Here is a 57,671-nt window from a genome sequence, read left to right as displayed (position 1 = left end):
CCATAGCTTAATTGTTCGTGATACAGAGAAATAAGCTTGCGCACCCACGTGTTTTCTTCTTCTGTCAGCTGCTCGCTTACCTTGCCTGCCTTTTGAAGATGCGGAAGTGTTAACGCAACAACCTGATCAAGATCAAGTGCCTTCACGTATTGGTTATTTACCCATTTTAGTTTATGCATATCGAATAGAGCTGGTGACTTAGAAAGTCGGTTTACATCGAAAATGTCGATGAATTGCTCTTTTGTAAACAGTTCTTCTTCGCCCACCGGAGACCATCCAAGTAGTGCAATGAAGTTGAACAGGGCTTCTGGTAAATAGCCCAAGTTTTTATATTGCTCGATGAATTGAATAATGGATTCATCACGCTTACTTAATTTTTTGCGGTTCTCGTTCACAATCAGCGTCATATGTCCGAATAGCGGAACATCCCAGCCAAATGCGTTGAAGATCATGATTTGTTTAGGCGTATTCGAAATGTGATCCTCTCCGCGGAGAATGTGAGTCATTTTCATCAAATGATCATCCACTGCTACAGCGAAGTTATAAGTTGGCGTGCCGTCTTTCTTCACAATGACAAAATCACCGATGCCGTCTGTTTCAAATGAAATATCGCCTTTGACCATGTCGTCAAATTTGATGATTTCTCCTTTTGGCACTCGGAAGCGGATACTTGGCTCTCTTCCTTCAGCGATCAGCTTGTCCTCTTCTTCTTTTGATAAATGGCTGCATTTACCAGAATATCGAGGCATTTCACTGCGGGCGATTTGTGCTTCACGCTCTTCCTCTAGCTCTTCAGCCGTACAATAGCACTTATACGCCAAGTCTTTCTCTAGCAGCTCATCATAATATTTTTTGTAAATCTCATTACGCTCTGATTGTCTGTAAGGACCATAGCCGCCATTTTTATCAATGCTCTCATCCCAATCAATACCGAGCCATTGCAGGTGGCGAAGCTGGCTTTCTTCTCCGCCTTCTACATTACGCTTTTGATCCGTATCTTCGATTCGAATAATAAATTTGCCGCCTTGACTGCGTGCGAACAAATAGTTGAAAAGAGCCGTTCTAGCATTCCCAATATGTAAATGACCAGTTGGACTCGGTGCATAACGAACACGCACTTCATTTCCCATGAGTTTAACTTCCTTTCATCTGCATCATGTTGTCTGACACCAATTTTTTATAAACGTATTTTATCATCAAATCCCATTCTCATCAAAATGGATTTCACTTTTTCTGAAGAAGCACTGTTGCCTGAGAGGCAACTCCTTCGCCTCTTCCTGTAAATCCAAGTTTCTCTGTCGTTGTTGCTTTCACATTCACCTGTGTGACATCTGCCTCAAGCGCTTCTGCAATCTTCTCACACATTGGTTGAATGTAAGGTGCCATTTTGGGCTTTTGCGCCATGATTGTGCAATCAATATTCACAAGTGTGTAGCCTTTTTCCTTTACTAGTGCCCACACATGCTGCAGTAATTTAAAAGAATCCGCATCCTTAAACTCAGGATCTGTGTCTGGGAAATGTCTGCCGATATCTCCTTCAGCAATCGCACCTAGGCAGGCATCTGCCACTGTGTGAAGCAGTACATCAGCGTCTGAATGCCCAAGCAGCCCCTTTTCATAAGGGATGGTGACCCCGCCGATAATCAAAGGTCTTCCCTCTGTTAATTGATGTACATCAAAGCCTTGTCCTATTCTCAACATGATCTAGTACCCTCTTTCCGCATCCATAATTGCCTTGGCAACCAATAAATCATCCGGTGTCGTCAGCTTAATATTGGTGTAATCTCCTTGGACAATATACACGTTTTCACCATGTAATTGTTCCACAAGACTGGCGTCGTCTGTTCCAAGAAAGCCGGTCCGCTCCGCATATTCATGCGCCTCTTTTAAAATAGAATGACGAAAAGCTTGTGGGGTCTGGACTGCCCACAAGCTCTGACGTTCAATGGTTTGTTCCACTTTGCCTTCTTGAACGCGTTTGATTGTGTCTTTCACTGGTACCGCTACAACTGCGGAGCCTTTTTCAATCGCTGCTTTAACGAGCAAGTCAATCTGTGTATGCTTAATAAAAGGCCTTGCCCCATCATGAACAAGCACGATGTCTGCATCTTTCACAGCCTTTAATCCTTCGTATACACTTTGCTGACGTTCTTCACCGCCAGTGACAAGTGAAACAGGCGTTTGAAAAGCGTGTACCTTGAGTAGCCTTTCAAAGTCTTGACGCTCCTCTTCATTGATCGCTAGGATCATGCGTTTGCATTGCGAATGAGCGTCAAACACCTTTAGTGTATGAATAATGACCGGCATTCTTTTCAGCTCAATAAAAAGCTTATTGCGGCCGGCCTTCATTCGTTTCCCCTGCCCCGCAGCCGGAATAACTACTTCATAATACATGTTCGTTCTCCCTTTAGAGCGCCTTCTCCAGAAGTTTTGGCTTCGCAAAAATCATTCTTCCAGCAGCAGTCTGCAGCACACTTGTGACGAGCACATCGATGTCTTTTCCAATGTAATTGCGTCCTTCTTCGACCACAATCATCGTACCGTCATCTAAGTAAGCAACACCTTGGTTATGCTCTTTCCCATCTTTAATGACCTGTACCTTCATTTCTTCCCCAGGTAGCACAACCGGTTTCACCGCATTGGCTAGATCATTGATGTTTAACACTGCTACTTTTTGAAGTTCGCATACTTTATTTAAATTAAAATCATTTGTCACAACAACACCTGAAGTTAATTTAGCGAGCTTCACAAGCTTGCTATCAACCTCTTGAATGTCTTCAAAGTCACCTTCGTAAATTTCAACTTTGATATCTAATTCTTTTTGAATACGATTTAAAATATCAAGACCTCTTCGGCCTCTATTTCTCTTTAATACATCAGAAGAGTCTGCAATATGCTGTAATTCCTCGAGCACAAATTGAGGAATGACCATGACACCTTCTAAGAATCCAGTTTGACAAATATCTGCGATTCTTCCATCAATGATAACACTTGTGTCTAAAATTTTCAGCTTTTTATCTTCTATTTCAGGTTCATCATCAGCTGCTCCTTTTTTCTTGGTGACCTTTGCAGATCGGGAGAACAGCCCCATCATTTCATCCTTCTTCTTAAACCCTACCTGAAATCCAAGGTATCCTAAAAAGAAAGCCAGGAAAATCGGAATAATGGTACCAAAAATATGATATGGGATATTGTTTAGCGGGATCACGTTTACAATAAGATATGCTAGAATAAGTCCAAATACTAATCCGAAACTTCCAGATATAAGATCAGGAAGAGGCGCCTTTAATAGAGAATCCTCGATCCATTTCACCCAATTAACCACATAGCCTGTGCACCATTTGCCGATGATAAAGAACACAGCGGCTCCTATTAGTGCTGAAGAGTAAGCATTTGTTATGAAAGGTATGTCCTTTACATTTAACAGCAGAAATAACTCTGGAATGATAAAAATCCCTACAACTGCACCAAAAATGATAAAAAACGCCTGAACGATTCTTTTTAACATACCTTCACCTCCTTTATTTTTCATCTGTCAATCCACCCTCACCTGACATTGATATATGTTTAAGTTTCCTATCATAATCAACAGAAAACAAAAGCATCATTAATATACCCATATTCATCCATTTTTAACCGTGTTTAAGAAAAATTTCTCTCCTTATAGCTGGCGGTCGATATAATGTTTTTCTTGCAGTCTTTTTAATCCTTTTTTTATCTTTTTCGCTCTTACTTCTCCAATTCCTTCTACTTCATCCAAATCTTGTACATCCGCTTCCATAATTCGATCTAACACACCGAACGCTTCAACCACGTTTTCGACGATTGGCATAGGCAGTCTAGGGATTTTGTGAAGCAATCTGTAGCCTCTTGTGTACACATATTCGTCAATATTTGTAGAAGCTGGATAGCCAAGTAACTTGTACAGAATGGAGTCATCTAAAAGCTCAAAGCTAGACATATCTTGGAGCTGTTTAAGCAGAACATATGGATCTTTAATCTTTTCTTTCACATAATCTTTAATAAATAAAGCCGCTTCCTGCTCCATATCCGTAATCAGTTCATTGACTTGCAGACGGATCAAATGTCCTTCTGTTCCGAGCTCTTTGATATACATATTGATTTCATTTTTGATTCTAAGCACCATCTCGTAACGATGCAGCACGGATAAAACATCACCAAAGGTCACAAGCTCTTCAAATTCTAGGGCGCTTAGCGCAGAAATGGCGTGATCTAAAATGGTTTTATATTTCTCAAGTGTTTGTATGGCTTGGTTGGCCTTCGTTAAAATAAAGCCAATATCTTTCAGCGTATAACGACGATTCCCTTGGTATAAGGTAATGACGTTCCTCCGTTCAGAAATCGCAATGATTAAGCAGCCTGTCTGCTTCGCTACACGTTCAGCAGTACGGTGCCTCATGCCCGTTTCCGATGAATGGATGGTTGCATCTGGCATGAGCTGTGTGTTCGCATACAAGATCTTTTGACCAGAATCGCTTAAAATAATGGCACCATCCATCTTAGCCAATTCATATAAGTGTGCTGGGGAGAAGGCAGAGTTAATATGAAACCCTCCATCTACAACACTCTTGACTTTGTCGTTATAACCAACAACAATGAGCCCGCCAGTATTGGCCCTCAGGACATTTTCGATCCCAGCCCGAAGAGGTGTCCCTGGTGCCACAAACTGTACGATATCTAAGAGATCGAGTTCTCTCGCTCCTTTTTTCTCTTTTTCCATTTCTATGATCCCCCTAGTGAAATTCGAAGTGCCTCCGCTACATTTTCTACACCGACTAACTCAATCCCTCTCGGCTTTTTCCATCCATCTATATTCGCCTGAGGAATAAACATTCGCTTAAATCCTAGTTTCGCAGCTTCCTGCACACGCTGTTCAATTCTTGATACTCTTCTGACTTCTCCCGTCAGACCGACCTCTCCTATAAAGCAATCCGCTTGATGCGGCGCTGCGTCTTTAAAGCTTGAAGCAATACTGACCGCAATGGCCAAATCAATCGCCGGTTCGTCAAGCTTCACACCGCCTGCGACCTTTAAATACGCATCTTGGTTTTGCAGCAGCAGTCCGACACGTTTTTCTAAAACGGCCATTAGCAATGACACACGATTATGATCAAGGCCAGTGGCCATTCTCCGTGGATTCCCAAAGCTTGTCGGTGAAATTAATGCTTGTATCTCGACAAGAACGGGTCTTGTTCCTTCCATTGAGGCAACAACACACGAACCAGATACACCTGCCGAACGTTCTTCTAAGAAAATTTCGGATGGGTTTAATACTTCCGTGAGCCCTTCCTCTCTCATTTCAAAAATCCCTAATTCATTCGTTGAACCAAATCGGTTTTTCACCGCACGCAAGATACGAAACGTATGATGACGCTCGCCTTCAAAATAAAGAACCGTGTCCACCATATGCTCTAAAAGGCGTGGACCTGCGATCGAGCCTTCTTTGGTCACGTGACCAACGATAAATATTGGAATACCATTTGTCTTGGCAATTTTCATCAGCTGTGCTGTACATTCTCTCACTTGAGATACAGACCCAGGAGCTGACGTAATATCGCTTTGATAAACGGTTTGAATCGAATCCACCACGACAAAAGCGGGTTTCATCTCTTGTATAGCAGACGTTATATACTCCATATCGGTTTCAGCCAAAACATGTAAAGAGGTGCTTTTTATGCCGAGGCGGTCAGCTCTTAGCTTCGTTTGTTTAATGGACTCCTCACCAGATATGTATAATACATTCTGATTTTTGTCTGAGAGCTGTGCTGATACTTGTAATAATAATGTGGACTTCCCAATCCCAGGATCTCCGCCAATGAGAACAAGAGAGCCTTTGACAATTCCACTTCCTAATACTCGGTTAAATTCTTCTAAATTCGTTTTGATTCGGGGTTCATCTGATGTTTCAATTGCAGATATAGGTGAAGGTTTTTGAATGGTTTGAACAGAATGATTAAAAGCGCTTCGACGGTTTGCCGGCTCTTTGCGAACGACCTCTTCTGTCATACTGTTCCACGTGCCGCAGCCTGGACATTTCCCCATCCATTTGGCTGACTCATAACCGCACGATTGGCATATAAATTTTGATTTTGTCTTAGCCATAGATTGAAGAATACAACTCCTTATACTGGTCAGAAAATAAGTAAAGGGAGGCATACACTTTACTGGTATGCCTCACACTTTTTTCTTACTATATTAGTTCGTAGCAGCCGTCGTTTTTACGACAATTTCTCCATCTTCCACATCTAATACGATATGTTGACCTTTTTCAATATTACCCTTCAGAAGCTCCTCAGAAAGTCGATCCTCCACATGCTTTTGAATCGCTCTTCTTAACGGGCGCGCACCGTACTCAAGATCTACACCTTCGTCGGCAATCTTCGCTTTTGCTGCTTCCGTCAATTCGATTGAAAGGTCTTGTTCTTTTAATCGTTTCGTCAATTGATCAGACATGAGAGACACGATCTCTTTTAGATGTTTCTTTTCAAGTGAATGGAAGACAATGATTTCATCAATACGGTTGATGAATTCTGGTCTAAATGCACGCTTCAACTCGCCCATCACTTTGCCTTTCATATCCTTGTAATTTTGTCCTTCATCCTGCACATTAAAGCCAACATATTTATTTCGCTTCAGTTCACTAGCTCCAACGTTGGATGTCATGATCAAAATCGTATTTCTAAAGTCAACGGTACGCCCTTTAGAATCAGTCAGACGGCCATCTTCTAACACTTGCAGCAAAATGTTGAATACATCTGGATGTGCCTTTTCAATCTCGTCTAAAAGCACAACAGAATAAGGTTTTCTTCTCACTTTTTCAGTCAGTTGACCGCCTTCTTCATAGCCAACATAGCCTGGAGGTGACCCAACAAGTCTAGATGTAGAGTGTTTTTCCATGTATTCAGACATATCAATACGGATCATCGCTTCTTCATCACCGAAAATAGACTCTGCGAGTGCTCTTGCAAGCTCCGTTTTACCAACCCCTGTTGGGCCTAAGAAGATAAAGGAGCCGATTGGACGTTTTGGATCTTTTAGGCCAGCACGCGCACGTCTCACAGCTTTTGCTACAGCGACAACCGCTTCATCCTGCCCAATCACACGAGAATGGAGCAATTGTTCCATATTGAGAAGCTTATCTGTTTCTGTTTGTGCAATTTTTGAAACAGGCACTCCCGTCCAGCTAGAGACAACCATTGCGATATCATCCACTGATACCTCTGAATTCTCCTGTCCTTGCTTTTCTTTCCAAGATTTCTTTGTGACTTCTACTTTTTCACGCAAACGCTGTTCCGTATCTCGAAGAGAAGCTGCTTTTTCAAATTCCTGACTTTGAACAGCAGCATCCTTTTCCTTGCGTACTTCATCGAGCTTTTGCTCTAGTTCTTTTAGGTTAGGCGGTGTTGTGAAAGAACGTAAGCGGACTTTCGAACCTGCCTCATCAATTAAATCAATCGCCTTATCTGGAAGGAAACGATCAGAAATATAACGGTCAGACAGCTTCACCGCCGCCTCAATCGCTTCATCTGTAATGGACACACGGTGATGTGCCTCATAACGATCTCGAAGTCCTCTTAAGATTTGAATACTTTCATCAACAGATGGCTGATCCACTTGAATTGGCTGGAAACGTCGTTCAAGCGCAGCATCCTTTTCAATATATTTACGGTACTCATCTAACGTTGTCGCCCCGATACATTGAAGCTCTCCACGTGCTAAGGATGGCTTGAGAATATTAGATGCGTCAATCGCACCCTCTGCTCCACCAGCACCAATGAGTGTATGAAGCTCATCAATGAAGAGAATGATATTTCCTGCCTGACGAATTTCGTCCATGACTTTTTTCAAACGATCCTCAAATTCACCACGATATTTCGTTCCCGCTACAACGGTTCCCATATCAAGTGTCATCACTCGTTTATCGCGCAGGATTTCAGGCACTTCATTATGAATAATTTGCTGCGCAAGACCTTCAGCGATGGCTGTTTTACCAACACCAGGCTCACCAATCAGCACAGGGTTATTTTTTGTTCTTCTGCTTAGGACCTCAATGACACGCTGAATTTCTTTGCTTCTTCCAATGACAGGGTCCAAGCTGTCTTCTTTCGCAATAGCTGTTAAATCTCTTGCCAAGCTATCTAATGTTGGTGTATTTGCATTGCTGTTAGAGCCAGCGGCAGATGCACCTGTTTCATTGCTGCCAAGCAGCTGCAGAACTTGCTGACGTGCTTTATTTAAGCTCACTCCGAGGTTATTTAAAACGCGGGCAGCTACACCCTCTCCCTCGCGAATAAGACCTAATAGAATATGTTCTGTCCCTACATAGGAATGACCTAGCTTTCTTGCTTCATCCATTGAAAGCTCAGTGACCTTCTTCGCTCTAGGCGTATAATGAGGAATAGCTTGAGACACCTCTTGCCCTCTTCCAATCAAGCTTTCGACTTCTTTTTGGATTTTATCTGAAACAAGGCCCAGTGCTTCTAACGCTTTTGCGGCGATGCCCTCACCCTCACGTACTAGACCAAGTAAAATGTGCTCAGTACCAATGTTCTTATGGCCTAGGCGAATGGCTTCTTCTTGTGCAAGTGCTAATACCTTTTGAGCTCTTTCAGTGAATCTTCCAAACATCATATCGTTTCATCCTCCTGTCCATTCCTATGCATTTCTAAACGCAGCCTTTCTCTAATAATCGCTGCTCGTTTTATATCTCGTTCATTTGGCTCCAAAGCTCCTCCTGAGTACTGTTGAAGAAAGCCAGGCTGAGTCAAAATCATGAGTTCATTCAGTATATTACTTGAAAGCCCCTTAATGATACCTAAATCAATTCCAAGGCGCACATCTGACAAACACTTTGCTGTTTCCTTTGATTCAATCATGCGACAATTGGACAAAATCCCTAAGGAACGGTACACTCTGTCCTCAAGTTCAATTTGAGATGTTTGATATAACGCCTTTCGTGCAGATCGCTCTTGTTCAATGAGCTGAGCGGTCACACTATTTAAGTCGTCTACAATATCTTCTTCTGATTGACCAAGTGTCATTTGATTTGAAATTTGAAAGATGTTCCCTATTGCTTCGCTGCCTTCACCATAAATTCCTCTGACTACAAGACCTAATTGATTAATGGCCGGAATAATCCGATTCATTTGTCTTGTGAGGGCTAAAGCTGGTAAATGCATCATGACCGATGCCCTAATACCTGTACCTACATTAGTTGGACAGCTTGTTAAGTATCCCCGCTTTTCCGAAAACGCATAATCCACTTGCTCTTCAATCCAGTCATCTATCTGATTAGCCGCTTTTAATGCATTGGCTAGTTGGAATCCTGGGAATAAGCATTGGATCCGAATATGGTCTTCTTCATTCAGCATCACACTGATTTCCTCATTTTCAGAAAGCAAACAACCGCCAAATCTTGATTCAGCTAAGTTTGGGCTGATCAAATGTTTTTCAACAAGTACTCTCTTTGCTAAAGACTGCGTTTCATTCATACGAATCAGAACAAAGTTTCCGATGTCCTTCACTTCCTGGCTAGCAAACTTTTGCTCGAATTGCTGGAGGACAGCTTCAGCCTCTTCTTGAGAAAACTGAGTTGGGAAACGAACATGCTCTAGGTTGCGTGCTAGCCGGATTCGACTGCTTAGAACAATGTCACTTTCTGGTCCTTTTTGTTTCATCCATTGACTTAAAGCGTCTTGAATAAAATGCTGGAGCGACATGTTGTTAATCTCCCTCCCTCTGCTGAGATTGCTCGTGCTCTAATGCACGAATTTGATCTCGAACTTCCGCTGCTTTTTCAAACTCTTCTTGTTCAATCAACTGCTTCAGCTCTTGCTGCATTAACTCAAGTTTCCGGCGGACATGAAGACTGCCGGCAATCCGTTTAGGCACTTTTCCATTATGGACTGTATTTCCACTATGGACTTTCCGTAAAACAGGGTTCAGATACTGATCAAATGAACGATAGCATTCTGCACAGCCAAAACGGCCTGTTTTTCTGAATTGTTGAAAGGTTAAGCCACACTTAGGACATTGATCCACTTCTCTCGCTTCTTGAAAAATGGATGATTCCTTATTAGCACTTGTGGTGAAGCTAGGATCAATATTCAATAAGCCTGATAATAAGTTGTGAATCGAGAAACCTTGGTTTCCACTCATAGCATATGAATCACTGTTTTCTTTTGCACATTGTTCACATATGTGCATTTCTTGTTTTTCTCCATTTATAACTTTCGTAAAGTGAAAAGTGGCTGGTCTCTCATTGCATTCTTGACAAATCAATCTTTTCACCCGCTTTACTTTAATTTCAAAGCATTTAACATCGCTTTCATCATCCGAGCCCGCAATTCATCTCGTTCAGGTAAATCAATGTGCAAAACAGAACGGTCCATGACACTGATCATCATCTTAGCTTCTCTTTCAGATAAAATGTTATTTTCTACAAGACGCATGATGATATGATCAGAGGCAGCCTGTGATAAACGATGATATATTTGGGAAATAATGTTGTTCAATAAGTCGACTTCATCATTCATTTTGACTTTAATGATACGGATATAGCCACCGCCGCCACGCTTACTTTCAACGATATAGCCTCTCTCGCTCGTAAAGCGTGTATTGATAACATAGTTAATTTGTGAAGGTACGCATTGAAACTTATCTGCAATTTCATTGCGCTTAATTTCTAATATTTCTCGACCATTCTGATCCAAGACTTCCTTCAAATACTGCTCGATGATATCAGAAATATTTTGTGCCACTCCGCCTCCTCCTCCATTGACTTTGACTATATTTGACTTTAACCTTACTATAAATTTTTTCGATCGATTTTTCAAGATAATCGCTCAACTAAGAATATTATTTCCACATTTATATGGTGTCAAACCTCTCAAAAACACAAAAAAGACCAGTTCCGTATGGAACTGATCCTTAGAAAAGCTTGGCGGCGTCCTACTCTCACAGGGGGAGACCCCCAACTACCATCGGCGCTGAAGAGCTTAACTTCCGTGTTCGGTATGGGAACGGGTGTGACCTCTTCGCTATCGCCACCAAACCTGATGGAGAGAATGTTCTCTCAAAACTAGATAACAATGTTCAAGCTTCACATTAGAATATAGGTTAAGTCCTCGATCTATTAGTATCTGTCAGCTCCACGTGTCACCACGCTTCCACCTCAGACCTATCAACCTGATCATCTTTCAGGGATCTTACTTCCTTGCGGAATGGGAAATCTCATCTTGAGGGGGGCTTCATGCTTAGATGCTTTCAGCACTTATCCCGTCCGCACATAGCTACCCAGCGATGCCCTTGGCAGAACAACTGGTACACCAGCGGTGCGTCCATCCCGGTCCTCTCGTACTAAGGACAGCTCCTCTCAAATTTCCTGCGCCCGCGACGGATAGGGACCGAACTGTCTCACGACGTTCTGAACCCAGCTCGCGTACCGCTTTAATGGGCGAACAGCCCAACCCTTGGGACCGACTACAGCCCCAGGATGCGATGAGCCGACATCGAGGTGCCAAACCTCCCCGTCGATGTGGACTCTTGGGGGAGATAAGCCTGTTATCCCCGGGGTAGCTTTTATCCGTTGAGCGATGGCCCTTCCATGCGGAACCACCGGATCACTAAGCCCGACTTTCGTCCCTGCTCGACTTGTAGGTCTCGCAGTCAAGCTCCCTTGTGCCTTTACACTCTGCGAATGATTTCCAACCATTCTGAGGGAACCTTTGGGCGCCTCCGTTACATTTTAGGAGGCGACCGCCCCAGTCAAACTGCCCACCTGACACTGTCTCCCTGCCCGATAAGGGCAGCGGGTTAGAAGGTCAATACAGCCAGGGTAGTATCCCACCGATGCCTCCACCGAAGCTAGCGCTCCGGTTTCCAAGGCTCCTACCTATCCTGTACAAGCTGTACCAACATTCAATATCAGGCTGCAGTAAAGCTCCACGGGGTCTTTCCGTCCTGTCGCGGGTAACCTGCATCTTCACAGGTACTATAATTTCACCGAGTCTCTCGTTGAGACAGTGCCCAGATCGTTGCGCCTTTCGTGCGGGTCGGAACTTACCCGACAAGGAATTTCGCTACCTTAGGACCGTTATAGTTACGGCCGCCGTTTACTGGGGCTTCAATTCGCACCTTCGCTTACGCTAAGCGCTCCTCTTAACCTTCCAGCACCGGGCAGGCGTCAGCCCCTATACTTCGCCTTACGGCTTCGCAGAGACCTGTGTTTTTGCTAAACAGTCGCCTGGGCCTATTCACTGCGGCTTCTCGGGGCTTTAACACCCTAAGAAGCACCCCTTCTCCCGAAGTTACGGGGTCATTTTGCCGAGTTCCTTAACGAGAGTTCTCTCGATCACCTTAGGATTCTCTCCTCGCCTACCTGTGTCGGTTTGCGGTACGGGCACCTCTCACCTCGCTAGAGGCTTTTCTTGGCAGTGTGGAATCAGGAACTTCGCTACTAAATTTCGCTCGCCATCACAGCTCAGCCTTTACGGGAAACGGATTTGCCTATTTCCCAGCCTAACTGCTTGGACGCGGATATCCAATACCGCGCTTACCCTATCCTCCTGCGTCCCCCCATTGCTCAAATGGTGAGGAGGTGGTACAGGAATATCAACCTGTTGTCCATCGCCTACGCCTTTCGGCCTCGGCTTAGGTCCCGACTAACCCTGAGCGGACGAGCCTTCCTCAGGAAACCTTAGGCATTCGGTGGACGGGATTCTCACCCGTCTTTCGCTACTCATACCGGCATTCTCACTTCTAAGCGCTCCACCAGTCCTTCCGGTCTGACTTCACAGCACTTAGAACGCTCTCCTACCACTGTTCGTAAGAACAGTCCGCAGCTTCGGTGATACGTTTAGCCCCGGTACATTTTCGGCGCAGAGTCACTCGACCAGTGAGCTATTACGCACTCTTTAAATGGTGGCTGCTTCTAAGCCAACATCCTGGTTGTCTAAGCAACTCCACATCCTTTTCCACTTAACGTATACTTTGGGACCTTAGCTGGCGGTCTGGGCTGTTTCCCTTTCGACTACGGATCTTATCACTCGCAGTCTGACTCCCAAGGATAAGTCATCGGCATTCGGAGTTTGACTGAATTCGGTAACCCGGTAGGGGCCCCTAGTCCAATCAGTGCTCTACCTCCGAGACTCTTACCTTGAGGCTAGCCCTAAAGCTATTTCGGAGAGAACCAGCTATCTCCAGGTTCGATTGGCATTTCACCCCTACCCACACCTCATCCCCGCACTTTTCAACGTGCGTGGGTTCGGGCCTCCATTCAGTGTTACCTGAACTTCACCCTGGACATGGGTAGATCACCTGGTTTCGGGTCTACGACCACGTACTCATGCGCCCTATTCAGACTCGCTTTCGCTGCGGCTCCGCATCTTCTGCTTAACCTTGCACGGGATCGTAACTCGCCGGTTCATTCTACAAAAGGCACGCCATCACCCATTAACGGGCTCTGACTACTTGTAGGCACACGGTTTCAGGATCTATTTCACTCCCCTTCCGGGGTGCTTTTCACCTTTCCCTCACGGTACTGGTTCACTATCGGTCACTAGGGAGTATTTAGCCTTGGGAGATGGTCCTCCCGGATTCCGACGGAATTTCACGTGTTCCGCCGTACTCAGGATCCACTCTGGAGAGAACAACATTTCAGTTACAGGGCTGTTACCTTCTTTGGCGGGCCTTTCCAGACCTCTTCGCTTATATCGTTCCTTTGTAACTCCGTATAGAGTGTCCTACAACCCCAAGAGGCAAGCCTCTTGGTTTGGGCTGTTCCCGTTTCGCTCGCCGCTACTCAGGGAATCGCATTTGCTTTCTCTTCCTCCGGGTACTTAGATGTTTCAGTTCCCCGGGTATGCCTTCTCATACTCTATGTATTCAAGTATGGATACTACTCCATTACGAGCAGTGGGTTTCCCCATTCGGAAATCTCCGGATCAAAGCTTGCTTACAGCTCCCCGAAGCATATCGGTGTTCGTCCCGTCCTTCATCGGCTCCTAGTGCCAAGGCATCCACCGTGCGCCCTTTCTAACTTAACCATTTCTTACTTTAGAAAGAATCACTATGTGTGATGAACTTTGCATTGCATTCAATGTGAATGTATTACTTATTGTTATCTAGTTTTCAAAGAACAATCCTGTCTCGCTAGAGACATATCTTGAAGGAATGATCCTTCAAAACTAAACAAGACGAAAACGTACGCTGCTCCATATATCCTTAGAAAGGAGGTGATCCAGCCGCACCTTCCGATACGGCTACCTTGTTACGACTTCACCCCAATCATCTGCCCCACCTTCGGCGGCTGGCTCCATAAAGGTTACCTCACCGACTTCGGGTGTTGCAAACTCTCGTGGTGTGACGGGCGGTGTGTACAAGGCCCGGGAACGTATTCACCGCGGCATGCTGATCCGCGATTACTAGCGATTCCAGCTTCACGCAGTCGAGTTGCAGACTGCGATCCGAACTGAGAACAGATTTATGGGATTGGCTAAACCTTGCGGTCTCGCAGCCCTTTGTTCTGTCCATTGTAGCACGTGTGTAGCCCAGGTCATAAGGGGCATGATGATTTGACGTCATCCCCACCTTCCTCCGGTTTGTCACCGGCAGTCACCTTAGAGTGCCCAACTAAATGCTGGCAACTAAGATCAAGGGTTGCGCTCGTTGCGGGACTTAACCCAACATCTCACGACACGAGCTGACGACAACCATGCACCACCTGTCACTCTGTCCCCGAAGGGAAAGTCCTATCTCTAGGGTTGTCAGAGGATGTCAAGACCTGGTAAGGTTCTTCGCGTTGCTTCGAATTAAACCACATGCTCCACCGCTTGTGCGGGCCCCCGTCAATTCCTTTGAGTTTCAGTCTTGCGACCGTACTCCCCAGGCGGAGTGCTTAATGCGTTAGCTGCAGCACTAAGGGGCGGAAACCCCCTAACACTTAGCACTCATCGTTTACGGCGTGGACTACCAGGGTATCTAATCCTGTTCGCTCCCCACGCTTTCGCTCCTCAGCGTCAGTTACAGACCAGAGAGTCGCCTTCGCCACTGGTGTTCCTCCACATCTCTACGCATTTCACCGCTACACGTGGAATTCCACTCTCCTCTTCTGCACTCAAGTTTCCCAGTTTCCAATGACCCTCCCCGGTTGAGCCGGGGGCTTTCACATCAGACTTAAGAAACCGCCTGCGAGCCCTTTACGCCCAATAATTCCGGACAACGCTTGCCACCTACGTATTACCGCGGCTGCTGGCACGTAGTTAGCCGTGGCTTTCTGGTTAGGTACCGTCAAGGTGCGAGCAGTTACTCTCGCACTTGTTCTTCCCTAACAACAGAGCTTTACGATCCGAAAACCTTCATCACTCACGCGGCGTTGCTCCGTCAGACTTTCGTCCATTGCGGAAGATTCCCTACTGCTGCCTCCCGTAGGAGTCTGGGCCGTGTCTCAGTCCCAGTGTGGCCGATCACCCTCTCAGGTCGGCTACGCATCGTCGCCTTGGTGAGCCATTACCCCACCAACTAGCTAATGCGCCGCGGGTCCATCTGTAAGTGACAGCCGAAACCGTCTTTCATCCTTGAACCATGCGGTTCAAGGAACTATCCGGTATTAGCTCCGGTTTCCCGGAGTTATCCCAGTCTTACAGGCAGGTTACCCACGTGTTACTCACCCGTCCGCCGCTAACATCCGGGAGCAAGCTCCCTTCTGTCCGCTCGACTTGCATGTATTAGGCACGCCGCCAGCGTTCGTCCTGAGCCAGGATCAAACTCTCCGAAAAAGTACAAAACCGAAGTTTTGTTTTTCGCCAGTTTGACTGACTACCTATGATGTATCATAGGATTTTTTTATAAAAACTCGAATTAACAGGTACGTTTTGTCTTGTTTAGTTTTCAAAGATCATATTGGTGGAGCCTAGCGGGATCGAACCGCTGACCTCCTGCGTGCAAGGCAGGCGCTCTCCCAGCTGAGCTAAGGCCCCATAAAAGATGGTCGGGAAGACAGGATTCGAACCTGCGACCCCTTGGTCCCAAACCAAGTGCTCTACCAAGCTGAGCTACTTCCCGATCTTAATGGCGCGCCCGAGAGGAGTCGAACCCCTAACCTTTTGATCCGTAGTCAAACGCTCTATCCAATTGAGCTACGGGCGCTTATTTTATAATGCCGAGGGCCGGACTTGAACCGGCACGGTAGTCACCTACCGCAGGATTTTAAGTCCTGTGTGTCTGCCAATTCCACCACCCCGGCGTGGATGGTATAAGCGGAAGACGGGATTCGAACCCGCGACCCCCACCTTGGCAAGGTGGTGTTCTACCACTGAACTACTTCCGCATTACAGGATTTCTTTATTTTATTTGGCAATGCGGGTGAAGGGACTTGAACCCCCACGTCATAAAGACACTAGATCCTAAGTCTAGCGCGTCTGCCAATTCCGCCACACCCGCATGAAACATGGTGAGCCATGAAGGACTCGAACCTTCGACCCTCTGATTAAAAGTCAGATGCTCTACCAACTGAGCTAATGGCTCTCTTTAAAAGCGACTTGTCTATCTTACCATATGAAAGTGGTGCCGGCAAGAGGACTTGAACCCCCAACCTACTGATTACAAGTCAGTTGCTCTACCAGTTGAGCTACACCGGCTTTATCTATCCTAACATTATGTAAGAATAAATATGGTGGAGGATGACGGGCTCGAACCGCCGACCCTCTGCTTGTAAGGCAGATGCTCTCCCAGCTGAGCTAATCCTCCATATTGTGTTGTCATTTCGAATGTCTCTCGATCCGACAAATAGTATTATATAACGATAAGATATTGTTTGTAAAGACTTTTTTAAAATAATTTTTGAATTTATTTTAAAGTTGTTTTTTCGTCTTTTCGTTAAGGCACCTAAAGAATTCTACCACTTGTCTCATCATTTTAAAAGTCTTTTTTTCATCTTTTTATATTTTTTTCTTAAAAAGGACTCTAATAAAGCTTTGTTGATGTAAAATTACCCTTTTCAAGCTTTTTACATGCTTATTTTATTCAATATATCTTCTCATACAAATCATTTAGAGAAGGAATTCTTTTATTATTTTATTTTTCTGAGAAATCATTTTCATGTAAAAATATCCTTAAATGATGCTGTTTCTTTACTATCTTCAATATCAAAGTGTTACTAAGGGTAACAAGCTAGTTATTGATTCTTTCTTGTTCTTACTTAGAGCGAAAAATTCAACTGTAGGTGTTCTATGTTCTTTGGCGATACTCAGTCATCTAGTGTGTCTCTAAACAGTCCTCTGTATCTGGCTGCCAAAGAAAATTCTTATTAGCTGCTTTCTATGCTTTTGATCTTCATCCTAAACGAATTGAACGGCCGACCCACAACAACAGCTGCGTTGTTCAATGAAAATACATGAAAGTGAGACGGACGGAAAGATCAACTTATCGATGAGGCATTTACTAAATCATCACTTCTCACTTTACAAAGTGATTTAATAGAAGTAATTTTTTCAAAAAACACAAAAAAGACCAGTTCCGTATGGAACTGATCCTTAGAAAAGCTTGGCGGCGTCCTACTCTCACAGGGGGAGACCCCCAACTACCATCGGCGCTGAAGAGCTTAACTTCCGTGTTCGGTATGGGAACGGGTGTGACCTCTTCGCTATCGCCACCAAACCTGATGGAGAGAATGTTCTCTCAAAACTAGATAACAATGTTCAAGCTTCACATTAGAATATAGGTTAAGTCCTCGATCTATTAGTATCTGTCAGCTCCACGTGTCACCACGCTTCCACCTCAGACCTATCAACCTGATCATCTTTCAGGGATCTTACTTCCTTGCGGAATGGGAAATCTCATCTTGAGGGGGGCTTCATGCTTAGATGCTTTCAGCACTTATCCCGTCCGCACATAGCTACCCAGCGATGCCCTTGGCAGAACAACTGGTACACCAGCGGTGCGTCCATCCCGGTCCTCTCGTACTAAGGACAGCTCCTCTCAAATTTCCTGCGCCCGCGACGGATAGGGACCGAACTGTCTCACGACGTTCTGAACCCAGCTCGCGTACCGCTTTAATGGGCGAACAGCCCAACCCTTGGGACCGACTACAGCCCCAGGATGCGATGAGCCGACATCGAGGTGCCAAACCTCCCCGTCGATGTGGACTCTTGGGGGAGATAAGCCTGTTATCCCCGGGGTAGCTTTTATCCGTTGAGCGATGGCCCTTCCATGCGGAACCACCGGATCACTAAGCCCGACTTTCGTCCCTGCTCGACTTGTAGGTCTCGCAGTCAAGCTCCCTTGTGCCTTTACACTCTGCGAATGATTTCCAACCATTCTGAGGGAACCTTTGGGCGCCTCCGTTACATTTTAGGAGGCGACCGCCCCAGTCAAACTGCCCACCTGACACTGTCTCCCTGCCCGATAAGGGCAGCGGGTTAGAAGGTCAATACAGCCAGGGTAGTATCCCACCGATGCCTCCACCGAAGCTAGCGCTCCGGTTTCCAAGGCTCCTACCTATCCTGTACAAGCTGTACCAACATTCAATATCAGGCTGCAGTAAAGCTCCACGGGGTCTTTCCGTCCTGTCGCGGGTAACCTGCATCTTCACAGGTACTATAATTTCACCGAGTCTCTCGTTGAGACAGTGCCCAGATCGTTGCGCCTTTCGTGCGGGTCGGAACTTACCCGACAAGGAATTTCGCTACCTTAGGACCGTTATAGTTACGGCCGCCGTTTACTGGGGCTTCAATTCGCACCTTCGCTTACGCTAAGCGCTCCTCTTAACCTTCCAGCACCGGGCAGGCGTCAGCCCCTATACTTCGCCTTACGGCTTCGCAGAGACCTGTGTTTTTGCTAAACAGTCGCCTGGGCCTATTCACTGCGGCTTCTCGGGGCTTTAACACCCTAAGAAGCACCCCTTCTCCCGAAGTTACGGGGTCATTTTGCCGAGTTCCTTAACGAGAGTTCTCTCGATCACCTTAGGATTCTCTCCTCGCCTACCTGTGTCGGTTTGCGGTACGGGCACCTCTCACCTCGCTAGAGGCTTTTCTTGGCAGTGTGGAATCAGGAACTTCGCTACTAAATTTCGCTCGCCATCACAGCTCAGCCTTTACGGGAAACGGATTTGCCTATTTCCCAGCCTAACTGCTTGGACGCGGATATCCAATACCGCGCTTACCCTATCCTCCTGCGTCCCCCCATTGCTCAAATGGTGAGGAGGTGGTACAGGAATATCAACCTGTTGTCCATCGCCTACGCCTTTCGGCCTCGGCTTAGGTCCCGACTAACCCTGAGCGGACGAGCCTTCCTCAGGAAACCTTAGGCATTCGGTGGACGGGATTCTCACCCGTCTTTCGCTACTCATACCGGCATTCTCACTTCTAAGCGCTCCACCAGTCCTTCCGGTCTGACTTCACAGCACTTAGAACGCTCTCCTACCACTGTTCGTAAGAACAGTCCGCAGCTTCGGTGATACGTTTAGCCCCGGTACATTTTCGGCGCAGAGTCACTCGACCAGTGAGCTATTACGCACTCTTTAAATGGTGGCTGCTTCTAAGCCAACATCCTGGTTGTCTAAGCAACTCCACATCCTTTTCCACTTAACGTATACTTTGGGACCTTAGCTGGCGGTCTGGGCTGTTTCCCTTTCGACTACGGATCTTATCACTCGCAGTCTGACTCCCAAGGATAAGTCATCGGCATTCGGAGTTTGACTGAATTCGGTAACCCGGTAGGGGCCCCTAGTCCAATCAGTGCTCTACCTCCGAGACTCTTACCTTGAGGCTAGCCCTAAAGCTATTTCGGAGAGAACCAGCTATCTCCAGGTTCGATTGGCATTTCACCCCTACCCACACCTCATCCCCGCACTTTTCAACGTGCGTGGGTTCGGGCCTCCATTCAGTGTTACCTGAACTTCACCCTGGACATGGGTAGATCACCTGGTTTCGGGTCTACGACCACGTACTCATGCGCCCTATTCAGACTCGCTTTCGCTGCGGCTCCGCATCTTCTGCTTAACCTTGCACGGGATCGTAACTCGCCGGTTCATTCTACAAAAGGCACGCCATCACCCATTAACGGGCTCTGACTACTTGTAGGCACACGGTTTCAGGATCTATTTCACTCCCCTTCCGGGGTGCTTTTCACCTTTCCCTCACGGTACTGGTTCACTATCGGTCACTAGGGAGTATTTAGCCTTGGGAGATGGTCCTCCCGGATTCCGACGGAATTTCACGTGTTCCGCCGTACTCAGGATCCACTCTGGAGAGAACAACATTTCAGTTACAGGGCTGTTACCTTCTTTGGCGGGCCTTTCCAGACCTCTTCGCTTATATCGTTCCTTTGTAACTCCGTATAGAGTGTCCTACAACCCCAAGAGGCAAGCCTCTTGGTTTGGGCTGTTCCCGTTTCGCTCGCCGCTACTCAGGGAATCGCATTTGCTTTCTCTTCCTCCGGGTACTTAGATGTTTCAGTTCCCCGGGTATGCCTTCTCATACTCTATGTATTCAAGTATGGATACTACTCCATTACGAGCAGTGGGTTTCCCCATTCGGAAATCTCCGGATCAAAGCTTGCTTACAGCTCCCCGAAGCATATCGGTGTTCGTCCCGTCCTTCATCGGCTCCTAGTGCCAAGGCATCCACCGTGCGCCCTTTCTAACTTAACCATTTCTTACTTTAGAAAGAATCACTATGTGTGATGAACTTTGCATTGCATTCAATGTGAATGTATTACTTATTGTTATCTAGTTTTCAAAGAACAATCCTGTCTCGCTAGAGACATATCTTGAAGGAATGATCCTTCAAAACTAAACAAGACGAAAACGTACGCTGCTCCATATATCCTTAGAAAGGAGGTGATCCAGCCGCACCTTCCGATACGGCTACCTTGTTACGACTTCACCCCAATCATCTGCCCCACCTTCGGCGGCTGGCTCCATAAAGGTTACCTCACCGACTTCGGGTGTTGCAAACTCTCGTGGTGTGACGGGCGGTGTGTACAAGGCCCGGGAACGTATTCACCGCGGCATGCTGATCCGCGATTACTAGCGATTCCAGCTTCACGCAGTCGAGTTGCAGACTGCGATCCGAACTGAGAACAGATTTATGGGATTGGCTAAACCTTGCGGTCTCGCAGCCCTTTGTTCTGTCCATTGTAGCACGTGTGTAGCCCAGGTCATAAGGGGCATGATGATTTGACGTCATCCCCACCTTCCTCCGGTTTGTCACCGGCAGTCACCTTAGAGTGCCCAACTAAATGCTGGCAACTAAGATCAAGGGTTGCGCTCGTTGCGGGACTTAACCCAACATCTCACGACACGAGCTGACGACAACCATGCACCACCTGTCACTCTGTCCCCGAAGGGAAAGTCCTATCTCTAGGGTTGTCAGAGGATGTCAAGACCTGGTAAGGTTCTTCGCGTTGCTTCGAATTAAACCACATGCTCCACCGCTTGTGCGGGCCCCCGTCAATTCCTTTGAGTTTCAGTCTTGCGACCGTACTCCCCAGGCGGAGTGCTTAATGCGTTAGCTGCAGCACTAAGGGGCGGAAACCCCCTAACACTTAGCACTCATCGTTTACGGCGTGGACTACCAGGGTATCTAATCCTGTTCGCTCCCCACGCTTTCGCTCCTCAGCGTCAGTTACAGACCAGAGAGTCGCCTTCGCCACTGGTGTTCCTCCACATCTCTACGCATTTCACCGCTACACGTGGAATTCCACTCTCCTCTTCTGCACTCAAGTTTCCCAGTTTCCAATGACCCTCCCCGGTTGAGCCGGGGGCTTTCACATCAGACTTAAGAAACCGCCTGCGAGCCCTTTACGCCCAATAATTCCGGACAACGCTTGCCACCTACGTATTACCGCGGCTGCTGGCACGTAGTTAGCCGTGGCTTTCTGGTTAGGTACCGTCAAGGTGCGAGCAGTTACTCTCGCACTTGTTCTTCCCTAACAACAGAGCTTTACGATCCGAAAACCTTCATCACTCACGCGGCGTTGCTCCGTCAGACTTTCGTCCATTGCGGAAGATTCCCTACTGCTGCCTCCCGTAGGAGTCTGGGCCGTGTCTCAGTCCCAGTGTGGCCGATCACCCTCTCAGGTCGGCTACGCATCGTCGCCTTGGTGAGCCATTACCCCACCAACTAGCTAATGCGCCGCGGGTCCATCTGTAAGTGACAGCCGAAACCGTCTTTCATCCTTGAACCATGCGGTTCAAGGAACTATCCGGTATTAGCTCCGGTTTCCCGGAGTTATCCCAGTCTTACAGGCAGGTTACCCACGTGTTACTCACCCGTCCGCCGCTAACATCCGGGAGCAAGCTCCCTTCTGTCCGCTCGACTTGCATGTATTAGGCACGCCGCCAGCGTTCGTCCTGAGCCAGGATCAAACTCTCCGAAAAAGTACAAAACCGAAGTTTTGTTTTTCGCCAGTTTGACTGACTACCTATGATGTATCATAGGATTTTTTTATAAAAACTCGAATTAACAGGTACGTTTTGTCTTGTTTAGTTTTCAAAGATCATTTTCGTTATCGCTCGTAAGCGACTTTAATATCTTAACATTTCGTATCGGTTAAAGTCAAGAACTTTTTTCAATTTCTTTTTTAACCTCGTTGCTGTTTTGCGGCAACGAATAATAATATACCATCTTGATTCTTTCCTTGCAATAGTTTTTTTAAAAAAAGTTTCATTTTATGAAAAATAAAAAGCGCCATAGTTAAAATGGCGCTTTGATTGATGTATTAACGGTTTCTCATTTGTGGGAAAAGCAGTACATCTCTGATTGATGGAGAATTTGTTAATAGCATGATTAACCGGTCGATACCGATTCCTAGTCCGCCTGTTGGAGGCATACCATATTCTAATGCTTCAACAAAATCGTCATCCATTAGATGCGCTTCGTCATTCCCTTCTTCACGTTCTTTTAATTGAGCTTCGAATCGTTCTCTTTGATCGATTGGATCGTTTAGCTCTGTGAATGCATTAGCATGCTCGCGGCGTACGATAAATAGTTCAAAGCGATCAGTGAAGCGAGGATCTTCAGGATTTTTCTTAGCTAATGGAGAAATCTCCACTGGGTGTCCGTAAATAAATGTAGGCTGAACCAATGTTTCTTCTACTTTTTGCTCGAAGAACTCATTGATGATATGACCTACTGTCATGTTTTTCGTGATTTCAATTCCGTGATCAGCGGCATGCTGCTTCGCTTCTTCAACAGACATCTCCTGCCAGAAGTCTACACCAGTTGCTTCTTTGACCGCTTCAACCATATGGAGTCTCTTCCATTCAGGCTTGAGATCAATTTCATCTTCTCCATATTGAATAGTGGTTGTTCCTAGTACCTCTTCAGCAATATGAGCAATCAGATTTTCAGTTAGGTTCATGATGTCTTTGTAATCTGCGTAAGCTTCGTACAGCTCGATCATAGTGAATTCTGGGTTATGACGAGTCGATACACCTTCGTTACGGAATACACGGCCAATCTCGTATACTTTCTCTAGGCCACCGACAATCAGGCGTTTTAAGTGCAGTTCAATCGCAATACGCATATAAAGCGGCATATCCAGTGCATTGTGATGAGTAATGAAAGGACGTGCTGATGCACCACCAGGGATGCTGTGCATTGTTGGTGTTTCAACTTCTAGGTATCCTTTAGAATCTAAGTATCTTCTCATGGATTGAATAATCTTGCTTCGCATGATGAACGTCTGCTTACTTTCTGGATTTACAATCAGGTCAAGGTAGCGCTGACGATAACGTTGTTCAACATCTTTGAGTCCATGATATTTATCAGGAAGCGGACGAAGTGCTTTTGTGAGAACCTCAAAGCTAGTCGCTTTAATTGAAAGTTCTCCTACGTTCGTTTTAAATACCATTCCTGTTACACCGATGATATCGCCTAGGTCTGAGCTTTTGAATAATTCGTAAGCTTCTTCTCCTACACTATCTTTACGAACGTATATTTGAATTTGTCCTTCTAAGTCTTGTATATGCGCAAAGCCAGCTTTTCCTTTTCCTCGCTTTGTCATCATACGTCCAGCGATTGTCACTTGGGCAGACTTTTCTTCTAAGTCTTCTTTAGAAAACTCATCATATTCAGCGATAATTTGTGCGGATTGATGAGAGCGGTCATATCGTTCGCCGAATGGATCGATACCCTCTTCTCTCATTTTATTCATTTTGTCACGTCTGACCTGGAATTGGTCATTTAATTCTTCGTTATTAAGCCCTTCATTACTCATTTATATCACTCCAATAATGTATTTTGCAGAGAAAAGCAGAAAAACTGCCAGTACATGCACTAGCAGTGAGCTACAAAAAGTTAGATAGTCTTATCCTACTTTTATACTTTGAAGCTCTTTTGCCTCGGCTTCGATCGTAAAGTCATCAAGAACTTGTACAAGCTCCGCTCTCGTTTCACTTTGATTGATTTGATTTCTTACGTCCGCATTGCCTCGGACACCTTTTAAGTACCATGCTGCGTGCTTTCTCATTTCTCTGACAGCCACGTGTTCGCCTTTTAGGTCAATGAGTCTGTCTAAGTGAAGTTTGCACACTGACATCTTCTCACGTACATTTGGCTCTTCTTTTAGTTCACCCGTTTCTAAATAATGAACCGTTCGATAGATCATCCACGGGTTTCCTAGTGCGGCTCTTCCGATCATGACAGCATCTACACCTGTTTCATCAAGCATACGTTTTGCATCTTGAGGGGTTTTGACATCTCCATTGCCGATGACAGGAATGGAAACAGATTGTTTGACCTCTTTTATAATATCCCAATTCGCTGTTCCTTCGTACATCTGCACACGTGTCCGTCCGTGAAGCGCAACCGCTTGTCCGCCTGCTCGTTCAACAGCACGGGCATTGTCGATAGCGAAGATATGATCTTCGTCCCAGCCCATTCTCATTTTCACCGTAACAGGTTTTTCTACAGCTTCTACGACAGCAGAGACCATTTCATAAATCTTGTTTGGATCAAGCAGCCATTTCGCTCCTGCATCACATTTCGTAATCTTCGGTACAGGACAGCCCATGTTGATATCAATAATGTCTGCTGTTGTGTTCTGGTCTACAAACTTTGCCGCTTCGACGAGTGTGTCTTTTTCACCTCCAAATATCTGAAGGCTCAAAGGCTTTTCCCGTTCATCAATGTATAGCATACCCATTGTTCTTGCATTGTTGATCAGGATCGCCTTGTCACTGACCATTTCAGCGCAGACTAAACCCGCTCCAAACTCTTTAACTGTCAGTCTGAAGGCAGAGTTGCACACACCAGCCATAGGCGCGAGCACCACTTTGTTTTTAATGTCGATATCTCCGATTTTAAACATCATTTCCCCTCCTTCCTTCTTCAAGAATTGGCGAAAGTTCTTCCACCGTTATATTTAAAGCATCTGCTATTTGACCAACCAATTGGTTTGTTGGTAATCGATTGCCTCGCTCAATTTCTCCTAAGACAGAGACAGAGATGCCTAGTCTTTTCGCGAACCCTTCCTGAGTATACCCTTTTAGCTTTCGGTATGCACGAATTCTTCTACCCCACATGTCTTTTTCCATATGCTTACACCTTCTTGGTCTGTTACGGCATTTATTTGTACTTCGCCGATTTCTGGGCAAATCTCACTCATCGGAACAAGAACGAATAAACGTTCGTACATTCTAGGATGTGGTACTACAAGCTGTTCTGTTTCAATATTTTCACGATTATAAAGTAAAATGTCAAGGTCAGCCGTTCGCGGTCCCCATCTCACCTCTCTTGTTCTGCCTAACTCTTGCTCGATTTTCTGAGTAAGTGCCAGTAGTTCATTTGGACGAAGCGAAGTGGAGATTTTCACAGCCATATTTAAAAAGTCATCTTGGTTTTCGTAACCTACAGGTGTTGTTTCATATATAGAGGAGATCAATTCTACTTGAACCTCTGGATGTTCGTGCAGTTTTTTGACAGCTTCTTTTAAATAGGTTTCCTTTTTACCTATGTTCGAACCTAAAGCGATGTATGCGGTATTGTTCATGTGCGTGATCTCGTCATTTCAATTGCAACGGACTGATAGTGTCCTGGAATTGGCGGATCTGGTTTAATTACCTTTACTGTACATTCCTGAACTGTCGGAAAGTCCTTTAACACTTGGTTCGCAATTCTTTCTGTCAGTGTTTCAACGAGGTTGACTGATTCACCTTCTACAATGCTTTTGCAGATTTGGTAGAGCTCTGCATAATTAATGGTCTCATTGAGGTCATCAGTTTGCCCGGCTTTACTTAAATCAAGTGAAGCTGTTAAATCCACACGGAATCGCTGTCCTAATTTATTTTCTTCTGCAAATACGCCGTGGTAGCCGTAAAATTCCATTCCATTTACATATACTTTATCGATGATAAGCGCCTCCCTTATTCAGCATGGCATCCATCATTTTTGCCATTCTTGCGATTTCTTTTACATCATGTACGCGAACCATCGCACTGCCTTTTTGAATCCCAAGGCAGACCGTAGCCCCCGTTCCTTCCGTACGTTCTTCAGGCGGCAGGTCTAAGACAGCTCCAATGAATCGTTTTCGAGATGTAGCTAAGAGCAGTGGATAACCAAGGTGACAAAAATGTTCGAGCTCATTCATGACCATCAGGTTGTCCTCTTTATTTTTCGCAAAACCTACACCTGGATCTAATATGATCATGTCATCACGGACACCCGCTTGTATCGCAATTTGAACACTTTCTTTCAAATCTGCGATCATATCTGAAATCAGATGTGTGTAGTTTCGCTCTGGCCGATTGTGCATTAAAATAATCGGCACATTGTGTTTCGCTGCCACATGCGCCATTTGAGGATCTGCCTTCGCTCCCCATACATCATTAATGATGGAAGCTCCAGCTTTCACCGCTTCATCTGCAACATGGGCTTTATACGTATCAATGGAAATCGGTACATCCAATTCTTTAGTGATCTTTTCAATGACGGGAATGACTCTTGAAAGCTCCTCTTGTTCTGAGACAAGTGCCGCTCCTGGGCGAGTCGATTCTCCGCCAATATCAATCATATGCGCCCCGTCTTCTATCAGCTGTGCTGCATGAGCCAGCGCTTTATCCACTTGATTAAACTTTCCTCCATCTGAAAAAGAGTCAGGTGTGACATTTAAAATGCCCATGACCAATGTCTTTTCTTCATAACTAAGGGTGTGGTGCTTGGCTTGTATGATTTTAGGCTGTTTTATCACTTGTTGTGTCATTGTGTCCACCTACTCTTTATGATCTAGACGTTCTTTTGTATATTGCGTTCCCAACTTTGTTGAGATGATCCGGCTGTTTTGAGGCAAGGAAATTTCTCCTATACTTCTGAAGGGCACAATCCCCTGAACAGAATTGGTCATCCATGCCTCATCAGCTGATAGCAATTGCGAGACTGGGTATCGCCCTACTTTTAGTGAAGCCCCCATAGCTTGAAGCGTTTCAATACAATATCGACGAGTGACTCCATTTAAAATTCCTGTATCAAGTGACGGTGTATAGATCACATCACCTTTTCGCCAAAATATATTGGAGGTAATTCCTTCTGCCACATCATTTTCTTTTGTTAAAAAGATGCCTTCTAACGACGCATCATTTCCCACTTCTCTTTTAGCCAGCAGGTTGTTCATATAATGATGAGACTTGAGGCGACTTGGACCTTCCGGCGTATTTCTCCTCGTTTGAAGAATGACTCCCTGCTTCTCATCTAAAACAGATTCGGGCCGGAATGGAGAGATCATGACAAAAACGACAGGCTCTTCATAAGGATCTGCAGAAAATCCATTGCCTCTGCCCGCAGAAACATTGAAGCGAATTCTCGCATGACCACCGGCTATTTCGTTTTTATTCAGTAAGGTATGAATGATGTCGAGTACAAATGGTTTCTCTATTGTGGATTCGATGCAAAGGTCACGCAATGATTCATTGAGCCTTTCAAGGTGCCAATCTAACAGAAAGACTTGTCCTGCCAGGCTGGTAAATGTTTCGAATACACCGATGCCATATAGAAAACCATGATCAAAAGGAGAAAGAGTCGCGTCTTTCTCCTCTATATACTGACCGTTCAGATAAATGATCATGCGTTTACTTCATGCCCCTTTTTACGATAGGTTTCAATGAAATTTTTAAGCATTTCTTTTCCGAAGGACGTCATAATCGATTCAGGATGAAACTGTACACTTTCAATTGGCAGCTCTTTATGGCGAATGGCCATGAGCTCGCCTTCCTTTGTACTGGCTGTTGCGTCAAAGCACTCCGGCAGCGTCTCGTTTTTGACAATTAATGAATGATATCTCGTTGCGACAAGCGGATTTTGGAGTCCAGTGAAGACGCCTTTTCCGTCATGTGCAATCTCTGACGTTTTACCGTGCATTAAGCGCTCTGCACGAACGACATCCCCGCCAAAGACTTGCGCAATGGATTGATGACCTAGACACACACCGAAGATCGGGATACTTCCCGCAAAGTGCTTGATCGCCTCCATACTAATTCCCGCTTCATCAGGACTGCATGGCCCTGGAGAAATCATGAGAAAATCTGGTTTAAGCTCTTCGATTTCTTGAATGGTTACTTGATCATTCCGTTTCACGATCAATTCTTCTCCAAGCTCACCTAAATACTGAACCAGGTTGTACGTAAATGAATCATAATTATCAATCATTAATATCATGCTCTGCTCACCTCTAACTCAAAATAGTCTCTTCTTTGCTCAACTGTAATGCTTTTTTTACTGCATAGGCTTTTTTAATCGATTCTTTGTATTCGTGCTTTGGTACAGAATCGATGACGATCCCAGCACCCGACTGCATAAAGGCTTTGCCTTCAGTACAATACGCCGTACGAATGACGATGTTAAAGTGCATATCTTGATTGAATCCAAACCAGCCTATAGATCCAGTATAAAGCCCACGCCTTGTCGGCTCAAGCTCTTCTATGATTTCCATTGTTCTCACCTTTGGAGCACCTGTAATTGTTCCGCCTGGGAATACAGCTCTCATGACATCTACTGCATCACAATCATCACGCAGTTCCCCTTGTATGTTGGATACAATGTGCATCACGTGTGAATATTTCTCAATCGCCATAAATTCGTTCACTTTTACTGAACCATAAGTAGACACGCGTCCAAGGTCATTCCGCTCAAGATCCACGAGCATCACATGCTCTGCGCGTTCTTTTTCATTTTCAATGAGCTCTTTTGCCAGCGCTTGATCCTCAGCGTCGTCTTTGCCTCTTGATCTTGTACCCGCAATCGGTCTTGTTTCTAATTGATTCCCCTTTTTCTTAATAAGCAGCTCTGGAGATCCACAAACAATCTGGAAATCAGGCGTGTGCAGATAAGACATATACGGAGATGGATTGACTTGACGTAACGTTTTGTATAAATCATACGGATGTGTGTGGAGCTGTTCATCTTGTCTGATGGATAAATTCACTTGGAACACATCACCGCTTGCGATATATTGCTTAATTTTCTCTACTGCTTCTCCAAAGGTTTCTTCGGTAAACGGTGCTGCTGATACAAATTCTGCAGAAGATTCATGAACAGGAGATTGCGCTGATTCATCTGAAGAGCTTGTCCACTTTCGCTTCAAATCTTCGAGTCTTTGATGAGTGTCACTCACAGGTTCCGCTCCCTCTGTGTGAGTGATCAGCCACAGCACGTTTTCTTCATGATCAAAGACCGCAACATCATTAAACACGAGAAAATAAAGATCAGGTGTTTTCAGGTCATCAATGGACAGCATCTTAAAATGCTCAATATATCTAGCATAATCATAGCTTAAAAATCCAATCGCCCCGCCTTGAAAATCAGGGTATTCCTCATTCGTTTCGGTTTGAAGGGTTTGGAACCAATCCGTAAACGCTCTGAATGGATCGCCTTCTTTGAACAGCACCTCATCTTGATAATGGATGGTTGTCATCCCGTCTTTCCCCTTCGCTTTAGCAACCGGGTGAATGCCAGCAATGCTGTATGAACCGCCGCGAGCACTTTCAAGAAGAACATGGTGTGTTTCGCCAGCAGTTAATTGTTCGTATCTTTTCAGGAAAGCATCTTTCGTAAAAGGAATTTTGATGCCCATCGGCCTGCGTTGTGTCATGTTATCATCCTTTTTCATTTTCATTAATCTTATTGTAATGCAATCCAATTTATTTAGAAAATAGTATTTGCTTTCCATCTACAGATTTCATAAAAAAACCCCAGCAAATGCTGGGGTAATTGGTTTAATCGAATTGATAAAGAGGTGTACTGAGGTAACGCTCCCCATTACTTGGGATGATTGCCAGAACCTTTTTCCCTTTACCAAGCTTCTTCGCTGTTTGAAGTGCTGCGTAAATAGCTGCTCCTGAAGAAATACCGCCAAGGATCCCTTCCTCTTTCGCTGCTTTTCTTGCAAGCTCAAATGCATCTTCGTTTTTCACTTGGATAATACCGTCATATACTTCCGTGTTCAAGATTGAAGGGATAAAACCTGCTCCTATCCCTTGGATTTTATGCGGGCCTGGCTTTCCGCCTGATAATACAGGAGAATCTGTCGGCTCTACCGCATAAAGCTGAATCGATGGGATGGCTTCTTTTAGGACTTCACCAGCACCCGTAATCGTGCCGCCCGTACCAACACCTGCAATAAATGCATCAAGCTCGCCGTCAAACTGTTCAAGAATTTCTTTTCCTGTAGTACGACGGTGAATCTCCGCATTGGCTTCGTTGCTAAATTGCTGAGGCATGAAGTAACCATGCTCTTCTGCCAATTCTTCTGCCTTTTTGATGGCACCTTTCATTCCTTCTGCACCTGGTGTTAATACAAGCTCTGCTCCATAAGCGCGTAAAAGGTTGCGGCGCTCCTGACTCATTGTGTCTGGCATCACTAGAATTGCGTTAATTCCTTTAGCTGCCGCTACCATCGCAAGACCGATCCCTGTGTTTCCGCTTGTTGGTTCGATGAGCGTGTCGCCGGCTTTTAAAGTACCTTTCGCTTCAGCATCTTCGATCATCGCTAACGCAATACGATCTTTTACACTGCTGCCCGGGTTCATATATTCAAGTTTCAAGTAGACATCCGCACTGTCTTCATCTACTAAACGGTTTAATTTAACGACTGGTGTATTTCCTATTAGTTCAAAAACTGAATTTGCAATACGAGCCATCACTAACACCTCTATCTCCGAGTAATTTTATTGTATTAATATTAAATTATCAATTTCAAAAAATTTTGTCAATGCTTTTAGTCCTGCTCGCCATCGTAAAACCATGTGACTTTTGCTTCTTTCCACAGGGTTTTGACATTCGCCTTTTCACCTAGGTCTTCCATGGCAATCTGCCTTTTGATCTGATCTTTGACTTCTTCATAAGAGAAGGAGCGGCCATCTAATTTTTCTTTTAGTTGAATAATGGCATACCCGTTTTTGGCCTCGATCGGCTCTTTCGTCCATTCGTCTGGCTGAAGCTTTTGAGCTTCCTGTATGTATAGGGCTGGGATACTTTCTTGTTCTTCTGTCACAAACCCAAGATCTCCGCCATATGGAGAGGTGTAGCGGTCAATGGAGCGTTCAGCTGCCACCGCTTCGAAGCTAGATCCGCCTTTAAGATCCTTCAATACATTTTCAGCTTCGCCTTTTGTCTTCACGACGATATGACGAATACGGTATGAATCATCATATTGATATAAGTCCTTGTTTTTTTCATAAAAGGATTTCGCTTCTTTTTCAGAAACGACAGCATCTCTCGTTAAAAGCTGCTCTAATAAAATTTGATAACGAATCTGTTCTTTCCATTCCTTTTCACTCGTATGTCCATCTTCGTAGAAATTATTAGATACCGCTTTAAGCATGAGCAATTCACGATTGATCTCTTTTGAAGACACCTCAAGCTTGTTTTCTTTCGCAAGCTGATTGACCACCTTCTGATTAATCATTTGCTCAAGTGTTGCCTTGCCATAGCGGTCTTCCATCTTCTTTAACCATTCTTGACGCGTCACCTTCTCTTTTCCAATCGACGCAATTTCTTCACCGCTCTTCCCATTTGAAGAAGCCTGTGACATTTGCGACTTTGTTAATACATATGCAATGACAACGGCATTGATCATAAGCAACACGAGGATAAATGTCCATACCACTCTTGCTTTTAGTCTCATTTTTCGTCTCCTTTCCATTCTAAAAAGAAAACCCGCTGCTTAGAGCTTAGCGGGTTATTTCTTCACGTAGCTCTTCTAGCTCTTCTTTTGTAAATACATACGTTTCGTTACAAAAATGGCATTGAGCTTCTGCTTGTCCGTCTTGTTCAATCATGTCGTCAATTTCGGCTTTCCCTAGGCTGATAATGCCATTAGCAAAACGTTCTTTTGAGCAGTTACAAGAGAATTCGACAGGTACAGTTTCTAAAATTTGAGGTTTTTCTCCGAGTACTTCTTCTAAAATTTCTTCTGGTGTCATCCCTTTTTCAATGAGTTTAGAAATGGGTTCAATGGTTGAGAGCCGCTTTTCTAATCTTTCAATGACAGCATCTTCTGTTCCAGGCAGCAATTGAATGATGAAACCGCCTGCTGCAAGGATCGAGTTATCTGGATTGACCAGAACCCCTACGCCTACAGAGGAAGGCACTTGCTCAGAAGAGACAAGATAATAAGTGAAGTCATCTCCAATTTCACCTGAGACGATCTCCGTTTGTCCTGTAAAGTGATCTTTCAGTCCGATATCTTTGACAACACTCAACGTTCCAGATGTCCCGACTGCACGTCTGACATCCAGCTTGCCATGTTCATTTAAGTCAAAGTGGACTTGTGGGTTTGAGACATATCCGCGCACCTGACCTTTTGCGTTTCCATCAGCAATGATGGCACCGATTGGTCCACCGCCTTCAATTTTGACCGTTAGCTTATTTTCGCCTTTCAGCATAGCACCCATCATGACTGTAGCTGTCATTGTTCTGCCAATCGCTGCTGATGCTGTTGGCCATGTATGGTGTCTTCTTTGTGCTTCATTGATTGTATCTGTTGTGTTTGCAGCATATGCTCGGACTTTTCCGTCATATGCTAACGCTTTAACTAAGTAATCCATTCGATTTTAAACCTCCTATAGTACACCGACACGATTACGCTCATAAATGAGTTGAAGTCCTTTTAATGTTAAGAACGGATCGACAATATCAATGCAGTCTGATTCATTTCCAATCAATGTCGACAAACCGCCTGTAGCAATGACTTTCGGTGTTTGTTTCGCTTGCTGCTTCATCCGTTTCACTATTCCCTCGACTTGCCCAACATATCCATAAAGGATGCCGGATTGCATCGCACTAATGGTGTTTTTTCCAACAATGTGATCTGGACGGACAATTTCAATTCTCGGCAGCTTCGCCGCTCTTGTATATAAAGCCTCTGTTGAGATGGTAATACCAGGTGCAATTGCCCCACCCATGTATTGTTTTTGTTCATTGATATAGCAGTAGGTTGTCGCTGTGCCAAAGTCTACCACAATGAGAGGTGCCCCATATAGGTGAATCGCCGCTACTGCATTCACAATTCGATCAGCCCCGACTTCCTTTGGATTGTCACACATAATGTTTAATCCAGTCTTCATTCCAGGCCCTACAATTTGGGGTGTTAAGTGAAAGTACTTCTCGCACATTCTTTCTAGTGCAAACATCATTGGCGGGACAACAGACGAGATGATAATTCCTTCTATTTGATCAAACATCAGCCCCACATAATCAAATAAAGACCTGATGGCCATACCAAATTCGTCTTCTGTTTTATGACGGCTTGTTTCAATTCGCCAATGGTAGTTTAGATCGCCGTTATGATAAACACCTAAAACGGTATTTGTGTTTCCTACATCTATCACGAGTAACAACTTCATCACCACTTTGAATAGTTTCTCAAAAAGAGCATTTTTCGACTTTCTATCATACCATACACGAATTGAGTTCCATTTGTAAACAATTCGAAACCGATCCATTCATGAATCGAAATAAAAAAAGCTGCCGGTGATCCCGGCAGCTTTCACAGAAGGAGATTAGATCTCCTCATCTTCTTCTTTTTTCTTGATGTTCACTTTCACATCATCGTTTTTCTCTTCGTCATCTGCGTATATACGCTCTGGAAGCTTTCCAGTTTCGTAAAGAGATTTAATTTGCTCAGCATCTAATGTTTCAACTTCTAGAAGGGCTTGTGCGATAATTTCTAGCTTATCTTTGTTCTCAGTGAGAATTTGTTTCGCACGTTCGTAGCTGTCCTTGATGAAACGCTGAATTTCTTGGTCAATCTCGTAAGCAATGGCTTCACTATAATTCGGCTCGTTGTTAAAGTCACGGCCTAGGAACACTTGACCACCTTGTGCTTGACCGAACTGAAGCGGACCAAGCTTATCAGACATACCGAACTCAGTAACCATTTTTCTTGCAATGCCTGTTGCACGCTGGAAGTCGTTGTGAGCGCCTGTGCTTACTTCACCAAACGTAATTTCCTCTGCAACACGACCGCCGAGCAAGCCGACAATTTTATCAAGAAGCTCTGGCTTCGTTTGGAAATAACGGTCTTCTCTTGGAAGCATGACCGCATATCCGCCTGCCTGACCACGAGGAACGATCGTTACTTTATGCACCATGTCCGCTTCGTCTAGGATAAGTCCAATCACAGTATGACCTGCTTCATGGTAAGCCACGATATTACGTTCTTTCTTCGAAATGACGCGGCTTTTCTTCGCCGGTCCAGCGATGACACGGTCAGTCGCTTCGTCGATATCACGCATATCGATTTTCTTTTTGTTATGACGGGCAGCAACTAGCGCTGCTTCGTTTAGTAAGTTCTCAAGATCTGCTCCAGAGAACCCAGGTGTTCTGCTTGCAATGGCTTTCAAGTTCACTGTATCATCAAGCGGTTTGTTTTTCGCATGAACCTTCAGTACTTCTTCACGGCCAATGACATCTGGTCGGTCAACCGTAATTTGACGGTCAAAACGTCCCGGACGCAGCAATGCAGGATCTAGGATATCTGCACGGTTCGTCGCAGCAATGATAATAATACCTTCGTTCGCACTAAAACCATCCATTTCAACAAGAAGCTGGTTAAGCGTTTGTTCACGCTCGTCATGACCACCGCCAAGACCGGCTCCACGCTGACGACCCACTGCATCAATCTCATCAATAAAGATTAAGCAAGGTGCATTCTTTTTCGCATTTTCGAATAAATCACGTACACGTGATGCACCGACACCGACGAACATCTCGACGAAGTCAGAACCACTGATGCTGAAGAAAGGAACGCCTGCTTCTCCTGCAGATGCTCTCGCAAGCAAAGTTTTACCTGTACCTGGAGGCCCTACTAGTAAAACCCCTTTAGGTATTCTTGCGCCAAGCTCCGCAAATTTACGTGGGTCCTTTAGGAATTCAACCACTTCTACAAGCTCTTGCTTTTCTTCATCTGCACCGGCAACATCTTTAAATTTCACACGTTTCTTCTCTTCTGTGTAAAGCTTCGCCTTACTCTTACCAAAGTTCATCACACGGCTTCCACCGCCCTGAGCTTGGTTCAATAAGAAGAAGAACAGGATAAAGATGATGATAAACGGAATGATGGTGGTCAGAACTTGCAGCCATCCATTTGTTTCAGGTGCTGGTTCTACTTTTACATCTGTATTCTTCAGTGCACTGTAAATCTGGTCAACACCTTGACCATCTGGAACATGGGTAATGAAGTATTGATCTTTTTTCGCGCCATCTAATTGACCACGAATTTCATAAACCCCTCTTACAGGCTGAATGGAGATACTCTCCACTTTTCCCGCACTTAGATTTTGCGAAAATTTGCTGTAAGACATGTTCTCAGGCTTTTGATTAGGGGATCCTAACCAACTGACTACCCCTATCACAAGTAATAAAATAAGTATATAAAAAATCGTATTACGAAAAACCCGATTCATTCCTTACCTCCTCCCACAGTAAGCACAACTATGTTCAATAGTATCATAGAAAATCATTCCAATACAACCAATAACCTCATGTATACGTATGCTGATTAGCCTTCGTAAACAGATGGTTTTAACACTCCAATATACGGGAGGTTTCGGTAACGTTCAGCGAAATCCAATCCATAGCCGACAACAAATGCATCTGGCACTTCAAACCCAACATAATCTGCTTTGATGTCTGCTTTACGACCGCTTGGTTTATCAAGCAATGTCACAATTTTTATGGAGTTTGCTTTACGGTATCGGAAAAGCTCTACCAGATAGCTCAAAGTTAACCCACTGTCGATGATATCTTCCATAATTAAAATATCTCTTCCTTCAACAGAAGTATCAAGATCCTTAATGATCTTTACTTCTCCTGAAGATACGGTAGATTTTCCGTAGCTAGATACATCCATAAAATCAAGTTCTAAATATGTATCAATGTGTTTGATCAGGTCTGCCATGAATGGAAGAGCCCCTTTCAAAACACCAATAGCCAGGGGAAATTTACCATCATAATCGCTGGTTAATGTTGCACCCAGTTCCTTCACTTTTTGCTGGATCTCTTCTTCTGAGATCAAAACCTTTTCAATATCTTGTTTCATGCTTTTGCTTGCCCCCTACAAATTTTCATGCTGTCTATATTGTAATACAATGAGATCGCTGTTTGTCATATCAATTTCTTCAAAAACGGATTTTTTCAGACCTGGGATCCAGATGATTTGATGATCCGAGTCAGTGACGATCGGCCAGCTGTCTCTTTCTGCAAGAGGCACTTTTTTATCAATAAATATATCCTTCACCTTTTTTGATCCATTCATCCCTTTAAGTTTGATTCGATCACCATTTTTTCGTGAGCGAATGATCAAAGGGAGACGAACATGATCTTTTTGAAGCAAGAAAAAATGGTTTCCGTTCCGTGCATCCTTCGGAACATGATTTGATACCACGATAGACTGCCCATTCGGAAGGATAAGCTCCTCTCCAAGCTCACCCTTTAAGTGAAGAGCATAAGACTGGTCTAGTACAAGCGATCGTTCAAAGGTAAACATACAGTAATCATAAGACTTGACAGCTTGTAAACCTTTTGGCAAATCTAATGATCCAGACGGTTGTTCGGTATGAGATAACCAGTCCAAAGTCCCTAGAATATGCTGGTTTGAAAACGCTGATTGAGTGTTTTCATAAAGATAGTTTAATATTAGTTGAATGCCTCTTCTTTGTAAAGGCAAAGGCAGGTCAAGCAAAGGCTTCGTTTTGATCTTAATTTGCTTAGGCGATTGATTCGTTATCACTTGGTTCATTTGTTCCTTTGTTAATGCCTGCAAGTATTGCTCATCCTCAGTCAGCATGTCACTTACAAACTGAAAGCTTTCATGTACATGAGGTGCCTCTTCTTTTAACACGGGAAGAATGTGTCTTCTTATCCGGTTTCTCAAGTAGTCATCAGTGTGATTGCTTTGATCAATGACATAGGGAATATGTTCTTTTTCACAAGCTGTCAGCACGTCGTCCTTGGAATATCCAATGAGCGGCCGAATCAGCCATCCATCTTGAAAAGGACGTTTTGCTTGGATACCGGCGAGTCCTATTCCAACAGTCCCTCTCGCAAGCCTCATCATCATTGTTTCTACTTGGTCGTCTCCATGATGTGCAAGCGCTATAAATTGAGCGTTGTATTGCTCCATCAATTGACGAAAGAAAGCATATCTGCACTCCCTTGCAGCTGCCTGTTTGTTTAAGCGGTTTTCTTTTGCATATTGGGTGACCTGTATGCGGGCCGATTCAAAAGGAATCTCTTGCTCCTTGCAGTAAGCCTCAACAAATGCCAAATCAGCAAAGGATTCTTCTCCTCTGAACATGTGATCTACATGGGCTGCAATCAGCTGATAGGAACCTTTTCGACGTTTGTTTAGTTCGTGCAGTAAAAGCATGGAATCTGGTCCGCCAGAAACCCCGACAATGACTGTCGTATTTTCAAGGTAAACATCATGTTTTTTCAAAAATGATTCAATTCTATTCACAACTTCCTCCTCACAAAGAGCAGGTAATTTAAAGATATACATATCCTATCACTTTCAGTAGCTCCAAGCAAAGATGAAGCCTGCTTTTTTACAGGTCTATAGCAGGAACAAAACCACATATGCACAGTAAAGAGCAAGTACACTGCAAACGATAAGAACTGTTTCAAAAAGCCCGCCTGATTTTTTGCGTACTGGTGTTCTTTTTGCTGCTGCAACTCTCGATCGTGAAGTCACCTGTTGATTTTGTTGAACAGCGGGCTTTTGCCCGTTTTTTTGCTGCTGCTTCTTTTGACTCGCTTTTCTTGAAGCGATCAGCTGTCCTTCTTTCAGCATCGCACTCTTCATAGCCGCCGCTGATTGATATTTACCTTGTAGAGCAGCCTTTAACACCCTTTCATAACGCTTTAATAAAGGATGTCCTTCAATCGCTCTGTAAAGCTGCTTTTCCGGTTCTGCTCCTTTTTTGAATTCTTTCTTATACGCACAATTCACCATCACCATACTTAAGGCAAACAGATCATAGGATGGCTCTGCCTTTCTTGTGCCGAATCCCCAATAGCCTCGATCAAAAAACTCTGTATACTCCTTGATCGCCCTGCCTGCTTTTGTCGTTCCTCCTACATCAATGCACCGGATCGCGGCTGGGGGACCTGACACGATGAGATTATCTGGCTTCAAGTCACCAAAAATCCAGCCTTCCTGATGTAAATGAGCCAGGTTAGATAAAAGCTGAACCATTAAAACGACGATCCACTCATCACCTTTTTGTTTTACAAATTCAAGCAGTAACGGGCCTCTGACATACTCCATCACATAAAAGGAACGCTTTTGAAGCATACCGGGATAAATCGCATCATCCATATCATAAAAAGAAGGCCCCATGGTTTTCACAGGAGCCTTAGAAAAGGATTTTAATACATTGACTTCAGATGCAATGAGCATACTGTCATCACTCACTTTAAGGGCTACTTGACCATTTGGCGATTCGGCTAGATAGACAATACCGTTCGCCCCTTTTCCCAGCTCTTTTACAATGCGGTAATGATGGTGATGCCATTTTCCTTGAATCACCGTGCCTAACGGAATGTTAGAAGCCGAATTCATTATCATGCTCTTCCTTTGCTTCAAGCAGCCCTTTACGCGAACGAACTGATTTGAAATGCTGGAGTGCTTCTCGAAGCGCTGGTCCAGTTGGAGTAATTCCTCCCGTGGTCAGTTTCGGGAAAATAGATGATAACGAATCGAATCGAGGCGTCCAATTCAACACAATTTCAGCATCTGAGTTTTTCCCGGGAAATATACACATCCCAAACTGATTTTCACCAATTCTTGAATTTAAACTAATAGAGAGATCGATGAGTGCTTCTTTAACGGTCGGCAGCTTCGGTTTCATACTTGCACTTGTATCAACAAGCACAAGTACTTGAAGATGAACCGTCTCTCCTAACTCATCGACTACTTCCATCACTTCCCCACGCTTATCAGGCGGAAGCTCTTCAATTTCAGTGTCTTTGCCAAGTATTTGCTGCAATTCTTTATTCACAACACCTTGTAAGGTTTGTGTCATCGCTTTTTTTGTGACCATTTGTACCGTTTGAGATAACTGCTGGACGTAGACAACCTGATGGATGCCTCCACCTGCGAGGGCAATCCCCTCGACTTCTTTCATCGCTTCATGATCGTGTCTGTTTTCCTCCATAATGCCAATGACATTGACTGTAATCCCTTGTTCCTTTGCCAATGAGGCAATCGCAAGTGGATCTTCCCCGTGATTTGAGCAGCCATCTGTAATCAATAAGATTTGGTTTACGTGACCTTTTCGCATCTTCATTCCTCCTGGGATCGTAACTGAATGCTTTATATCCCCATCATCGCCAGAAGAAATTCATATTATACGATATTTTAAGAAATCTCTTGTTTCTCAAGATAGAATGTACCAGTCGGAATGGATGCCCATTTTGGTGTGTTGTGATCAAGCCTGATGACAACAACCGTCATATCGTCGTCAATTTGACCCGCTCTTGTTCGAATGACCTCTTCCATTAATAAATCAGCAATCTCTTGCGGATCTTCTGTTTTAAAGCTTTTCATTTTGCGCTTCACCCACAGATCATGATTTTCAATATGCTTTGGTCCTTCAAAAATGCCATCACTCATCATAATCAGCAGATCTCCTGCCTTCATCTGTTCACTCACTACCTCCACTTCAAATTCATCAATAATCCCAATCGGTAAGTTGCTCGCTTGTACCTTCATCACCTGTTCACCTCGTTTAATAAAGCTGGGTGTTGAACCAATCTTGAGGAACTTACAGCTCGCATCCTGTAAATCAATAATTGATAAATCTAATGTAGAATAGATTTCATCCGTCGTTCGTAAAGATAAAATACTATTAATGGTTTTGATTGCCACTTTTTCATTGATACCTGACGCCAATATTTTTTCTAACAGCTTAATCGTTTCATTGCTTTCAAAATGAGCCCTTGCTCCATTGCCCATTCCATCACTAATAGCTGCGGCATATTTGCCCGCACCCAGCTCCATCATGCTGTAGCTATCCCCAGACACTAACCCTCCGCCTTTCGCTGCATGCGCTACGCCTGTAGCCACTCGATATGATTTTGCAGAGCCAAATACAACGTGGCAATAGCCTGTTGGGTGCTCTGCACACTGCTCTGCTTTGACTAAAATCTGTTCTTCTAAAATATCTGAGAGCATGGGAGCGATGATTTTTTCACATTCACCATGTCCTTGGCAATATGGGATTCTCATTTCAATATCGACATTCCCCTGCTCCAAGCTATAAATTTCTACTTGCTGAATTTCAATCCCAAAGTGCTGAAGTGCTTCTATCATCTGCTCTTCTTGAATAAAATGCTGTTCTCTTTCTCGTTTTATTTCCCGGGAAAAATCCTCCATCACTTGTGAGACCCCCATCAGCTGTTCGGCTACAAGTCGTCTGCTGTCTTGGACCTTTTTCTTCAGGGTCTGGTTGGCTTTATAGTAAGCGATCTCCTCTTCAATCAATTCCTCGACATGTTTTGATTTTGAGCAGTGCTGGCTAAATTTCTTCTTCAATTTCCGGTTATGCTCGTAGGTTTTTTCATCAGATTCATGCATAACTTGTTTCATCAGTTCATAGGTTGTATCAAAGTTCTGCACCCAGCATTTATTTTTCTTATAGCACGTTTGACAGGATCGTTCTGTGATCGTACTTAAAAAAAGATCTACATCCTCTTCCTGCTTCTTTTCTTCAGGAATGGATTCGTAAAATGTCGCAAAACTCTCAGACAGCGCATGAAATACATTAGAAAATTGGTCTACCTTTTTTGCTGTCACATCTCGTACTTTCCGGGCGTATTGCTGCTGTTCCTGTACATGCTCTACCGTACCAGGAATATATTTCGCTACCTTAGAGGTCACTGATTGTGGCGTGAGTAAGAAGAGCGCAACTGCAATAAGTGATTCATACAGCGTGGTCACGAGACCTGCTGATCCTTCTCCGTATAGGGAAATAAGTAAGGAACCCACAATTAAGCCAATGGCTGCGCCTGCTTTCTTCCCCTCTTTCAGCAGTCCCCCTAATAAGCCTGAAAAGGCAAGAAGACTCATCTGATAAAGGTTTCCGATGTTAGCGAGACCGAGAATTAATCCTGTCACGACACCCACCGTACAACCAATACTGGCTCCTCCAATAAAAGCAAAGCTCAGCACTACATAACGTGACAAAATATGCTCTGCCTGCATCCCTTGAAATGTGATGCCAGCCAGACCTGTTAAAACTGAGGCAATTAAAATCATAAAGCAAATAATTTCTTCAACCTTTAAGGAGTGTTTGATTTTCCTGACTGTAAAAATCGGCAGGCTTTGAAGGAAAATCAGTGTCAAAATGAAGGCAAGTCCTGCTTCAACACCCGCCATGACGTAATCGTAGCTTTGCACAGCACCTTGCTCTAGGTAAACAAATGCTCCTCGGGTGATCAGCATCGACAGCACAATGACAACCGGCAATGTTTTCACTGGGTCTTTGATGATGAAAGAAACCACCTTGGACATAAGGAGAAACACGATTAACGACGCAAACACAAACAATGCGTTTTGAGGTGATATCGTCATGGCTCCAGCGAGTAAAGCGAGACAAGCAAGCATGGCCTTATCTCTTTTGATAAGCAGCATGGAGCCAAAGAAAGGCAGAGCAAACGGCATAATTTCAGATAAAATAAAGGCTCGTCCTAATAAAAAACCAAGAACAACATAAATAAACCCTTTATAGAAAAAAAGAGAATGCGTGTGATGAAGAAACAGGTTTTTCATCTTTTTTAACCCTGCACTGATTCTTTCAAACCCCGCTCCTGTTAAATCAGTTCTTCTTTCTAGTTTTTCCATCTTTTCATCCCCCACCTGATATTCGTTGCTTGTCATTATAGCGAAGGTGAAAAAGAAATTTTGTCAAAAGAAGTTGTCGTTTCCATAAAACGTTCGACGCTTTATTCGTCAAAGAGGCATACTTTCATGAAAGTCGATGTCTTTCATCAGAATTTTACGAAGACACAAAAAAACAGCCTTCCTAAAGAAAGCTGTTTTGAAGATGACCCGTACGGGATTCGAACCCGTGTTACCGCCGTGAAAGGGCGGTGTCTTAACCGCTTGACCAACGGGCCTTGCTTTTATGTTCTACTAAAAAGGATAGCGGCGGAGGGGATCGAACCCCCGACCTCACGGGTATGAACCGTACGCTCTAGCCAGCTGAGCTACACCGCCATAATAAAAATGCGCTAAGAAGCACAAGATCTATAATACAAAGGAATCGCTTGTCCGTCAATAGAAAGTTTTAAATTAAATGACGAAATATCAAAAATGTCGTATGGATCAAGAAAAAAAGCACCTGCGGACAGCAGGTGCTTTGTTGTGAAAGATATATAGAAAGCAGCAACAAGTTAACCTCTTCTTGCTCCGCGTCCCCCACGTTTTGATTCCGTGTTACGTTTTAAAGATGTTAAGCGGTCTTCACTATCTTTTAAGAATTTGTTCATTTTTTGCTCAAACGATTCCTTCGGACGGAAATCATTTCTGCTCGGTCTTGATTGTTGTTGTTGAGGACGATCTTTTGCTTTTTTAATGGACAAGCCGATTTTACCGTCTTTTTCAACGTTAATCACTTTCACTTCAACTTGTTCACCGACTTTTAAATGCTCATTAATATCTTTTACATAGTTATCGGCTACCTCACTGATATGAACGAGACCAGTTGAACCGCCTGGCAACTCCACAAAAGCTCCAAAATTTGTAATGCCCGTAACTTTCCCTTGTAACTTGCTGCCAACTTCAATCGACATAAAAAAAGTGCTCCTCCTTAGACTTATAAAAAAATCTCATTTGTTCAATTATACATAAACTGAATTTTAAGTGTCAACAAGGCTAATCGCTCTTATTGCCCACATCAAAGATTTTTTCGCCTTTTTTGGACATATAATAGTCTCGTCGTGCCAGTTCGAGTACGTATTCTTTGCTTTTCAGCTTTTTAATTTCATCAGAAATATCTTCCTGCTTTGTTTGTAATTGCTTCAATTCTTTTTCAAGCGCAACCTTCTTCTCTTCTTTTTCCTTTAATGAGGACGATTGCGACCAGAGGGCACTTGTCACCAAGACAGCAAACATGAGCACAATCACACCAAACACGGTAAGCCTTCTAAGGAGTCCACGGCGTTTGCGTTTTAAGCGCTGTGCTTGCTGTTCCATTTGTTTTTGGTAATCATTTTGAATTTGTGCGATATTTCTTTTTCTCTTATTCAAGGTTGAAGGCCTCCTCTCTTACTTTGTCCAGAATTGTTTCCATTTCGTTTTGATGGTACCAGATAATTTCTTGGTGCCTTGTAAAATTCCTGCTCCTTTTGAGAAAAACAATCTCATTGATGTTCGCCATTTTTCGGGAATCCGATGAATAATGGTCACATTGAGTAACCAGATGAGCGGATAACAAACAATCGACAGCACCTTCCACACGAGCCGAAACGTAAAATGAACAAGACGTAAGAGCAAGTGGAGCAAGAACATAATAGCACTTATGATTAAGGTCAGCAGCCAGCGGATTGGCTGGAAGACGATGGACATAACCAGCCGTTTAAGGACGAGAGCGGTCTGATACACACACATCATCATAAACTTGAGAATGTTCATATACAGCTGTTTCATCAATGCCTGATACATCGAAAAACCTAGTGCAACGGCTAGAAAGATATAAAGCCTGAATTCTCCTTCATTTGTCAGCAGCAGGACATAAAAGAATAAGAGGCCCTGTACCAGCCAAAAAAGGAGATCGTGTATGACCAAAAGCCATTTTGCTGTCTTTTCCCGATTCACAAACAGCTTGTACGTATCAAGCGATGCGCCCAGCCAGATGCCCATCGCTACCATCGAAAGCATCGTATAAAACTGGACTGTCAGCGTCATTTAAACAGCTTGCTAAAAAATCCTTTAGCTTTCTCCCCGTGCTGCTCATCTACATAAATTAAGTCAAAGACACGCCCTTTGATCGATACAACGCCTTTTTCGACGTCTAGGTTTTTCATTTGCAGATTTTCTCCACGGATAGCGAGAATCCCCATGACCGTCTCAAGCAGAAATTCTTCATTATCAAAGCTTTCCACCTGTTTGACGCCGGTAATATCTAAATGCTTTCTGTTTCGCATTGTGATATTGTGCTCCGCTTCTGATGACAGCTTCGTGCCTTGAGGTTGATTATAATATTGATTCATTTATACATCCCCCATATCTCATACTTGCATTGTTACTGCATTGTATGTGACAGGAGGATCATTTAGAACAAGCCCTATTCTGCTGTTTTTTCTTCTTTTAGCACAGTATACATGCCAGCGGCTTCTTCTTTTTTCGTCGTGTCCTTTAACTCGTTGACTTGAACCGTCACAAGTTTTTGACCAAAACGGATTTGAAGCTCGTCTCCTTCTTTCACGTCAGAGCTGGCTTTCGCCTGTGTGCCGTTAATAGAAATTCTGCCTTGATCAGCTACTTCTTTTGCCAATGTTCTTCTTTTAATTAAACGGGACACTTTTAAAAATTTATCTAGTCTCATGTATGCTCACCTCTTTCTATACGTTTGGCATCGTTCCATAGATCGTCCATTTCCTCTAGCGTTAAGTCCTCTAATGAACGTCCCATGTCCTTTGCTTTTTGTTCGATATGCAGAAAGCGACGCATGAATTTTGTGTTGGCGGAAGCGAGTGCCGTTTCAGGCTCTAGCTGATAGAACCTTCCAATGTTGACGAGAACAAACAAAAGATCTCCAAATTCATCTTTCATCTGCTTCGTTGCACTTTCGTCCGGCTTCTCTGCCACTTCAACGAGAAATTCCTGCTTCTCTTCTTCGTATTTGTTCCAAATATCTTTCACATCTGTCCAATCAAAGCCTACTTTGGCGGCTTTCTTTTGGAGCTTATATGCCTTTGTTAGTGCTGGAAGCGTCGCCGGGATGGATTGCAAAATGGAGGCTGCCCGCTCCGGCTTCTCCTGCTGCTTGATTTTTTCCCAGTTGGCGACCACATCTGCTGCTTCAGAAACATTTGTGTCACCAAACACATGGGGATGTCTACGAATCATTTTTTCTGTGACATGCTGGATGACGTCATCAATTGAGAAAAAGCCGTCATCTTCACCAATTTGGGCGTGAAGTAACACCTGCAGCAGCACATCTCCGAGCTCTTCCACCATATGGTCTGGATCATCTTCATCGATCGCTTCAAGCAGTTCATAGCATTCTTCAATTAAATATGGTTTAAGTGACTCATTGGTTTGTTTTTGATCCCATGGACAGCCGCCCGGACCTCTTAATGTACGTATGACGTCACGGAAAGTGTCAAATTGTTGAAAAAGCAGCTTTTCATCTTGAATCGGAGGTACATAAACACTCGTTAAGTTATTTATCGACACATCTCGATCAAGTTCAAATAAAGGAACGGCAGTAATCTGTTCCTGACTGCTTCCAGCCGCAGTCACAATATAGACTTCATAATCGTCAGGAAGCTTTTCCATCAGCGTGAGTTTCACATTCGAAGCGGTCAGCTGATCATATACCTGACAAATGAGGACATGCTGGGTCAATTTCAGATCGTCCGCTCTCATATCTCCTGCATCAACGAATTGTAATCCCTCGATTGGGTCAATCTGCAAGGAGTTAAACGTCGCATCCAAAAAGCTTTGTCCACCAGCAACAGACACCTCAATCCCGCGCTCTTGCTGCTGAGAAACTAATAGCTGGACGGTCTTTTCTGCGACAAATGGGTGTCCTGGTACTGCGTACACAATATCCTTTTCCGCAGCCTCTGTAAATAAAATTTCAGTGATTTCCTGATATACCGAATCAAACTGATCGTGTTTTTCATAAATTTCATCAAAAAAGGTCAGCGATGAGACCTCCTGCATCAACTCTGCGGTAAGCGGATGATCCTGCGTTCTCATAAATACTTCTTTCGCCTGCTTCAGCTGCTTGTATACACCGAGCGTCAGCTGATCCATGTCGCCTGCCCCGAGACCGACGACGGTAATCTTACCTGCCATTTCGATTCCCTCTCATCTGTTTAAAATATAAAATCTTTTCTCCTAATGGAATGAGTCTCCATTCCTCGTCCGTAAATACTTCTAGCTTAAGAATACTATATAAAAAGGCGAAACCACCAATAAAAACTGACGTCAGGCTCTCTAAAGCGAAAAAAGGACGTTTTTCAAAGGGAATGACCCAAGAAAACAGTGCCTGATACCCTATTAAGACAATGGCCATGAAAGCAGCCGATAAAAGAATTTTCACTGGGAACAGCTCTCTCAACGAAATCCATCCTTTATGTCTCAAATAAACGGCATTGAGCAGAGCCGCAGCGAGAAAACCACATACGGTTGACCATGCGGCACCGTAGATGCCAAATAGCGGGACAAGTGCAAGCGTTAGTATCCATTTCACCAGCACACTGAGAATCACCACAACAGCCGGATACACAGTATGCCCGAGCCCTTGAAGTAAAGCTGCTTGCGTAATCGCAATCGATGTAAATGCGATGGAAATACAGAATATTTGCAGCGCATCGGTGCCTAAGTCATTACGAAAAAGCATGGTATTGACTGACGCTAGAATACAAATCAGCCCAACTGCTGAACCAATCCCTAAAACCGACGTGGTCTTAAACGATGTACGCACTTTTTGCCTTATCGCTTCATGCTCTCCATTCCTCATGGCCGCCGATAAAAATGGCACAAGAGAGGTTCCGATGCTAATGGCAAACACCGTCCCTAGCTGTAAGAACGGCTGTCCTCGGTCATACACACCTTTTGCCGCCTTTGCCGCGGCTTCACTCAGACCCTCACTGCGTAGCAACGCATACAGATGAAAGGCATCAACCATTTGCATCCATAAAATGAGCAATCCGCTGACACAAATCGTGAATGTATACAGCACCAAACTCTTCAAAACATCCTTTTTCCGAAGTGTCGCCTGTTTGCTTGTCATACTTGCAGCAGGCTGTTTCCGGTATGTCAGCCAAAGAAAAAGAAGCAGTATAAGCGAGGCCGCACTCCCCGCTATGGAGGAGAAGACCGCACCCGCCCCTGTTTCATAAAGCGAATAGCCGCGCCTCACGAAATAGAAGGATAAAACAAGCAGGACGCCTACCCTGATGAGTTGCTCCACCAATTGAGAAATAGCCGTTGGAAGCATCATACCGTCACTCTGAAAAACTCCCCTCAGCATCACGGTAAGCGGAAGAAATAAAAACACGAAAGCACTCATTTGGATGAGCAGGATTAATTGACTGTCCGCCATAAGGCTCGCAATTCTGCCTGCTCCTATGTAAAGACAAAGAAATAAGACCAAGCTCAGTAAAGTGATATAGACCAAGGATACCCTTGTAATGATCCTTCGATTCTCTTCCCCATGCTCACTCAGAAGCTTGGACACCATGACAGGAAACCCTGTGGTGCCAAGCATGATGGCAATGCCAAGGAAGGGATACACTTGCTGATAAATATAAAACCCTGTGTCCCCTACGATGTTCTGGAACGGAACACGATAAACGGCACTTAGTACCTTTGATAACAAGCCTGCGATGGTCAAAATCACCGCACCCTGGAAAAGCCAATGCGGCTGATTCACAGCATTTTTCATGGATGACTCCTTTAAAAATAGATCTACAGTTAAACGCACTCATTATATCATACGTGAATGAAAAGCCGTTTCTTTCTAAAAAGTAGACGGCACATTCCTCGTTTTGTTTCATCCCATATAAAAAACGCCGACAAAATCAAATGATTTCATCGGCATTCTTTCGTTTTATCTATATGATATAGAATTATTAGACCTAATGTTCCATTTGACGGGCTAAGAAGCCAGCTGCCGTTTCTGCCGCTTTATGCTCCACTTCTCCCATTGAACGCTCTTTAGAAAATAAGACGACGGCGCCAATCGGATCTCCGTTTGCAACAATAGGTGCAATGGTATAAGCAGATACGTCATCATCAATACCATCGACAAGTTGAATTTCTTTTTTGCTTTCTTCTAATACAGAATTACGCTGGTCCATTGTTCGTTCAAGTAAATCACTGATGGATTTGTTTAAGTACTCTTTTTTCGAACTGCCGGATACAGCAATATACGTATCTCGATCACAGATCAGGATGGAATGACCCAAACTGTCGAATAATGCATCAGCATATTCCTTCGCAAAGTCTCCTAGCTCACTAATCGGCGAATATTTCTTCAAAATCACTTCTCCATCGCGGTCGACGAAAATCTCAAGCGGATCTCCTTCCCGGATGCGCAATGTTCTGCGAATCTCCTTCGGAATAACCACTCTACCTAGATCATCGATGCGGCGTACAATTCCAGTTGCTTTCATTCACTGCTGCCTCTCTTTCGTTTGATGATGTGTTGGGTGAATGGAACAAAAGCGTCCACTTTATGCAACATTCACCACTTGACCCTGAGTTTAGTATCCGTCACATCAAACGTAATATACACGAGAGACAAACAAAATTTTATGAAGATGGAATGGTTTCTTTTTTCACTTCTTGAAGGCCTCGAAGCATATTCAGAACGATCTCAAGCCATTCCTCGGTCTTCTTGCCTTTCGTTTGGACAGAAATAATCAGCTTGCTGCCTTCCATTCCCAAGCCTATATCACGGCCATATTTACTGCTGAGCGCAAATAATTTTTGACCGTCGATTTCACTGCTTGCTTGCTCTTCAAGAGTAAGCCTGACAATGCCTTTCTCCATCTTGATCAGTTCGACACGTTCCTGCACTGCGTATACTTTCATCGTCGCAATCGTGAACAAGTCCGCCACTTCTTGCGGATATTCACCAAATCGGTCGATCATTTCATCTTGAAGCTCTTTTCGCTCTTCAATTGATCCAATCGCTCTGAACTGTTTATACATCTCGATCTTTTGCTTCCCATCCGAAATGTAAGTGTCCGGGATGTAGGCATCGATTTGCAGATCGATTTCCGGTTCGAATTTATCTTGAGCCGTTGTATCGCCTCTTCTTTCCTCAATGGCTTCTTTCAGCATTTGAGAATAGAGGTCGAATCCAACAGAATCAATGAATCCATGCTGCTGTGCACCAAGTAAATTTCCTGCTCCTCGAATCGTTAAATCACGCATCGCAATTTTAAATCCTGATCCGAGCTCTGTGAATTCTTTAATAGCTTGAAGTCTCTTCTCTGCTACTTCAGACAGAACTTTATCTTTTCGATACGTGAAATAAGCATATGCGACACGATTCGAACGTCCTACTCGTCCTCTTAGCTGGTACAGCTGAGAAAGCCCCATTTTATCCGCATCGTGGACGATGAGCGTGTTCACATTTGGAATGTCGACTCCCGTTTCAATGATGGTGGTACTGACCAATACATCTGATTCACCTTCAAGGAAATTGATCATCACTGATTCCAGCTCGTTCTCACTCATTTTCCCATGTGCATAGCTGACTTTCGCGTCTGGGACTAGCATGGAGATTTCATCTGCTTTGCGTTCAATATCTTCAACACGGTTGTAAAGAAAGTACACTTGACCGCCGCGTGCTAGTTCTCGCTCAATCGCTTCTCTGACTAAAGCGCCATTGTACTCGACCACATAGGTTTGAACAGGGAAACGGTTTTCAGGCGGTGTCTCAATAACCGATAAATCCCGTACGCCAAGCATAGACATATGCAGCGTACGCGGAATTGGCGTAGCCGTTAATGTCAGTACATCGATATTGGCTTTCATCTGTTTAATTTTCTCTTTATGCGTCACACCAAAACGCTGCTCTTCGTCAATGATCAACAAACCTAAGTCTTTATAGACAATATCTTTAGAAAGCAAACGGTGTGTGCCGATGACCATATCAATCGTTCCGTTTTTCAGCCCTTTTAACGTTTCGGTTGTTTCTTTTCTTGTACGGAAACGGCTCAGCTGAGCGATTTTGACAGGGTAGTCTTGGAATCGGTCCATAATCGTGTCAAAATGCTGCTGCGCTAAGATTGTTGTCGGTACAAGCAGAGCAACCTGTTTTCCGTCAGCAATGGCTTTGAAGGCCGCTCGAATCGCCACTTCTGTTTTTCCATATCCCACATCTCCACAAAGCAGGCGGTCCATTGGACGCTCCCGCTCCATGTCTTGTTTGATTTCGTGAATCGAACGGATTTGATCATCTGTTTCCTGGTAAGGGAACGCTGATTCAAACTGGCGCTGCATCTCATGATCAGGCGAGAAGGCATACCCTTTGCTTGCCTCACGTTCCGCATACAGCTTAATGAGATCATCTGCGATGTCCTGTACAGATGTTTCCACTTTTTTCTTCACACGTTTCCAATCGCTGCCGCCTAGTTTGTACAGCTTTGGTTCTTTACCTTCTGATCCGACATACTTCTGCACCTGATCAATTTGTTCAACCGGTACATAAAGCTTGTCGCTTCCTTGATAATGAATATTTAAATAATCTTTATGAATGCCGCCGATTTCAAGCGTTTCAATTCCTAAATACTTACCGATTCCGTGGTTAATGTGCACCACATAATCGCCGACTTGAAGCTCTGAATAGCTCTTAATTCGCTCTGCATTGGTCAGCTTTTGCTTACGTGCCTGCTTCTTCACACGTTTCTTGAAGAGCTCGCCTTCTGTGATCACGGTAATTTTCGATAACGGCAGTTCAAAGCCTGTTTGCAGCTCACCTTGTAAAATATACACCTGTCCTCTTACAAGCTCGGCGTCCGGCTTGGCAAGAGCGGCTTCAATGTCATAATCATGTAAGACAGAAGATAGTTTATCTGTCCGCTCTTCATCCGCACCTAAGAAGACAACTGTGTATTGTTGTTTTTTGTAGCGTTCAATTTCACTCGCAAGCACATTCATCTGCCCGTGGAAATTCTGCATTTGCTTACTAGATACATTGACGATATTTTGCGGATTTGTCTGCTGGACATGTCTCAGAAACAAGGAGTAGTACAGAATAGACCGCGATTGCTGATTGATCAGTTGTTGGAACGGGAAAGAAAGGGATAAATCATGAAGGATATTACCTTCTTCAAGCAGGCTAATTGTCCAATCAGCTTCTTCCTGTTCAAGCTGTTCTTCCATCTCCTGAATTCTGCTAATTTCATCTAAAATAATAATCGTATCCTGTGATGTGTAATCTAGCAAACTAGCAGGCTTTTCATAGAAATAGGACAGGTACTTCGTCATTTCCTGTGTCACGATACCTTCTAGCAGCTTCTCTCGATCAGCAGAAATATGTTGATGAAGCAGTTCTTTTTGCTGGTCTGAGTTAAATTTCTTTAAGCTCTTCGCAAGTCCTTGATCAAGCTGTTCAATGGCTCTCACTCGTTCAGAACCTCTCACAATCAGCTCTTTTGCGGGACCGATTTTAATCTCTTGAAGTGTTTCTAATGAACGCTGTGTATCTGAGTGGAACGTTCGAATCGAGTCTACTTCTGTATCAAACAGCTCAATACGGATCGGATGATCTTCCGTTAACGAATAAAGATCAATGATTCCTCCGCGCACACTAAAATCTCCGGGCGCAGCAACCATCGACGTCCGGTCATAACCGATTTGTACAAGTTGTTTTGAAAACGCCTCCAAATCAATTTCTTCACCGAGCTTTAAATGGATCTGACTCTCCTTCCAGAGCTCAACTGGCGGAAGCATTCTGCGCACCGCTGCAGCCGGTGTGACGATAATGGGGTTTTCTCCATTCGCCAGCCGGTTCAGAACATCTAGACGCTGTGCTCTGAGCTCAGGGCTGGCAACGGCAATTTCTGAAGCAATGAGTTCATTAACAGGATAAAGAAGGACCGAGCGATCTGAAATCACACTGGCAAGATCATCTGTTACCTTCTGCGCTTGATACAAGTTGTGAGTCACAATAAACATCGGCCGCTTAAGTTCGTCTGATATAGCGGCTGTAAATAAAGATCTGACGGAGCCTGATAGTCCGGCGAGCAGCTGTTCTTTTAACCCTTCCTTTAGCCCATTAAAAATGGACTGAAAATCATCACTTTGTTTGATAAATGATTGTATATTTTTCATTTGGCTCCTCCTCCCTGCTTGTTTAAAACAGAAAAACGCTTTGGTCTATTATCTACACCAAAGCTTTTTATTGAATAAAGGTATGATACTGATGGTAATCAGGATTTCTTTCGAGCGCCTCTTGGCAATCCTCACAAATGGTTTGTACATGTAAATCACCATTTTCCCTATAAGAAATCATATCGTTTCTTTCCTCATTTGTTAAGTGATGAAATCCAAGTGCTTCACTTTGAACAGCGGATTCATCTAGACTGCCAACCTTTACACCACAGTGCCGGCAGTAATAATGCAAAGCCATACGTGATCCTCCCATGCTGAGATTTTATAATCAGTATGTGCTTTGCTTATCATTCTTATACCTTCTTGTTAAAATCATTCATCACTTCTAAAAATGGCTTTGTTAAAGCCGCCTCGCAAGCTTCGACAGACGCCTGAATGGCTGATGCAATGTCAGGCTGCTCCTCTTCAGAAAAGCGTCCTAGCACGTAATCGACGACCTTCATGCCATTTTGAGGACGTCCAATGCCGATACGGAATCGGTCAAACTCAGGTGACCCTAAATGCTGAATCAACGATTTGATTCCATTATGTCCGCCTGCACTTCCTTTTGTACGCAAACGAATCCGCCCAGTTGGCAAATCAAGATCATCATAGATGACTTTCAAATGTTCAAGGGGAATATCATAGTAATCCATTAGCGGACGCACGCATTCTCCTGATAAGTTCATATATGTAAGCGGCTTTACAAGTAGAACCTTTTGCCCTGAAACAAACCCTGTTCCAAATTGTCCATGGAATTTTGATTGATTTAAGGGGATGTCCCATTTTTTCGATAATTCATCTATTGTCATAAACCCGACATTATGTCTTGTTTTTTCATATTCTTTTCCTGGATTACCCAATCCAACGAATGCAATCATGAAACCAATAACCTCCTTTGTCACAAAGCAAACGCCTAAAAAATGAGCCAATAGGATTGCCTCATGTAAAAACGTATGAATTCTTTTCATTCTAGCACAAAAGACGCAACCGCGGGAGGGTTACGTCTCTAATTGACCAGTTATTCTCCATCGTTATCCTTTTCTTTAATGGCCTCAGGTTCTTTTGGTTCCTCTTCGCTATCTGGCTCAGGAACCTCTGATTGCTGAGGCGGCAAAATGGATGCCACGACTTCTTCTGGATCGTTATTCACTTGAAATGATGATTGAACAGGCAAATCAGCGACTGTTAGGACATCATTCACTTCTAAGTTTGTAATATCGGCTTCAATATGCTGCGGGATATCTTTTGGTTTCGCTGTAATGGATAGTTCAAATAGTGGCTGCTGAAGCACACCGCCATCTTTTACCCCTTTAGATTCGCCAATCAGCTGGACAGGTACATCTGCTTCAATTTCACGCTGTAAGTCGACCACTTGGAAATCTGCATGGACAAGCTCATTTTTCAGCGGATCTGTTTGTAATTCTGTGACCATCACGGATTTTGTTTCACCGTTCACGTCTAATGTGATGATTGTATTCTTTCCTTCATCACGTAAGGTCTTTAATAAATCGATGCTGTCTAGTGAAACAGCCAGGTTGTCTGTATTTTTTCCGTATATGACACCAGGAACGTGTCCTGAATGACGGATTTTTTGCAGTGTGGAACGTTTGAAATCAGTTCTTTTATTTGCTTTTAAAGTTGCCATATTCAGCACCATCCTATTTCATTTTTGTCACTACTCTCATAATTACCCATAAGCGAATCATTTTAAACCTATTTGCTATGAATGATGACAGCAAAAAGACCCCAAGCTGATGCCTAGGGCCTTTTTTAATCAGAAAATTAGCTAAAAAGGTAGCTCACAGATTCTTCTTCATGTACACGGATGATGGCTTCTGCAAGCAAAGGCCCAACTGAAAGCGGAATGAATTTTTCAACTTTCTTGTCATCTGTTAAGTGAATACTGTTTGTCACAACCAATTCTTTTATTTTAGAATTTGTGATACGTTCTACTGCTGGTCCAGACAATACTGGGTGAGTACAGCAAGCATATACTTCAGCCGCTCCATTTTCCACAAGTGCATTTGCAGCAAGTGTAATGGTACCAGCCGTATCAATGATATCATCGATGAGAATCGCCGTTTTGCCTTCAATGTTACCAATGATGTTCATCACTTCAGCAACATTTGGCTTCGGACGACGTTTGTCGATAATAGCGATTGGCGCTTTCAGGCGGTCTGCCATTTTACGCGCACGTGTCACACCACCGTGGTCTGGAGACACAACGACGATATCCTTCAAATTTTTCTGTTCGAAATAGTTTGTTAAGATTGGCACAGCCATTAAGTTATCGATTGGAATATCAAAGAAACCTTGGATCTGCGGCGCATGAAGATCAAGTGCAATGACACGAGTAGCACCTGCTGTTTCAAGCAAGTTCGCAAAAAGCTTCGCAGTGATTGGCTCACGAGGTTTTGCCTTACGATCTTGACGTGCATATCCGTAATAAGGGATCACAATATTGACCGTTTTCGCAGAAGCGCGTTTTAGTGCATCCACCATAATGAGCAGTTCCATAATGTGCTCATTGACTGGCGCACTCGTTGATTGAATGACATAACAATCACAGCCGCGAATACTTTCTTCAATATTGATTTGGACTTCACCGTCACTAAAGCGTTTAACAGAGCTCTTTCCTACATCAACTCCGATACGATCGGCAATTTCTTTAGCAAGTTCAGGGTTTGAATTCAAAGAGAATATCTTTAAATTCGCATCAGCATAACGATTAGACATGGTAAACCTCCGGGTATTTGGATTATTTTTTATGAATATTTTTCACATAATCTTCTTTATTGACTTGTCTTGCTCTAGCAATAGACAATGCATCCTGCGGTACATCTTCTGTAACCGTTGAACCAGCTGCAACATATGCCCCTTTTCCGACAGTGACTGGTGCTACTAGATTTGAATTACAGCCAATAAAAGCGCCATCTTCAATCTTCGTTAAGAATTTGTTCTTCCCATCATAGTTGACTGTAATAGATCCACAGCCAAGGTTTACATCAGTTCCGACCTCTGCATCTCCAATATAGCTTAGATGAGATGCTTTGCTGCGGTCACCGAAAACCGTTTTCTTGATTTCGACAAAATTCCCGATCTTCACTTCATCGCCAATTTTCGACAACGGGCGAATATGAGCAAACGGCCCAATTGTCACATCGACTCCAACCTCACTATCGCAGACGACAGATTGCTTAATCACTGTGCGATCTCCGACGATGCTGTCAACAATTTCAGTGTTTGGCCCAATAGTAGCGTCTGCACCGATTTTTACATTCCCTTTGATGACCGTCCCAGGATAAATGATTGTATCTTCACCGATGACAGCATCTGGTGAAATATACGTGTTCTCAGGATCAATCAAGGTCACACCATTCTTCATATGCTGATGATTAATACGTCGCTTCATGAATTGCTCTGCTTGTGATAGAGCGATACGATCATTGACTCCAAGTGTTTCTTCAAAATGCGGTGTTTGATATGCTGCAACCGTTTGCCCTTCATTCTTTAAAATTTCAATGACGTCTGGCAAATAGTATTCACCCTGTGCATTTTCATTCGATACTTGCTCAATCACACGGAAGAGATCTTCATTTGAAAAACAATAGGTCCCTGTATTAATTTCATTCACTTGACGTTCCGCATCATTCGCATCTTTATGCTCCACAATTTTCACGACAGCACCGGTTTCGTCACGAATAATACGACCATAACCTGTCGGGTCATCCGCATGTGCTGTTAAAATAGTGACTTTCGCTTGATGTTTTTGATGCTCGCTCAACATAGCTTCCATTGTTTCCGCTGTCAATAATGGCGTATCACCACAAATGACAATGGTTGTTCCCTTTTCCTGCGCAAGGAACGACTTTGCTTGTTTGACGGCATGTGCTGTTCCCAGCTGTTCTTCTTGAAGTGCATACTCACTTCTGTCTCCAAGCTGCTCTTTGACGTTCTCTGCTCCATGACCGACGATCGTCACTAGCTTGGCTAAAGAAAGCTTTAACGCTTCATCTGCCACATGCTCGACCATTGGCTTTCCGCAAACTGGATGAAGTACCTTGTATAGCTTTGACTTCATTCTCGTTCCTTTTCCCGCTGCTAAAATCACTGCGAACCGCTTATCCATTGATTGGCCTCCAATATCCCTATTATCCATAGAAAAATATATCCTAAATAAGGACTGATTTCAAGGATACAAGAGGAAGTGCAATAATTTTCTAATGGATGGAAGACAAAAGAAACAAGAGTAAAAACGCAAAAAAGACAGCATTTAAAAGAAAACATTCCATTTTCTCTTAAATCTGTCTTTTTGGATTCACATATGATTAAGAAGCTCCAGCTTCTTCATATTCAATTGTTTCTTCCTCTTCGCCTAAGCGATGATATTCATTTAATACAGCATCTTGGATTTTACCCCGAGTACCTGAATTAATTGGGTGTGCAATATCGCGAAACTCTCCATCAGGCGTGCGTTTGCTAGGCATTGCCACAAACAACCCATTGTTTCCATCAATCACACGAATATCATGAACAACAAATTCGTGGTCCAGCGTGATGGATGCAATCGCCCTCATGCGACCATCGGTATTCACGCGGCGTAATCTTACGTCAGTAACTTCCACAGTAGTTCACCACCTTTTCCCAATATAAAAGCATTACTTAGGTATTCAACGATTGTGGTGATTCTCCTGCTCTTTTTTTAAACTTTTTTTGAAATATCGGGATATTTATACATTATTTGTCATTTTGGTGACGACGCTTACATTCTCTGCGTGAAAAAAAGACATCATGATGATGTCTTTTCCTGCATATGATGAAACCAAACGGCTTTCGTTGAGACTGCCTGTTTACTTTACTAATGCAATCACTTCAATTTCTATGAGTGCATCCTTAGGAAGTCTTGCTACTTCCACACATGAACGAGCTGGCTTATGTGTATGGAAATACTCACCGTACACTTCATTTACTTCTGCGAATTGTTCCATATCTTTGATAAAAACTGTTGCTTTCACGACTGTCTCAAAGGAAGCACCTGCTGCTTCAAGTACGGCCTCAAGATTACGGAAGACTTGATGTGTTTGTTCTTT

At 43.9% G+C, this 57,671-nt stretch carries 44 protein-coding genes, 11 tRNA genes, 6 rRNA genes and 1 pseudogene (2 of these 62 cut by a window edge); all 62 read right to left on the bottom strand.

Annotated features, from left to right (window positions below):
• A protein-coding gene (gene gltX, locus MKZ03_RS00615) for a glutamate--tRNA ligase (RefSeq protein ID WP_307498849.1) crosses the window boundary here: on the bottom strand, window positions 1–1,130 show its 5' portion. The gene continues 322 nt to the left of window position 1, outside the view; the window shows 1,130 of its 1,452 coding nt (coding positions 1–1,130); it begins with the start codon at window positions 1,128–1,130; its stop codon lies off the left edge, out of view.
• A 94-nt stretch (window positions 1,131–1,224) separates the two neighbouring features.
• Window positions 1,225–1,701, bottom strand: a complete 477-nt coding sequence (gene ispF / locus MKZ03_RS00610; RefSeq protein ID WP_334750967.1) for a 2-C-methyl-D-erythritol 2,4-cyclodiphosphate synthase — start codon at window positions 1,699–1,701, stop codon at window positions 1,225–1,227.
• 3 nt (window positions 1,702–1,704) lie between these two features.
• Window positions 1,705–2,394, bottom strand: coding sequence for a 2-C-methyl-D-erythritol 4-phosphate cytidylyltransferase (ispD, locus tag MKZ03_RS00605; RefSeq protein WP_034665643.1), 690 nt, complete (start codon window positions 2,392–2,394; stop codon window positions 1,705–1,707).
• A gap of 13 nt (window positions 2,395–2,407) precedes the next feature.
• Entirely contained in the window at window positions 2,408–3,508 is a 1,101-nt protein-coding gene (locus MKZ03_RS00600; protein WP_003217214.1) for a PIN/TRAM domain-containing protein, read from the bottom strand.
• Window positions 3,509–3,661: 153 nt separating this feature from the next.
• Window positions 3,662–4,741 (bottom strand): DNA integrity scanning diadenylate cyclase DisA, encoded by a 1,080-nt coding sequence (gene disA, locus MKZ03_RS00595; protein WP_012008686.1) that lies wholly within the window; start codon window positions 4,739–4,741, stop codon window positions 3,662–3,664.
• A 2-nt stretch (window positions 4,742–4,743) separates the two neighbouring features.
• Window positions 4,744–6,123, bottom strand: a complete 1,380-nt coding sequence (gene radA, locus MKZ03_RS00590; protein ID WP_034620767.1) for a DNA repair protein RadA — start codon at window positions 6,121–6,123, stop codon at window positions 4,744–4,746.
• 93 nt (window positions 6,124–6,216) lie between these two features.
• Window positions 6,217–8,652, bottom strand: coding sequence for an ATP-dependent protease ATP-binding subunit ClpC (gene clpC / locus MKZ03_RS00585; RefSeq protein ID WP_034665649.1), 2,436 nt, complete (start codon window positions 8,650–8,652; stop codon window positions 6,217–6,219).
• Window positions 8,649–9,740, bottom strand: coding sequence for a protein arginine kinase (locus tag MKZ03_RS00580; RefSeq protein ID WP_341030647.1), 1,092 nt, complete (start codon window positions 9,738–9,740; stop codon window positions 8,649–8,651). The genes clpC and MKZ03_RS00580 overlap by 4 nt, the downstream gene beginning before the upstream one ends.
• A 4-nt stretch (window positions 9,741–9,744) precedes the next feature.
• Window positions 9,745–10,302 carry a UvrB/UvrC motif-containing protein gene (locus MKZ03_RS00575; protein ID WP_307498846.1) on the bottom strand — a complete coding sequence of 186 codons (558 nt, stop codon included), beginning with the start codon at window positions 10,300–10,302 and terminating at the stop codon, window positions 9,745–9,747.
• 14 nt (window positions 10,303–10,316) lie between these two features.
• Window positions 10,317–10,781 carry a CtsR family transcriptional regulator gene (locus MKZ03_RS00570; RefSeq protein ID WP_003217184.1) on the bottom strand — a complete coding sequence of 155 codons (465 nt, stop codon included), beginning with the start codon at window positions 10,779–10,781 and terminating at the stop codon, window positions 10,317–10,319.
• 177 nt (window positions 10,782–10,958) lie between these two features.
• Window positions 10,959–11,074 (bottom strand): 5S ribosomal RNA (rrf, locus tag MKZ03_RS00565).
• Window positions 11,075–11,135: 61 nt separating this feature from the next.
• Window positions 11,136–14,066: ribosomal RNA gene (locus MKZ03_RS00560) — 23S ribosomal RNA — on the bottom strand.
• A gap of 182 nt (window positions 14,067–14,248) precedes the next feature.
• Window positions 14,249–15,797: ribosomal RNA gene (locus MKZ03_RS00555) — 16S ribosomal RNA — on the bottom strand.
• 125 nt (window positions 15,798–15,922) lie between these two features.
• Window positions 15,923–15,998, bottom strand: a tRNA-Ala gene (locus tag MKZ03_RS00550).
• 8 nt (window positions 15,999–16,006) lie between these two features.
• Window positions 16,007–16,083, bottom strand: a tRNA-Pro gene (locus tag MKZ03_RS00545).
• Window positions 16,084–16,090: 7 nt separating this feature from the next.
• A tRNA-Arg gene (locus MKZ03_RS00540) sits at window positions 16,091–16,167 on the bottom strand.
• Between the two features lie 11 nt (window positions 16,168–16,178).
• Window positions 16,179–16,264: transfer RNA gene (locus tag MKZ03_RS00535), tRNA-Leu, on the bottom strand.
• Window positions 16,265–16,276: 12 nt separating this feature from the next.
• Window positions 16,277–16,348, bottom strand: a tRNA-Gly gene (locus MKZ03_RS00530).
• A 30-nt stretch (window positions 16,349–16,378) separates the two neighbouring features.
• A tRNA-Leu gene (locus MKZ03_RS00525) sits at window positions 16,379–16,461 on the bottom strand.
• An 8-nt stretch (window positions 16,462–16,469) separates the two neighbouring features.
• Window positions 16,470–16,545: transfer RNA gene (locus MKZ03_RS00520), tRNA-Lys, on the bottom strand.
• Between the two features lie 37 nt (window positions 16,546–16,582).
• Window positions 16,583–16,658: transfer RNA gene (locus tag MKZ03_RS00515), tRNA-Thr, on the bottom strand.
• Window positions 16,659–16,691: 33 nt separating this feature from the next.
• Window positions 16,692–16,767: transfer RNA gene (locus MKZ03_RS00510), tRNA-Val, on the bottom strand.
• A gap of 793 nt (window positions 16,768–17,560) precedes the next feature.
• Window positions 17,561–17,676: ribosomal RNA gene (gene rrf, locus MKZ03_RS00505) — 5S ribosomal RNA — on the bottom strand.
• Window positions 17,677–17,737: 61 nt separating this feature from the next.
• Window positions 17,738–20,668, bottom strand: a 23S ribosomal RNA gene (locus MKZ03_RS00500).
• Between the two features lie 182 nt (window positions 20,669–20,850).
• Window positions 20,851–22,399: ribosomal RNA gene (locus tag MKZ03_RS00495) — 16S ribosomal RNA — on the bottom strand.
• Together the 16S, 23S and 5S rRNA genes with 9 tRNA genes alongside form the textbook arrangement of a ribosomal RNA operon.
• A gap of 341 nt (window positions 22,400–22,740) precedes the next feature.
• Complete coding sequence (gene lysS / locus MKZ03_RS00490) at window positions 22,741–24,240, bottom strand: lysine--tRNA ligase (protein ID WP_060595373.1); 1,500 nt, start codon at window positions 24,238–24,240, stop codon at window positions 22,741–22,743.
• Between the two features lie 90 nt (window positions 24,241–24,330).
• On the bottom strand, window positions 24,331–25,332 hold the full coding sequence (gene dusB, locus MKZ03_RS00485; protein WP_095286206.1) for a tRNA dihydrouridine synthase DusB: 1,002 nt from the start codon (window positions 25,330–25,332) through the stop codon (window positions 24,331–24,333).
• Window positions 25,325–25,558 carry a helix-turn-helix domain-containing protein gene (locus MKZ03_RS00480; RefSeq protein ID WP_034665770.1) on the bottom strand — a complete coding sequence of 78 codons (234 nt, stop codon included), beginning with the start codon at window positions 25,556–25,558 and terminating at the stop codon, window positions 25,325–25,327. Before MKZ03_RS00480 ends, dusB begins: the two co-directional genes overlap by 8 nt.
• Window positions 25,510–26,013, bottom strand: coding sequence for a 2-amino-4-hydroxy-6-hydroxymethyldihydropteridine diphosphokinase (gene folK, locus MKZ03_RS00475; RefSeq protein WP_034665768.1), 504 nt, complete (start codon window positions 26,011–26,013; stop codon window positions 25,510–25,512). The genes MKZ03_RS00480 and folK overlap by 49 nt, the downstream gene beginning before the upstream one ends.
• Complete coding sequence (folB, locus tag MKZ03_RS00470; protein ID WP_034665765.1) at window positions 26,010–26,372, bottom strand: dihydroneopterin aldolase; 363 nt, start codon at window positions 26,370–26,372, stop codon at window positions 26,010–26,012. Before folB ends, folK begins: the two co-directional genes overlap by 4 nt.
• Window positions 26,365–27,222, bottom strand: a complete 858-nt coding sequence (folP, locus tag MKZ03_RS00465; protein WP_334750970.1) for a dihydropteroate synthase — start codon at window positions 27,220–27,222, stop codon at window positions 26,365–26,367. The genes folB and folP overlap by 8 nt, the downstream gene beginning before the upstream one ends.
• 9 nt (window positions 27,223–27,231) lie before the next feature.
• Window positions 27,232–28,080 (bottom strand): aminodeoxychorismate lyase, encoded by an 849-nt coding sequence (pabC, locus tag MKZ03_RS00460; RefSeq protein WP_341030646.1) that lies wholly within the window; start codon window positions 28,078–28,080, stop codon window positions 27,232–27,234.
• Entirely contained in the window at window positions 28,077–28,670 is a 594-nt protein-coding gene (pabA, locus tag MKZ03_RS00455) for an aminodeoxychorismate/anthranilate synthase component II (protein WP_003217897.1), read from the bottom strand. The genes pabC and pabA overlap by 4 nt, the downstream gene beginning before the upstream one ends.
• Before the next feature lie 13 nt (window positions 28,671–28,683).
• Complete coding sequence (locus MKZ03_RS00450) at window positions 28,684–30,102, bottom strand: anthranilate synthase component I family protein (protein WP_341030645.1); 1,419 nt, start codon at window positions 30,100–30,102, stop codon at window positions 28,684–28,686.
• Window positions 30,103–30,226: 124 nt separating this feature from the next.
• Entirely contained in the window at window positions 30,227–31,150 is a 924-nt protein-coding gene (gene cysK / locus MKZ03_RS00445) for a cysteine synthase A (protein WP_012008673.1), read from the bottom strand.
• Between the two features lie 77 nt (window positions 31,151–31,227).
• Window positions 31,228–32,136: a peptidyl-prolyl cis-trans isomerase gene (locus MKZ03_RS00440; RefSeq protein ID WP_307498838.1), complete on the bottom strand. Its 909-nt coding sequence runs from the start codon at window positions 32,134–32,136 to the stop codon at window positions 31,228–31,230.
• Between the two features lie 46 nt (window positions 32,137–32,182).
• Entirely contained in the window at window positions 32,183–33,058 is an 876-nt protein-coding gene (gene hslO / locus MKZ03_RS00435; RefSeq protein ID WP_012008671.1) for an Hsp33 family molecular chaperone HslO, read from the bottom strand.
• A 15-nt stretch (window positions 33,059–33,073) separates the two neighbouring features.
• Complete coding sequence (locus tag MKZ03_RS00430; RefSeq protein WP_060595364.1) at window positions 33,074–33,850, bottom strand: type III pantothenate kinase; 777 nt, start codon at window positions 33,848–33,850, stop codon at window positions 33,074–33,076.
• A gap of 162 nt (window positions 33,851–34,012) precedes the next feature.
• On the bottom strand, window positions 34,013–35,917 hold the full coding sequence (gene ftsH, locus MKZ03_RS00425) for an ATP-dependent zinc metalloprotease FtsH (protein ID WP_034665747.1): 1,905 nt from the start codon (window positions 35,915–35,917) through the stop codon (window positions 34,013–34,015).
• Between the two features lie 95 nt (window positions 35,918–36,012).
• Entirely contained in the window at window positions 36,013–36,552 is a 540-nt protein-coding gene (gene hpt, locus MKZ03_RS00420; protein WP_003217950.1) for a hypoxanthine phosphoribosyltransferase, read from the bottom strand.
• Window positions 36,549–37,971, bottom strand: a pseudogene (gene tilS, locus MKZ03_RS00415) (tRNA lysidine(34) synthetase TilS). The gene hpt and the pseudogene tilS overlap by 4 nt, the downstream one beginning before the upstream one ends.
• A gap of 96 nt (window positions 37,972–38,067) precedes the next feature.
• Window positions 38,068–39,075, bottom strand: coding sequence for a protein kinase domain-containing protein (locus MKZ03_RS00410; protein ID WP_034665743.1), 1,008 nt, complete (start codon window positions 39,073–39,075; stop codon window positions 38,068–38,070).
• Window positions 39,059–39,796 (bottom strand): vWA domain-containing protein, encoded by a 738-nt coding sequence (locus MKZ03_RS00405; protein ID WP_034665741.1) that lies wholly within the window; start codon window positions 39,794–39,796, stop codon window positions 39,059–39,061. Before MKZ03_RS00405 ends, MKZ03_RS00410 begins: the two co-directional genes overlap by 17 nt.
• A 77-nt stretch (window positions 39,797–39,873) precedes the next feature.
• Window positions 39,874–42,357, bottom strand: a complete 2,484-nt coding sequence (spoIIE, locus tag MKZ03_RS00400; RefSeq protein WP_095286202.1) for a stage II sporulation protein E — start codon at window positions 42,355–42,357, stop codon at window positions 39,874–39,876.
• A gap of 203 nt (window positions 42,358–42,560) precedes the next feature.
• Window positions 42,561–42,632, bottom strand: a tRNA-Glu gene (locus tag MKZ03_RS00395).
• A 26-nt stretch (window positions 42,633–42,658) separates the two neighbouring features.
• Window positions 42,659–42,732 (bottom strand) — tRNA-Met (locus MKZ03_RS00390).
• Between the two features lie 176 nt (window positions 42,733–42,908).
• Window positions 42,909–43,307, bottom strand: a complete 399-nt coding sequence (locus tag MKZ03_RS00385; protein WP_003217901.1) for a S1 domain-containing RNA-binding protein — start codon at window positions 43,305–43,307, stop codon at window positions 42,909–42,911.
• A gap of 82 nt (window positions 43,308–43,389) precedes the next feature.
• A complete protein-coding gene (locus MKZ03_RS00380; protein ID WP_003217952.1) occupies window positions 43,390–43,764 on the bottom strand; it encodes an FtsB family cell division protein in 375 nt (124 codons plus the stop codon).
• 18 nt (window positions 43,765–43,782) lie between these two features.
• Window positions 43,783–44,421 carry a spore cortex biosynthesis protein YabQ gene (gene yabQ / locus MKZ03_RS00375; RefSeq protein WP_060595359.1) on the bottom strand — a complete coding sequence of 213 codons (639 nt, stop codon included), beginning with the start codon at window positions 44,419–44,421 and terminating at the stop codon, window positions 43,783–43,785.
• Window positions 44,418–44,726 (bottom strand): sporulation protein YabP, encoded by a 309-nt coding sequence (gene yabP, locus MKZ03_RS00370; protein ID WP_003217974.1) that lies wholly within the window; start codon window positions 44,724–44,726, stop codon window positions 44,418–44,420. The genes yabQ and yabP overlap by 4 nt, the downstream gene beginning before the upstream one ends.
• Before the next feature lie 74 nt (window positions 44,727–44,800).
• The gene (locus MKZ03_RS00365) at window positions 44,801–45,061 is read right to left on the bottom strand and encodes an RNA-binding S4 domain-containing protein (RefSeq protein WP_008341839.1); all 261 of its coding nucleotides are present in this window, start codon (window positions 45,059–45,061) and stop codon (window positions 44,801–44,803) included.
• Window positions 45,058–46,542, bottom strand: coding sequence for a nucleoside triphosphate pyrophosphohydrolase (mazG, locus tag MKZ03_RS00360; protein WP_341030642.1), 1,485 nt, complete (start codon window positions 46,540–46,542; stop codon window positions 45,058–45,060). The genes MKZ03_RS00365 and mazG overlap by 4 nt, the downstream gene beginning before the upstream one ends.
• Window positions 46,532–48,136 carry a putative polysaccharide biosynthesis protein gene (locus MKZ03_RS00355; RefSeq protein ID WP_341030641.1) on the bottom strand — a complete coding sequence of 535 codons (1,605 nt, stop codon included), beginning with the start codon at window positions 48,134–48,136 and terminating at the stop codon, window positions 46,532–46,534. The genes mazG and MKZ03_RS00355 overlap by 11 nt, the downstream gene beginning before the upstream one ends.
• A gap of 193 nt (window positions 48,137–48,329) precedes the next feature.
• A complete protein-coding gene (gene spoVT, locus MKZ03_RS00350) occupies window positions 48,330–48,866 on the bottom strand; it encodes a stage V sporulation protein T (RefSeq protein ID WP_003217990.1) in 537 nt (178 codons plus the stop codon).
• Between the two features lie 139 nt (window positions 48,867–49,005).
• Entirely contained in the window at window positions 49,006–52,539 is a 3,534-nt protein-coding gene (gene mfd, locus MKZ03_RS00345) for a transcription-repair coupling factor (RefSeq protein ID WP_341030639.1), read from the bottom strand.
• Window positions 52,540–52,606: 67 nt separating this feature from the next.
• Window positions 52,607–52,837: an anti-sigma-F factor Fin family protein gene (locus MKZ03_RS00340; protein ID WP_003217967.1), complete on the bottom strand. Its 231-nt coding sequence runs from the start codon at window positions 52,835–52,837 to the stop codon at window positions 52,607–52,609.
• A 55-nt stretch (window positions 52,838–52,892) separates the two neighbouring features.
• Window positions 52,893–53,459, bottom strand: coding sequence for an aminoacyl-tRNA hydrolase (gene pth / locus MKZ03_RS00335; protein ID WP_012008658.1), 567 nt, complete (start codon window positions 53,457–53,459; stop codon window positions 52,893–52,895).
• 140 nt (window positions 53,460–53,599) lie between these two features.
• Window positions 53,600–54,226, bottom strand: coding sequence for a 50S ribosomal protein L25/general stress protein Ctc (locus MKZ03_RS00330; RefSeq protein ID WP_307498826.1), 627 nt, complete (start codon window positions 54,224–54,226; stop codon window positions 53,600–53,602).
• A gap of 137 nt (window positions 54,227–54,363) precedes the next feature.
• Window positions 54,364–55,317, bottom strand: a complete 954-nt coding sequence (locus MKZ03_RS00325; protein ID WP_060595354.1) for a ribose-phosphate diphosphokinase — start codon at window positions 55,315–55,317, stop codon at window positions 54,364–54,366.
• A gap of 22 nt (window positions 55,318–55,339) precedes the next feature.
• A complete protein-coding gene (gene glmU / locus MKZ03_RS00320) occupies window positions 55,340–56,710 on the bottom strand; it encodes a bifunctional UDP-N-acetylglucosamine diphosphorylase/glucosamine-1-phosphate N-acetyltransferase GlmU (RefSeq protein ID WP_034665711.1) in 1,371 nt (456 codons plus the stop codon).
• Window positions 56,711–56,909: 199 nt separating this feature from the next.
• A complete protein-coding gene (gene spoVG / locus MKZ03_RS00315) occupies window positions 56,910–57,206 on the bottom strand; it encodes a septation regulator SpoVG (RefSeq protein ID WP_034324487.1) in 297 nt (98 codons plus the stop codon).
• Between the two features lie 225 nt (window positions 57,207–57,431).
• A protein-coding gene (gene ridA / locus MKZ03_RS00310) for a 2-iminobutanoate/2-iminopropanoate deaminase (protein WP_334750979.1) crosses the window boundary here: on the bottom strand, window positions 57,432–57,671 show its 3' portion. It continues 138 nt past the right edge of the window; the window shows 240 of its 378 coding nt (coding positions 139–378); its start codon lies beyond the right edge, outside the window; its stop codon occupies window positions 57,432–57,434.

Origin of the sequence: Bacillus sp. FSL R5-0431, from assembly GCF_038002985.1 — a bacterium.
Taxonomy (GTDB): Bacteria; Bacillota; Bacilli; order Bacillales; family Bacillaceae; genus Bacillus.
This window is presented reverse-complemented; position numbering and strand designations above follow the sequence as displayed.

Coding starts and splice junctions, on each gene's coding strand:
- dusB (WP_095286206.1), bottom strand. CDS start 25,332: ATGTTTAAAATCGGAGATATCGACATTAAAAACAAAGTGGTGCTCGCG.
- MKZ03_RS00340 (WP_003217967.1), bottom strand. CDS start 52,837: ATGGCTTTGCATTATTACTGCCGGCACTGTGGTGTAAAGGTTGGCAGT.
- MKZ03_RS00325 (WP_060595354.1), bottom strand. CDS start 55,317: ATGTCTAATCGTTATGCTGATGCGAATTTAAAGATATTCTCTTTGAAT.
- MKZ03_RS00600 (WP_003217214.1), bottom strand. CDS start 3,508: ATGTTAAAAAGAATCGTTCAGGCGTTTTTTATCATTTTTGGTGCAGTT.
- pth (WP_012008658.1), bottom strand. CDS start 53,459: ATGATTGCATTCGTTGGATTGGGTAATCCAGGAAAAGAATATGAAAAA.
- MKZ03_RS00330 (WP_307498826.1), bottom strand. CDS start 54,226: ATGGCAACTTTAAAAGCAAATAAAAGAACTGATTTCAAACGTTCCACA.
- mfd (WP_341030639.1), bottom strand. CDS start 52,539: ATGAAAAATATACAATCATTTATCAAACAAAGTGATGATTTTCAGTCC.
- yabQ (WP_060595359.1), bottom strand. CDS start 44,421: ATGACGCTGACAGTCCAGTTTTATACGATGCTTTCGATGGTAGCGATG.
- spoIIE (WP_095286202.1), bottom strand. CDS start 42,357: ATGGAAAAACTAGAAAGAAGAACTGATTTAACAGGAGCGGGGTTTGAA.
- lysS (WP_060595373.1), bottom strand. CDS start 24,240: ATGAGTAATGAAGGGCTTAATAACGAAGAATTAAATGACCAATTCCAG.
- radA (WP_034620767.1), bottom strand. CDS start 6,123: ATGGCTAAGACAAAATCAAAATTTATATGCCAATCGTGCGGTTATGAG.
- yabP (WP_003217974.1), bottom strand. CDS start 44,726: ATGAATCAATATTATAATCAACCTCAAGGCACGAAGCTGTCATCAGAA.
- disA (WP_012008686.1), bottom strand. CDS start 4,741: ATGGAAAAAGAGAAAAAAGGAGCGAGAGAACTCGATCTCTTAGATATC.
- folP (WP_334750970.1), bottom strand. CDS start 27,222: ATGACACAACAAGTGATAAAACAGCCTAAAATCATACAAGCCAAGCAC.
- MKZ03_RS00365 (WP_008341839.1), bottom strand. CDS start 45,061: ATGAGACTAGATAAATTTTTAAAAGTGTCCCGTTTAATTAAAAGAAGA.
- spoVT (WP_003217990.1), bottom strand. CDS start 48,866: ATGAAAGCAACTGGAATTGTACGCCGCATCGATGATCTAGGTAGAGTG.
- ftsH (WP_034665747.1), bottom strand. CDS start 35,917: ATGAATCGGGTTTTTCGTAATACGATTTTTTATATACTTATTTTATTA.
- hslO (WP_012008671.1), bottom strand. CDS start 33,058: ATGGATTACTTAGTTAAAGCGTTAGCATATGACGGAAAAGTCCGAGCA.
- MKZ03_RS00410 (WP_034665743.1), bottom strand. CDS start 39,075: ATGAATTCGGCTTCTAACATTCCGTTAGGCACGGTGATTCAAGGAAAA.
- glmU (WP_034665711.1), bottom strand. CDS start 56,710: ATGGATAAGCGGTTCGCAGTGATTTTAGCAGCGGGAAAAGGAACGAGA.
- clpC (WP_034665649.1), bottom strand. CDS start 8,652: ATGATGTTTGGAAGATTCACTGAAAGAGCTCAAAAGGTATTAGCACTT.
- MKZ03_RS00385 (WP_003217901.1), bottom strand. CDS start 43,307: ATGTCGATTGAAGTTGGCAGCAAGTTACAAGGGAAAGTTACGGGCATT.
- MKZ03_RS00405 (WP_034665741.1), bottom strand. CDS start 39,796: ATGCGAAAAGGTCACGTAAACCAAATCTTATTGATTACAGATGGCTGC.
- cysK (WP_012008673.1), bottom strand. CDS start 31,150: ATGGCTCGTATTGCAAATTCAGTTTTTGAACTAATAGGAAATACACCA.
- ispF (WP_334750967.1), bottom strand. CDS start 1,701: ATGTTGAGAATAGGACAAGGCTTTGATGTACATCAATTAACAGAGGGA.
- folK (WP_034665768.1), bottom strand. CDS start 26,013: ATGAACAATACCGCATACATCGCTTTAGGTTCGAACATAGGTAAAAAG.
- hpt (WP_003217950.1), bottom strand. CDS start 36,552: ATGAAACAAGATATTGAAAAGGTTTTGATCTCAGAAGAAGAGATCCAG.
- MKZ03_RS00440 (WP_307498838.1), bottom strand. CDS start 32,136: ATGAGACTAAAAGCAAGAGTGGTATGGACATTTATCCTCGTGTTGCTT.
- pabA (WP_003217897.1), bottom strand. CDS start 28,670: ATGATATTAATGATTGATAATTATGATTCATTTACGTACAACCTGGTT.
- MKZ03_RS00580 (WP_341030647.1), bottom strand. CDS start 9,740: ATGTCGCTCCAGCATTTTATTCAAGACGCTTTAAGTCAATGGATGAAA.
- pabC (WP_341030646.1), bottom strand. CDS start 28,080: ATGATCATTTATCTGAACGGTCAGTATATAGAGGAGAAAGACGCGACT.
- MKZ03_RS00480 (WP_034665770.1), bottom strand. CDS start 25,558: ATGGAAAAAGACATGTGGGGTAGAAGAATTCGTGCATACCGAAAGCTA.
- MKZ03_RS00450 (WP_341030645.1), bottom strand. CDS start 30,102: ATGACACAACGCAGGCCGATGGGCATCAAAATTCCTTTTACGAAAGAT.
- ispD (WP_034665643.1), bottom strand. CDS start 2,394: ATGTATTATGAAGTAGTTATTCCGGCTGCGGGGCAGGGGAAACGAATG.
- mazG (WP_341030642.1), bottom strand. CDS start 46,542: ATGGCAGGTAAGATTACCGTCGTCGGTCTCGGGGCAGGCGACATGGAT.
- MKZ03_RS00355 (WP_341030641.1), bottom strand. CDS start 48,136: ATGAAAAATGCTGTGAATCAGCCGCATTGGCTTTTCCAGGGTGCGGTG.